43 protein-coding genes and 1 tRNA gene are annotated in these 44,593 nt (G+C 66.3%); 29 read left to right on the top strand and 15 right to left on the bottom strand.

The genetic code is table 11. The features are described from left to right. The 6 genes from B2Y21_RS08885 to B2Y21_RS08860 all read left to right on the top strand — a co-directional run. The coding region (locus B2Y21_RS08885; RefSeq protein ID WP_292059020.1) for an isochorismate synthase at nt 1–994 on the top strand (994 nt) is incomplete at its 5' end. Continuing rightward, nucleotides 991–2,619, top strand: a complete 1,629-nt coding sequence (locus B2Y21_RS08880; protein ID WP_292059018.1) for a (2,3-dihydroxybenzoyl)adenylate synthase — start codon at nt 991–993, stop codon at nt 2,617–2,619. The genes B2Y21_RS08885 and B2Y21_RS08880, both read left to right, overlap by 4 nt. Next, nucleotides 2,616–3,278, top strand: coding sequence for an isochorismatase family protein (locus B2Y21_RS08875; protein ID WP_292059016.1), 663 nt, complete (start codon nt 2,616–2,618; stop codon nt 3,276–3,278). Before B2Y21_RS08880 ends, B2Y21_RS08875 begins: the two co-directional genes overlap by 4 nt. After that, complete coding sequence (locus tag B2Y21_RS08870; protein ID WP_024353927.1) at nt 3,275–3,538, top strand: phosphopantetheine-binding protein; 264 nt, start codon at nt 3,275–3,277, stop codon at nt 3,536–3,538. Before B2Y21_RS08875 ends, B2Y21_RS08870 begins: the two co-directional genes overlap by 4 nt. 9 nt (nt 3,539–3,547) lie before the next feature. Beyond that, nucleotides 3,548–7,438, top strand: a complete 3,891-nt coding sequence (locus B2Y21_RS08865) for an amino acid adenylation domain-containing protein (RefSeq protein WP_292059015.1) — start codon at nt 3,548–3,550, stop codon at nt 7,436–7,438. Further along, entirely contained in the window at nt 7,435–8,205 is a 771-nt protein-coding gene (locus tag B2Y21_RS08860) for a 2,3-dihydro-2,3-dihydroxybenzoate dehydrogenase (RefSeq protein ID WP_292059013.1), read from the top strand. The genes B2Y21_RS08865 and B2Y21_RS08860 overlap by 4 nt, the downstream gene beginning before the upstream one ends. A 21-nt stretch (nt 8,206–8,226) precedes the next feature. Here B2Y21_RS08860 and B2Y21_RS08855 read toward each other — a convergent pair whose 3' ends face one another. Continuing rightward, nucleotides 8,227–9,378: a M20 metallopeptidase family protein gene (locus B2Y21_RS08855; RefSeq protein WP_292059011.1), complete on the bottom strand. Its 1,152-nt coding sequence runs from the start codon at nt 9,376–9,378 to the stop codon at nt 8,227–8,229. A 127-nt stretch (nt 9,379–9,505) separates the two neighbouring features. Here B2Y21_RS08855 and B2Y21_RS08850 point away from each other — a divergent pair, with 127 nt between their 5' ends. From B2Y21_RS08850 to B2Y21_RS08810, 9 genes are all read left to right on the top strand, one after another. Further along, entirely contained in the window at nt 9,506–10,246 is a 741-nt protein-coding gene (locus B2Y21_RS08850) for a FadR/GntR family transcriptional regulator (RefSeq protein WP_292059009.1), read from the top strand. 135 nt (nt 10,247–10,381) lie between these two features. Further along, nucleotides 10,382–12,547, top strand: coding sequence for a polysaccharide lyase 6 family protein (locus B2Y21_RS08845; protein WP_292059007.1), 2,166 nt, complete (start codon nt 10,382–10,384; stop codon nt 12,545–12,547). After that, the gene (locus B2Y21_RS08840) at nt 12,547–14,754 is read left to right on the top strand and encodes an alginate lyase family protein (protein WP_292059005.1); all 2,208 of its coding nucleotides are present in this window, start codon (nt 12,547–12,549) and stop codon (nt 14,752–14,754) included. Before B2Y21_RS08845 ends, B2Y21_RS08840 begins: the two co-directional genes overlap by 1 nt. A gap of 47 nt (nt 14,755–14,801) precedes the next feature. After that, on the top strand, nt 14,802–16,088 hold the full coding sequence (locus B2Y21_RS08835; RefSeq protein ID WP_292059003.1) for an MFS transporter: 1,287 nt from the start codon (nt 14,802–14,804) through the stop codon (nt 16,086–16,088). Between the two features lie 43 nt (nt 16,089–16,131). Next, nucleotides 16,132–16,884: an SDR family NAD(P)-dependent oxidoreductase gene (locus tag B2Y21_RS08830; RefSeq protein ID WP_292059001.1), complete on the top strand. Its 753-nt coding sequence runs from the start codon at nt 16,132–16,134 to the stop codon at nt 16,882–16,884. A 15-nt stretch (nt 16,885–16,899) separates the two neighbouring features. Beyond that, nucleotides 16,900–18,144: a GDSL-type esterase/lipase family protein gene (locus B2Y21_RS08825; RefSeq protein ID WP_292058999.1), complete on the top strand. Its 1,245-nt coding sequence runs from the start codon at nt 16,900–16,902 to the stop codon at nt 18,142–18,144. Between the two features lies 1 nt (nt 18,145). After that, entirely contained in the window at nt 18,146–19,360 is a 1,215-nt protein-coding gene (locus tag B2Y21_RS08820) for a GDSL-type esterase/lipase family protein (protein WP_292058997.1), read from the top strand. Beyond that, on the top strand, nt 19,357–20,466 hold the full coding sequence (locus B2Y21_RS08815; protein ID WP_292058995.1) for a sugar kinase: 1,110 nt from the start codon (nt 19,357–19,359) through the stop codon (nt 20,464–20,466). The genes B2Y21_RS08820 and B2Y21_RS08815 overlap by 4 nt, the downstream gene beginning before the upstream one ends. Before the next feature lie 197 nt (nt 20,467–20,663). After that, entirely contained in the window at nt 20,664–23,648 is a 2,985-nt protein-coding gene (locus B2Y21_RS08810) for a TonB-dependent receptor (RefSeq protein WP_292058994.1), read from the top strand. 127 nt (nt 23,649–23,775) lie between these two features. On the opposite strand, the gene B2Y21_RS08805 is transcribed toward B2Y21_RS08810, so the two are convergent. After that, entirely contained in the window at nt 23,776–24,138 is a 363-nt protein-coding gene (locus tag B2Y21_RS08805) for a hypothetical protein (RefSeq protein WP_292058993.1), read from the bottom strand. A gap of 4 nt (nt 24,139–24,142) precedes the next feature. Beyond that, complete coding sequence (locus tag B2Y21_RS08800) at nt 24,143–24,628, bottom strand: SRPBCC domain-containing protein (protein WP_292058991.1); 486 nt, start codon at nt 24,626–24,628, stop codon at nt 24,143–24,145. Nucleotides 24,629–24,680: 52 nt separating this feature from the next. Here B2Y21_RS08800 and B2Y21_RS08795 point away from each other — a divergent pair, with 52 nt between their 5' ends. From B2Y21_RS08795 to B2Y21_RS08775, 5 genes are all read left to right on the top strand, one after another. Further along, nucleotides 24,681–25,010, top strand: coding sequence for an ArsR/SmtB family transcription factor (locus B2Y21_RS08795; protein WP_292058989.1), 330 nt, complete (start codon nt 24,681–24,683; stop codon nt 25,008–25,010). A gap of 507 nt (nt 25,011–25,517) precedes the next feature. Next, entirely contained in the window at nt 25,518–26,165 is a 648-nt protein-coding gene (locus tag B2Y21_RS08790; protein WP_292058987.1) for a hypothetical protein, read from the top strand. After that, entirely contained in the window at nt 26,155–26,472 is a 318-nt protein-coding gene (locus B2Y21_RS08785; RefSeq protein ID WP_292058985.1) for a DUF2293 domain-containing protein, read from the top strand. Before B2Y21_RS08790 ends, B2Y21_RS08785 begins: the two co-directional genes overlap by 11 nt. A 100-nt stretch (nt 26,473–26,572) precedes the next feature. After that, complete coding sequence (locus B2Y21_RS08780) at nt 26,573–27,313, top strand: hypothetical protein (protein ID WP_292058983.1); 741 nt, start codon at nt 26,573–26,575, stop codon at nt 27,311–27,313. A gap of 191 nt (nt 27,314–27,504) precedes the next feature. Next, nucleotides 27,505–28,065, top strand: a complete 561-nt coding sequence (locus tag B2Y21_RS08775; protein ID WP_292058981.1) for a Pycsar system effector family protein — start codon at nt 27,505–27,507, stop codon at nt 28,063–28,065. Here the strand turns inward: B2Y21_RS08775 and B2Y21_RS08770 are convergent. After that, on the bottom strand, nt 27,979–29,238 hold the full coding sequence (locus B2Y21_RS08770; RefSeq protein WP_292058979.1) for a hypothetical protein: 1,260 nt from the start codon (nt 29,236–29,238) through the stop codon (nt 27,979–27,981). The genes B2Y21_RS08775 and B2Y21_RS08770 overlap by 87 nt on opposite strands. A 5-nt stretch (nt 29,239–29,243) precedes the next feature. Beyond that, nucleotides 29,244–29,783: an ImmA/IrrE family metallo-endopeptidase gene (locus B2Y21_RS08765; protein WP_292058977.1), complete on the bottom strand. Its 540-nt coding sequence runs from the start codon at nt 29,781–29,783 to the stop codon at nt 29,244–29,246. Between the two features lie 221 nt (nt 29,784–30,004). Between B2Y21_RS08765 and B2Y21_RS08760 the strand changes: the two genes are divergently transcribed. The 3 genes from B2Y21_RS08760 (at nt 30,005) to B2Y21_RS08750 (ending at nt 33,092) form a co-directional block, all read left to right on the top strand. Further along, the gene (locus B2Y21_RS08760) at nt 30,005–30,898 is read left to right on the top strand and encodes a hypothetical protein (protein ID WP_292058974.1); all 894 of its coding nucleotides are present in this window, start codon (nt 30,005–30,007) and stop codon (nt 30,896–30,898) included. Between the two features lie 965 nt (nt 30,899–31,863). Further along, nucleotides 31,864–32,019, top strand: coding sequence for a hypothetical protein (locus tag B2Y21_RS08755; protein ID WP_292058973.1), 156 nt, complete (start codon nt 31,864–31,866; stop codon nt 32,017–32,019). Next, nucleotides 31,998–33,092: a tyrosine-type recombinase/integrase gene (locus tag B2Y21_RS08750; protein WP_292058971.1), complete on the top strand. Its 1,095-nt coding sequence runs from the start codon at nt 31,998–32,000 to the stop codon at nt 33,090–33,092. Before B2Y21_RS08755 ends, B2Y21_RS08750 begins: the two co-directional genes overlap by 22 nt. A 28-nt stretch (nt 33,093–33,120) precedes the next feature. Here B2Y21_RS08750 and B2Y21_RS08745 read toward each other — a convergent pair. Continuing rightward, nucleotides 33,121–33,210: transfer RNA gene (locus tag B2Y21_RS08745), tRNA-Ser, on the bottom strand. 145 nt (nt 33,211–33,355) lie between these two features. Between B2Y21_RS08745 and msrA the strand changes: the two genes are divergently transcribed. Both msrA and B2Y21_RS08735 read left to right on the top strand, forming a co-directional pair. After that, nucleotides 33,356–34,006: a peptide-methionine (S)-S-oxide reductase MsrA gene (gene msrA, locus B2Y21_RS08740; RefSeq protein WP_292058969.1), complete on the top strand. Its 651-nt coding sequence runs from the start codon at nt 33,356–33,358 to the stop codon at nt 34,004–34,006. A gap of 1 nt (nt 34,007) precedes the next feature. After that, nucleotides 34,008–34,349: an MmcQ/YjbR family DNA-binding protein gene (locus B2Y21_RS08735; RefSeq protein WP_292058968.1), complete on the top strand. Its 342-nt coding sequence runs from the start codon at nt 34,008–34,010 to the stop codon at nt 34,347–34,349. On the opposite strand, the gene B2Y21_RS08730 is transcribed toward B2Y21_RS08735, so the two are convergent. The 9 genes from B2Y21_RS08730 to flgF all read right to left on the bottom strand — a co-directional run bounded on the left by B2Y21_RS08730 (nt 34,346) and on the right by flgF (nt 41,339). After that, nucleotides 34,346–34,714, bottom strand: a complete 369-nt coding sequence (locus tag B2Y21_RS08730; RefSeq protein WP_292058967.1) for a hypothetical protein — start codon at nt 34,712–34,714, stop codon at nt 34,346–34,348. The genes B2Y21_RS08735 and B2Y21_RS08730 overlap by 4 nt on opposite strands. Before the next feature lie 17 nt (nt 34,715–34,731). After that, nucleotides 34,732–36,525: a DUF885 domain-containing protein gene (locus tag B2Y21_RS08725; RefSeq protein WP_292058966.1), complete on the bottom strand. Its 1,794-nt coding sequence runs from the start codon at nt 36,523–36,525 to the stop codon at nt 34,732–34,734. A 63-nt stretch (nt 36,526–36,588) separates the two neighbouring features. Further along, complete coding sequence (locus B2Y21_RS08720; protein WP_292058965.1) at nt 36,589–37,101, bottom strand: hypothetical protein; 513 nt, start codon at nt 37,099–37,101, stop codon at nt 36,589–36,591. 8 nt (nt 37,102–37,109) lie between these two features. After that, nucleotides 37,110–37,613, bottom strand: a complete 504-nt coding sequence (locus B2Y21_RS08715) for a hypothetical protein (protein ID WP_292058964.1) — start codon at nt 37,611–37,613, stop codon at nt 37,110–37,112. Nucleotides 37,614–37,649: 36 nt separating this feature from the next. After that, complete coding sequence (locus B2Y21_RS08710; RefSeq protein WP_292058963.1) at nt 37,650–38,126, bottom strand: hypothetical protein; 477 nt, start codon at nt 38,124–38,126, stop codon at nt 37,650–37,652. A gap of 124 nt (nt 38,127–38,250) precedes the next feature. After that, entirely contained in the window at nt 38,251–38,976 is a 726-nt protein-coding gene (gene flgH, locus B2Y21_RS08705) for a flagellar basal body L-ring protein FlgH (RefSeq protein ID WP_289648548.1), read from the bottom strand. An 11-nt stretch (nt 38,977–38,987) separates the two neighbouring features. Continuing rightward, nucleotides 38,988–39,782: a flagellar basal body P-ring formation chaperone FlgA gene (gene flgA, locus B2Y21_RS08700; protein WP_292058962.1), complete on the bottom strand. Its 795-nt coding sequence runs from the start codon at nt 39,780–39,782 to the stop codon at nt 38,988–38,990. Nucleotides 39,783–39,798: 16 nt separating this feature from the next. Beyond that, a complete protein-coding gene (gene flgG / locus B2Y21_RS08695; RefSeq protein WP_046651706.1) occupies nt 39,799–40,587 on the bottom strand; it encodes a flagellar basal-body rod protein FlgG in 789 nt (262 codons plus the stop codon). A gap of 14 nt (nt 40,588–40,601) precedes the next feature. After that, nucleotides 40,602–41,339: a flagellar basal-body rod protein FlgF gene (gene flgF / locus B2Y21_RS08690; protein ID WP_292058961.1), complete on the bottom strand. Its 738-nt coding sequence runs from the start codon at nt 41,337–41,339 to the stop codon at nt 40,602–40,604. A 179-nt stretch (nt 41,340–41,518) separates the two neighbouring features. Between flgF and B2Y21_RS08685 the strand changes: the two genes are divergently transcribed. From B2Y21_RS08685 to B2Y21_RS08670, 4 genes are all read left to right on the top strand, one after another. Then, nucleotides 41,519–42,178, top strand: a complete 660-nt coding sequence (locus B2Y21_RS08685; protein ID WP_292058960.1) for a flagellar basal body-associated FliL family protein — start codon at nt 41,519–41,521, stop codon at nt 42,176–42,178. 2 nt (nt 42,179–42,180) lie between these two features. After that, a complete protein-coding gene (gene fliM, locus B2Y21_RS08680; protein WP_200216252.1) occupies nt 42,181–43,251 on the top strand; it encodes a flagellar motor switch protein FliM in 1,071 nt (356 codons plus the stop codon). A 1-nt stretch (nt 43,252) separates the two neighbouring features. Then, nucleotides 43,253–43,861 carry a DUF6468 domain-containing protein gene (locus B2Y21_RS08675; RefSeq protein WP_292058955.1) on the top strand — a complete coding sequence of 203 codons (609 nt, stop codon included), beginning with the start codon at nt 43,253–43,255 and terminating at the stop codon, nt 43,859–43,861. A gap of 97 nt (nt 43,862–43,958) precedes the next feature. Beyond that, nucleotides 43,959–44,593: MotE family protein (locus B2Y21_RS08670; protein WP_292058953.1), on the top strand; the 635-nt coding region annotated here is incomplete at its 3' end.

The raw sequence follows: 44,593 nt of genomic DNA, 5'->3' as shown, positions 1-44,593 counted from the left end.
CCCGCCGCTCCCCCTCGTCGGCGCCGTCCCGGTCGACCGCAGCGCCGACGACTGCCTGGTCCTGCCCGAGCGCGCGGCCAACCGCATCTGTGACATGCGTTCGGGCGCGCACCGGCCCGCGGTCCGCGCCCTGGCGCCCGAGCCTTCGCGCGCGGCCTATGAGGCGGCGGTGACGCGGGCGCTTGTGGCCATGCGCGCCTCGCAAGGCGGCGCCGAGCCGGTCGACAAGGTGGTGTTGTCGCGCAGCCTGAAGGTTCAGGGCGACGGCGCGATCGACCCCTTCGCCCTGTGGCGCGACCTGAAGGCCGATCCGACCGCCGCGCGCTTCCTGACGCCGCTCGGTGAAGGACAGGGCGGCGCCATGCGCCGTCTGGTCGGCGCCACGCCGGAACTGCTGGCGTCCAAGCGCGGCCCGGCCGTCTTCTCTCATCCTCTGGCCGGATCGGCCCGCCGCAGCACCGACGTGGTGCAGGACGAGGCGGCGGCGCAAAGCCTGCTTGCCTCCGACAAGGACCGCCGCGAGCACGCCCTGGTGGTCGAGGCCATCATGGACCTGTTGGCTCCCTATTGCAGCGATCTGCGCGCGCCGACGGGACCGGCGCTGGTCTCGACGCGGACCATGTGGCACCTGGGCACCCGCATCGAGGGGCGGCTGCATCGTCCTGACGAGACTTCCGCCGCTGAACTGGCCGCCCTGCTGCATCCGACGCCCGCCGTCTGCGGTTCGCCGCGCGATCAGGCGGCCGAGATGATCCACGCGCTTGAAGGCTATGACCGGGGCTTCTATGCCGGGGCCGTGGGCTGGACCAACGCCTTTGGCGACGGCGCGTGGTACGTCTCGCTGCGCTGCGCCGAGACGTGCGGCGATCAGGCGCGTCTCTATGCCGGGGCGGGCATTGTCGAGGGCTCCGACCCCGCCGCCGAGGCGGACGAGACGTCGGGTAAGTTCCAGGCCGTTCTGCGCGCCCTGGGCGTGGATGAGGCGAGCGTATGATTCCCCTGCAACAGATCTGGCCGGACGACATGGCGGCGCGTTATCGGGCCAAGGGTTATTGGCGTGGCGAGACCTTCTCCCAGCTGCTGCGCAGTCGCGCCGAGGCGCAACCTGACGCCGTCGCCGTGGTCGGCATGGACCAGCGCTGGACCTATGGCGAGCTGCTGCAAAAGGCCGAGACGGCCGCCGCCGGTTTCCTGGCGCTGGGTCTGAAGCCGGGCGACCGGGTGGTGGTGCAACTGCCGAACCTGCCCGAGTTCCTCAGCGTGATCTTCGGCCTGTTCCGGGCGAAGCTGATTCCCGTCTATGCGCTGCCCGCGCATCGCTCGACCGAGATCGTCCACTTCGTGACGCGCGCCGAGGCGTCGGCCTATGTCGTGGCCGACAGGCACGAAGGCTTCGACTATCGCGCCCTGGCCCGCGCCGTTCAGGCCGAGGTTCCGGACCTGCGCCATGTGGTCGTGGTGGGCGAAGCCGAGGAGTTCGCATCCTTCGACGCCTTCCGCGCCGATCCGGCCTCCCTGCCGACGCAGGACGCCGATCCGTCCGACGTGGCCTTCCTGCAGATTTCGGGCGGCTCGACCGGCTTGTCCAAGCTGATCCCGCGCACACATGACGACTATCTCTACAGCGTGCGCGAAAGCGCCGACATCTCGGGGCTGGAACCGGAGAGCGTCTATCTGACGGCCCTGCCGGCCGCGCATAACTTCCCGATGAGTTCGCCGGGCTATCTGGGCGCCCTCTATGTCGGGGCGACGGTGGTGATGGCGCCGTCGCCGTCGCCGGACGTCTGCTTTCCCCTGATCGCGCGCGAGGGCGTGACGATCACCGGACTGGTGCCGCCTCTGGCCCTTTTGTGGATGCAGGCGGCGGCCAAGAAGACCCACGACCTGTCCAGCCTTCAGGTGCTGCTGGTCGGCGGGGCCAAGTTCCTGCCCGAGGCCGCGCGGCGCGTGCGCGCCGAACTGGGCTGCACCCTGCAACAGGTGTTCGGCATGGCCGAGGGTCTGGTCAACTACACCCGGCTGGACGATCCCGAGAGCCTGATCGTCGAGACGCAAGGACGCCCCATCAGCCCCGACGATGAAATCCTGATCGTCGACGACGCGGGCGCGCCCGTGGCCGAGGGCGAGCCGGGCAATCTGCTGACGCGCGGCCCCTACACGATCCGCGCCTATCACAATGAACCGGCGGCCAATGAGCGGTCCTTTACCGACGACGGCTTCTATCGCACCGGCGACGTGGTGCGCCGCACGCCCGAGGGCTACCTCGTGGTCATGGGGCGAGCCACCGACCACATCAATCGCGCGGGCGAGAAGATTTCGGCCGAGGAGGTCGAGGATCATCTGCTGGCCCACCCGGCCGTGTTCGACGCCGCCGTGGTGTCGGTGCCGGACGACTATCTGGGCGAGCGGATCTGCGCCTTCATCATCCCCAACGGCGCGCCGCCGCGCGGCGTCGAGTTGAAGGCCTGGATGCGCAAGCGCGACATCGCCGACTTCAAGGTGCCGGACCAGATCGTCTTCGTCGACGACTTCGCCGTGACCGCCGTCGGCAAGGTCAGCCGCCGCGAACTGCGCGCCGCCCTGCGTCAGCGCATTCTGGAAGAAGAGGGCAAGGCGTGAGCGCATCCTCTGAAGAATCTGGCAAAGGCCTGCCGACCGTCCCGGCCTACGCCCTGCCGACCGAGGCGGAGATCCCCGCCTCGCGCGCCCAGTGGACGCTGGAGCGTGATCGCGCCGCCCTGCTGGTCCATGACATGCAGCGCTATTTCATGCGCCCCTATGCGCCGGGCGTCGAGCCTCTGCCCGGCCTGATCGCCAACATCGCCCGCCTGATCGCAGCGGCGCGTGCGGCGGGCGTGCCCGTCTTCTACACCGCCCAGCATGGCGATCAGGATCGCCGCGACCGGGGCCTGCAGGCCGACCTGTGGGGACCAGGCATGAGCCGCACGCCCGAGCATGAAGACATCCTGCCCGAACTGGCCCCGGCGCCGGGCGACTTCCCTCTGGTCAAGCACCGCTACAGCGCCTTCCAGCGCAGCAACCTCGAGACGCTGATGCGCGTGCGGGGGCGGGACCAGCTGATCGTCTGCGGCGTCTACGCCCACATCGGCTGCCAGCTGACAGCGGCCGAGGCGTTTCAGCGCGATATCGAACCCTTCTTCGTCGCCGATGCGCTTGGCGACTTCTCGCGCGACAAGCATATGGGCGCGGTGGCCTGGGCCGCCGACACCTGCGCCGTGGCCCTTTCGACGGCGCGCGTTCTGGAACGACTGACATGACCAAGCTGACCCCGCAGGATCTGACGCTGGAGCGGATGCGCGCCGATGTCGCCGCCGTGCTGCACGAAACGCCGGACTCCATTCTGGACGACGACAATCTGATGGACCTGGGCGTCGATTCCTTGCGCGCTCTCAACCTGTCGCTGGCGTGGAGCGAGGCTGTGCCGCTGGAGTTCAGCGAACTGGCCGAGCACACCACTCTGGCGGGCTGGTGGAGCGTGGTTCAGGCGCGCCTGCGCGCCGCCGGTCACGACGCCTGACCTGACATCATGGACGACGGACGCATGGCGGCGGTGCTGGAATATCCGCTGACGGAAGCCCAATCCGGCCTGTGGTTCGCCCAGAGGCTAGACCCGGCCAATCCGATCTTCAACACGGCCCACTATCTCGACATCCGGGGCGATCTGGACGTCGAGGCCTTCCGCACAGCCGTCGATCAGACCGCCGCCGAGGCCGAGGCCCTGTCGCTGCGTTTCCTTGAGCGAGGCGGCGAGGTCGTCCAGACCCTCGACCCGACCCATCGGCCCCTGCTTCAGGTCGTGGACGTGTCCGCCGCCGCCGATCCGGTCGCCGAGGCCATGGCCGCCATGCGCCGCGATCATGAGACGCCGCTGGACCCGACGCGCGATCCGCTGGCCGCCAACATCCTGTTCTGTATGGGGCCGCAACGCTTCCTGTGGAGCCTGCGCGTCCACCATCTGGCCACCGACGGCTTCGGCATGGCCCTGCTGACCAACCGCACAGCCGAGCTTTACAACGCCGCGCGCGGCGGCCCGGCGCCCGGCCCGGTCTTCAACGCCATCGCCAAGGTGTGGGAGGAAGACGCCGCCTATCGCGCCTCGGACAAGCGCGCGGCCGACGCGGCTTACTGGCGCGAGATCATGGGCGACGCGCCCGAGGTCGCCTCCCTGGCGCCCGGCAAGGCGACGACCGCCCACCGCTTCCACCGCATCGAACGCGCCCTGCCGCCGCAGGTCACGACCCGCCTGCGCGCCCGCGCCGACGCCGGACGTCTGTCCTGGCCCGACGTGCTGACCGCCATCGGCGCCGCCTATGTCCGCCGCTTCTCGGGCGCGGAGGAGGCCGTGATCGGCGTGCCGTGGATGGGCCGGATGGGCAGCGCCTCGGCGCGCGCGCCGGCTATGATCATGAACGTCCCGCCGCTGCGCCTGACGCTGGACGAGGACGCGCCGCTGGACGAGCAGCTGATCCTCGCCTCCAGGGCCCTGATCAAGACCCGCCGCCACGGCCGTTACCGCAGCGAGCAGCTGCGGCGCGATCTGGGTCTGATCGGCGGGGCGCGGCGTCTGTATGGGCCGCTGGTCAACGTCCTGCCGTTCGATCTGCCGCCGCGCTTTGCCGGGCTGGACACGACGCTGAAGGTGCTGGGCACCGGCCCGGTGGACGACATCAGCTTCACCTTCCGCGGCGACGCCGCTCCGGCCCTGACGCTGGAAGTCGACGCCAACCCTGACCTCTACACGCTAGATGAGGCCGCCGCCCACGCAGAGCGTCTGGCCGCCTTCCTGACCAACGCCCTCGACGCCGAGACCCTGGGCGAGGTTCCCATCGCCACGCCGAGCGAAGCCGCGCGCGAACTGGAAGCCTTCAACGCCACCGCCCATCCGGTTCCCGACACGACGCTGACCGCCCTGCTGGAGGCGGCCATGCAGGCGACGCCCGACGCCCCGGCGCTGACCTTCGGCGATCAGACCCTGAGCTACGCCGAATTGGACCGCCGCACGGCCGCGCTGGCCTCGGCGCTGGCGGCGCTCGGCGTGGGGCGCGAGAGCCTCGTCGCCGTGGCCCTGCCGCGTTCGCTGGAACTGGTCATCGCGCTGGTCGCGACGTTGCGCGCAGGCGGCGCCTATCTGCCGCTGGATCTGGAGCATCCGGCCGAGCGTATCGCCGCCATCGTCCGCGCTGCCGGGCCGAGCGTCGTCCTGGCCCATGAAGACATCGGCGGCGCGTTCGGCGAGGCCCTGCTGGCGCCCGCCGACTGGCCGCTGGACGGGGCGGCGCCTGTCGTCGCGCAGGGGGGCGAGGACGCCGCCTATGTCATCTACACCTCGGGGTCGACCGGCGATCCCAAGGGGGTGCTGGTCGAGCATCGGGCCATCGTCAACCGCCTGCTGTGGATGCAGGCCGAGTATGGGATCGGCGCCCAGACCCGCATCCTGCAGAAGACGCCCGCCACCTTCGACGTGTCGGTGTGGGAGTTCTTCCTGGCGCTGATTTCGGGCGGCGAACTGGTCGTGGCCCCGCCCGGCGCGCACCGCGATCCGGCGGCCATCGCCGGACTGATCCGCCGCCATGCGATCACCGACCTGCACTTCGTCCCCTCCATGCTGTCGGCCTTTCTGGCCGATCCGGCGGCCAAGGGCATCGCGGTCGCCCACGTCTTCTGCAGCGGCGAGGAACTGCCCGCCGAGTTGCGCGACCGTTTCCATCAGACGGTGAGCGCCGAACTGCACAATCTCTACGGCCCGACCGAGGCGGCGGTGGACGTCAGCTATTGGGCCGCCGGACCGGACGATACGTCCCGGCCCATGCCGATCGGCTGGCCGGTGTGGAACACGCGGCTGGTCATTCTGGACGAGCGCCTGCGCCCCGTGGCGCCCGGCATGGGCGGCCATCTGCATCTGGGCGGCGTGCAACTGGCGCGCGGTTATCTGAACCGGCCCGACCTGACCGAGGACCGCTTCATCCCCGACCCGCACCATCCGGGCCAGCGGCTGTATCGCACCGGCGACTTGGCGCGCAGGCGAGCCGACGGAGCGGTGGTCTATCTGGGCCGCAGCGACCATCAGGTGAAGATCCGCGGCCTGCGCATCGAATTGGGCGAGATCGAAGCCGCCGTCATCGCCAGCGGTCTGGCGCGCGAGACGGTGGTGCTGGCGCGCGAGGACCGCCCCGGCGAGCGTCGGCTGGTCGCCTATCTGGTCCCGGCCGAGGGCTACGACCCCGCCGCCCTGAAGGCCAAGCTGGCCGCGCGCCTGCCCGACTACATGGTCCCGGCCGCCATCGTGGCGCTGGACGCCCTGCCGACGACCTCCAACGGCAAGCTGGACCGCAAGGCGCTGCCCGCCCCGGTGTTCGAGGCTGCTGCGGGCCGGGCGGCCGGGACGCCGACCGAAAAAATCATCGCTGAACTGTTCGCCGAGACGCTGGGTCGGGCCGAACCGGCGGGCGCCGACGACGACTTCTTCACCCTGGGCGGCGACTCCCTGCTGGCGGTGCATCTGATGATGCTGATCCGCGAGCGGCTGGGGCGCGATCCCGGGCTGGGCGCCCTGTTCGACCGGCCGCGCGTGGCGGAACTGGCCGCCCTGATCGACGCCGAGGCGCTGGACTTCGACAACGGGCTGGGCGTGCTGATCCGTCTGGCCGAGGGCGATCCGGCCCTGCCGCCGCTGTTCCTGATCCACCCGGCGGGGGGGCTGTCGTGGGGCTATCGGACGCTGGCGCGCGCCCTGTCGCCGCGTCGCACGGTGTGGGGAGTGCAGTCGCCTGCGTTGGACCCTAATAACGCCCTGCCGGACGGGATCGACGCGCTGGCGTCGGTCTATGTCGATCACATTCTGGCGCTGGGATCGCCGGGGCCGGTGCATATCGCGGGCTGGTCCGTCGGCGGCATCATCGCCCAGGCGGCGGCGGTCGAGCTGGAACGGCGCGGGGTCAAGGTCGGGCTGATGGCCATGCTGGATTCCTATCCGGCCGAGTGCTGGCGCGCCGAGCCGGACCCGGATCCGGTCGACGCCATGCGCGCCCTTCTGGCTATCGCCGGATACGACCCGACCCTGTATCCCGAACTGCGCAGCCGTGCGGCCATTGTCGCCTTCCTGAAGGCGGGCGACAGCGCGTTGGGCGGCCTGCCCGAGGCGGCGCTGGACGGGGTGATCCGCGTGGTGCTGGACACCAACCGTCTGGTGCGTGAACACCATCACAAGCCTTTCGGCGGCCGCACCACCCACGTCCGCGCGGCGCTGGATCACAAGGAGCGCGACCTGACGCCCGACCTGTGGCGGCCATACGCCGCCGATCTGGACGTGGTCGAGGTTCCCTTCCTTCACCCGCAACTGACCGGCCCGGCGGCGACGGCCCTGATCGCTCCGGCGCTGGACGCCCGCATGACCGCTTTCGAGGAGACCGCACGATGAGAGACAGCGGACTGTCCGGCCGTCTGGCCCTGGTCACGGGCGCGGGCGGCGGCATCGGCGCCGCTGTGGTGCGCCTGCTGGTCGAGGAGGGCGCGCGCGTGGTCGCAACCGACCTGCCGTCGACCGCCCTGTCGGGTCTGGCCTTCCTGAATGGCGTACGGGTCGAGCCGCTGGACGTGTCCGACGGCGCGGCGGTCGAGGCCCTGTTCGATCGCATCGAGGCTGAGGACGGCCCGATCGACTGCGTGGCCAGCGTCGCGGGCGTCCTGTCCAATGTGACGGTGGACCAGACCTCCGACGCCGAATGGCGCCGCGTGTTCGCCGTCAATGCGGACGGGGTCTTCCATCTGGGCCGCGCGGCGTCGCGGCGGATGGGCGAGCGAGGCAAAGGGGCCTTCGTCACCGTCAGCTCCAACGCGGCGGGCGTGCCGCGTCATGCGATGGCGGCCTATGCCGCGTCCAAGGCGGCGGCGACCATGTTCACCCGCTGTCTGGGGCTGGAGCTGGGGCCCAAGGGCGTCCGCTGCAACATCGTCGCCCCCGGCTCGACCCTGACGTCGATGCAGACCGGCATGTGGGCTGACGAAGACGGCGCCGCCCGCGTCATCGCCGGCTCGCCCGAGACGTTCAAGGCGGGCATTCCGTTACAGAAGTTGGCGACGCCGGAAGATATCGCCGAGGCGGTGGTCTTCCTGCTGTCCGACCGCGCCGCCCACATCACCATGACCGACCTTTACGTCGACGGCGGGGCCACGCTGCGCGCCTGATCCCGCCGCTCAGACCTGTCTTCAGGACAGCTTCGCCTCGACGATCCGGGCGAAGACCGAGGCCACATTCGGCAACAGGTCGTCGTTGAAGTCATAGGCGGTCTGGTGGACCATCGTCCCGCCCTGTCCGACGAAGAAGTAAGCGCCCGGCGCGATCTGCAGCATGTAGGCGAAGTCGTCGGTGAACGGATACGGCTTCAGGTCGCGATGCACCTTGCCTGCGCCGAACACGCCGTCCGCCGCAGCCGCCGCCACATCGGCCTGAGCGGCGGCGTTGAAGACGGGCGGCACGCCCGCCGTCTCGCGCAACGTGACGGTGCAGCCGGTCATGACGCCGACGCCTGTGCAGATGTCCTGAAGCTTCTGCCACATGGTCTCGATCACGTCGGCCGAGGTGGCGCGCAGCGTGCCCGCCAGACTGGCTTCGTGCGGCACGACGTTGTGCGACGATCCGGCCTGAAGCTTGGTCACGGTGATCAGGGCGGGCTCCATCGGGTCGACATGGCGGCCGATGATGGAAGAGATTTCAGAGGCCACGCGCACGGCGGCCTGAACGGGGTCTTTCGTCTTGTGCGGGGCGGCGCCGTGGCCGCCGACGCCCTGAATGTCGATCTCCCACACCTTATAGCCGTTCATGGTCGGGCCGGTGTGGACCGCCGCCTCGCCCAGCGGCAGCAGCGGCATGTTGTGATAGCCGTAGACCTCGTCGCACGGATAGCGGTCGAACAGGCCGTCCTCGATCATGGCGACGGCGCCCAGACCCGTCTCTTCCGCCGGTTGGAAGATCAGCACCACGCGGCCGCGCGCGGGCGGGTTGGCGGCCAGATGGCGCGCCACGCCCAGCAGGGTCGCCGTATGGCCGTCGTGGCCGCAGGCGTGCGAGACGCCGGGCTTGGTCGAGGCGTGGGGAACCTGGCTGTCGTCGTTCATGGGCAAGGCGTCCATGTCGGCGCGCAGGCCGATGGACGGGCCGGGCTCGCGCCCCTCGATGACGGCGACCACGCCTTCGCCGCCGATGCCGCCCTCGGGCTTCAGGCCCAGCCCTTCCAGCACGTCGAACACCAGTTTCGAGGTGCGCGACTCCTGACCGGACAGTTCCGGGTGGGCGTGGATGTCCCGTCGCCAGGCGGTCATTTCAGAGGCCAGGGCGGCGAGGGCAGGCAAGGGCGTCATGGGGCGCGCATCCGTCGAAAAGGGGAGCCGGCGAGGTTAGCATCGCCGCCCCTGAAACGACATAGCCGGCGTTTCTGGACACGCCGGACCGATTGGCCTGACGCTCCGGTTCGTTTAAGCTGCGAGCATGAGCCAGAAACGTCTTTTCCACACGGTCGCCGACCAGATTCTCCAGCTCATCGCTGATGAGGGGTATGGGCCGGGCGCCAAACTGCCCGGCGAGCGCGAGCTGGCCGAACGCTTCGGCGTCAGTCGTGTCACCGTACGCGAGGCGGAGGTTGCGCTGCAGGCCCAGGGCAAGCTGGCGATCAAGACCGGGTCGGGCGTCTTTGTCTGCTCGGCGCCGCAGCCGGCCGGCGCCTTGCCTGCGGTCAGCCCGTTCGAGGTTACCGAGGCGCGCTCTCTCTTCGAATCTGAAGCGGCCGCCCTGGCAGCCTCGGTCATCACTGATGAAGCCCTGGCCCGGTTGGACTATCTGGTCGAGGCTATGGGCGGGGCGAACCCCGAACTGGACCCCGACGCCGCCGATCGCGAGTTTCATCGCGTGATCGCCGCTTCGGCCAACAACGCCGCTGTTCTGCACACCATTGAGACCTTGTGGCGGATGCGGACTGAGGTTCCGTCAGTCAGCGCCGCCCATCAGGCGGTCTGCGAGATCGACGATTCGTCGCGTGTGGATGAGCATGCCGCCATCCTCAACGCCTTGAAGGCGCGTGATCCGGCGGGCGCGCGGCGCGCCATGCGGACCCACTTCAACCGTTTGCTGGCGGCCATGCTGGACGCCAGCGCCGCCTCAGCGCTTGAGGCCTTGGAGCGTCAGATGGCGGCCAGCCGAGAGCGTTTCCTGATTAGCACCCATTCAGTTTAGACCAATTGGTCTAGTTTTTAGTTCTTTTTCTTATGACCAAGAGGTTGCCTTTGGTGGCCTGACTGATAGCTTTCTCCTGCGGATACGAAACCGCGAACAAGTCCGCGCCAAAGCGGACCGGAGGGGGAGGCGATCATGTTGTCGAGATTGGCGCTTGCGGCCGCCCTGCTGTGGGCTGGGGCGGCGACCGCCCAGACCACGACCCTGGTGGCGACGCCGGCGGAGTATCAGCGAGTTCTGCGCGACGTTAAGCCGGGCGACGTCATTGTCCTGAAGGACGGGGTGTGGCGCGACTTTCAGATCCTGTTCGAGGCTGAGGGTCGGGCTGACCAACCGATCACCCTGACGGCTCAGACGCCGGGCGGGGTGGTGCTGTCGGGCCAGTCCAACCTCAGGCTGGCGGGGCGTCAGCTGGTGGTGTCGAACCTGATCTTCCGCGACGGCTGGTCGCCGACGGGGGAGGTGGTGTCCTTCCGCCGCTCCAAGGAACACCGGGCCGTGGACAGCCGCGTCACGGGTCTGGTGATCGACGGCTACAACAAGCCGGACCGGGCCACGTCGGACAACTGGGTGGCGTTGTATGGGCAAGGCAACCGGTTCGATCACAACCATCTGACCGGCAAGAACAACGTCGGGACCACGCTGGTCGTCGTGCGCGACGAACAGCAGGGGCTCGATAACCGCCACCGCATCGACCACAACTATTTCGGTCCGCGCCCCAACCTGGGGTCCAACGGCGGCGAGACCTTGCGCGTGGGGACCAGCGCCGACTCCCTGTCGGCCTCCAACACCTTGGTCGAGAACAACTGGTTCGAGGGCGCCGACGGCGAGGTCGAGATCGTCTCGAACAAGTCGGGCGGCAACACCTATCGCGGCAACGTCTTCTTCCATTCGCGCGGGTCCATGGTCCTGCGCCACGGCGACGGAAACCTGGTCGAGAACAATGTGTTCATCGGCGGAGGAAAGCCGCACACCGGGGGCGTCCGTATCATCAACCGCAGTCAGACGGTGCGGAACAACTACATGGAGGGGATCACCGGCGATGGCTTCACCGCCGCGTTGAGCGTGATGCACGGCGTCCCCGATTCCCCCATCAACCGCTACCACCAGGTGGTCGGCGCGGTGATCGAGAACAACACCATCATCGACGCACGCAGCCTCTTCCTGGGCGCGGGCATGGACGCCGAGCGTTCGGCGCCGCCGATCGACAGTCGGTTCGCGCGCAACCTGATCGTCAATATGGACGGCCACGATCCGATGCGGAGGCTGGGCGACCTGTCGGGCGTCACCTTTGCCGACAATGTGCAGGCGGCGCAGCGGGATATCGCCCTGGTGCGCGGCGCGAACGGTTTGCTGGCTCCTGAAACGCCGCAAGGCGCAGGCGCCTCGCCCGACCTGGCCATGATCCCGCGCGAGGCGACGGGGGTGGACTGGTATCCTAAGGACGTGCGGACTGTCCGCCTGGACCAGGGCGCCGAGATCGCTGTTGCCCCGGCCGAAGGCGCGCTAGAGGCCGCTGTCGCCGCGGCCCGTCCGGGCGACGTCCTGGTGCTGGCGCCGGGCCGCTATGCAGTCGACCGGACCCTGACGGTCGGCGCGCCGTTGACGCTGCGCGGTTCGGGGCAGGGGCGGGTCGAGATCGCCTTCTCGCGGCCCTCGCTGTTCGAAGTGGCCAAGGGCGGCTCGCTGAAGCTGGCCAGCCTGTCGGTGACCGGCGCTGACGCTCCCGATGAAACGGGAAACGCGGTCATCCGCGTGGCGCCGGGTTCCAGCGCCGCCAACTTCGATCTGGTGTTGGAGGACGTCGAGGTCCGCGAACTGACCGTCAATCGCGGCTTCAACCTGATCGCCCTGGGCAAGGGGGTCATGGCTGATCGCGTGCTGCTGCGCGACGTGCGGGTGGACAACATCACCGGCTCGGTGATCTCGGCCGCCGCCGAGACGGATGACCGGGGCACCTACAACGCCGAACTGGTGCAGATCGAAGGCGGCGCCTTCAGCCGCATCGGCGGCCCGGTCGTCGACCTCTATCGCGGCGGCACGGACGAGAGCACTTTCGGGCCGCGCCTGGTGATCAGGGGGGCGAGCTTCGAGCGGGTCGGCTCATCTGAGCGGCCGTCAATCCTGATGCGCGGCGTCCAGCACGCCGAACTGGTCGACAACACCCTGACGGACAGCGGCGCGATCAGCTTCTCCCACCGCGTCGGCGAGCCTGTGCTGGCCGTGGCCGGGAACCGCCTGGTCCGCACGCCCGAGATGCAAACCGACATCGCGCCCATCGCGGCGACGGAGGAATTCTGATGCTGCGCGCCCTGCCTCTGACGGCTCTTCTTCTCGCCAGCAGCGCCCTGAGCGCCCAGGCGGCGACCGCGCCTGCCGCGCAAGTCTCGGCGTCGACCGAGGCCGCGCCGGTGCTGACCTCGTCTCAGGAGTGGCGGCGAATGGCCGAGCAGGGCTCCGCCTATCCCCTGTTCGCCATCGAGCGTGAGCGGGTCGAAGCTCTGGTCCGCGCGGCCATGGCTCAGGGGGTGAACGTGCCCACGCCGCGCGATCCCGGCGGCGGCTTCACCCATGAGCAGCACAAGCGGAACTATCAGGCCATCTACAACGCCGGGGCCTTGTATCGCCTGACCGGCGACAAGGCTTACGCCGACTATGCGCGCGATCTGCTGCTGGAATACGCCAAACTCTATCCGACGTTGGGCGCCCATCCGGCGGGGCGAGGGCAGATTCCGGGCCGCCTGTTCTGGCAGACGCTGAACGACTCGGTCTGGCTCGTCTATTCGATCCAGGGCTATGACGCGATCCGCGAGTCCCTGACCGCCGAGGAGCGTCGCCGCATCGACGACGACGTCTTCCGTCGCATGGCCAGCTTCCTGTCGGCGGAGACGCCCGAGAATTTCGAGCGCATCCACAACCACGCCACCTGGGCCGTCGCCGGCGTCGGCATGACCGGCTATGTGCTGCGCGATCGCGACCTGTCCGACAAGGCGCTGACGGGGCTGAAGAAGGACGGCTCGGCCGGCTTCCTGACCCAGATCGATCAGCTCTTCTCGCCCGACGGCTATTACGAAGAGGGGCCGTATTATCAGCGCTACGCCCTGGCGCCCTTCATCATCTTCGCGGGGGCCATCGATCGGAACGAACCCGCACGCGGCATCTTCCAGCGCCGCGACGGGGTGCTGCTCAAGGCTGTGGATACGCTGATCCAGTCCAGCTACGGCGGCTATTTCATCCCGATCAACGACGCCATCCTCGACAAGGGGCTGGACACCGAGGAGCTGGTCACCGGCGTCGCCTCCGTCTACGCGCGCACACAGGACGCGGGCCTGCTGTCCATCGCGCAGCGCCAGGGGCGGACCCTCCTGTCACCGGAGGGCCTGAAGGTGGCCGAGGCGGCGGCCTCGGGCGCGGCGCGGCCCTATGCCTTCCGTTCGGTGTTGCTGAGCGACGGCCCTGACGGGACGCGGGGCGCGCTGGCCATCATCCGCGCGGGGGGCGAAGACGGTCAGGCCCTGGTCCAGAAGGCGACCGCCATGGGCATGGGCCACGGCCATTTCGACAAGCTGAACTGGCTCTTCTACGACAACGGCCAGACGGTGGTGACCGACTACGGCGCCGCGCGCTTCCTCAATATCGAGGCCAAGGCGGGCGGCATCTACCTGCCCGAGAACAACAGCTGGGCCAAGGCTACGGTGGCCCACAACACCCTGGTGGTGAACGAGCGCAACCAGTTCGGCGGCCAATGGCAGACGGGCGAAGATCACCCGCCTCAGGTGCTCTTCTTTGACACGGCCGAGGGGACGCAGATCGTCTCGGCGCGCCAGACAGAGGCCTATGACGGGGTGACGTTCACGCGCACACAGGCCCTGGTCGAACATCCCGATCTTGAGCGGCCGGTCGTGATCGACCTGATGCGGGTCTCCGGTGAGCGCTCGGCGCGCTACGATCTGCCGCTGCACTACAACGGCCACATCATGAAGCTGGGCTTCGAGGCCGAGCGCATGGTGACGGACCGCCCGGTCCTCGGCGCAGCCGACGGCTATCAGCACCTGTGGGTCGACGCCGTCTCCCAGCCGTCGCAGGACAGCCGCAGCCTGACCTGGCTGCTGGATGGCCGCTTTTACACCTGGCGTTTCGCCTCGAGCGTTCCCGCCCAGGCCATCCTGGCCGAGAGCGGCGCCAATGATCCGGAATTCAACCTGCGTCGTGAGCCGGCCCTGATCCTGCGGGCCGACGGCCAGAAGGACGCGACCTTCGTCGGCGTGCTGGAGCCGCACGGCCGCTACGACGGCCGGGCCGAGACCGTGGTCGGCGCTGACAGCGCCATCCGCGACCTGAGCAGCGTGCGGGGCGCCGACGCCGAGGTGGTCGTCGTGACGCTCGCTTCCGGCAAGACGGTGGTTCTGGGCGTCGCCGACGATCCGGCGTCGCGCGCCGCCCACGTCGTCACGGCGAACGGCCGGACCTGGCGTTGGACCGGGCCCTGGGCGCGACTGGATCAATAGAGAGGCCGGCGCCGCGCGCGACCGGCCCGACAAGGGGAGGACCAGACATGCAAAAGAGATCCGCCGTCCGGTGGGCCATCATCGCCATGATCGCCGTGGCCACGGTGATCAACTACATCGATCGCAACGCCCTGGCGGTGATGTGGCCCGAGATCGCCGGCGAGATCGGCGCGACCAAGGAGGATTACGCCCTTCTGGTCACCATCTTCATGCTCTTCTACGCGGCGGGCCAGTTCGCCTTCGGACGGCTGTTCGACCGCATCGGCACGCGCCTGGGTTTCGCCTGGTCGATCGGCCTGTGGTCGATCTCGATCGCCCTGCACGCCACGGCCAGCAGCATCGCCTCCTTCGGCATCTTCCGCGCCATGCTGGGCGTCAGCGAGGCCGGCGCCTGGCCCGGCGCGGTTAAGGCCAACGCCGAGTGGTTCCCGCCCAAGGAGCGCGCCTTCGCCCAGGGCATCTTCAACGCCGGGGCCTCGATCGGGGCCATCGTCTCGGCGCCCCTGATCGCCTTACTCTTCCTGTCGCTGGGCTGGAAGGGGACTTTCCTGCTGATCGGCGCGCTGGGCTTCATCTGGGTGCTGCCCTGGCTGGTGATCTATCGCGCGGGGCCGGACAAGCATCCGTGGGTCAACGCCGCCGAGCGCGCCCTGATCCTGGATGCTCCGGCCGAAACGGTTGCGACGCCTGAGACCGAACCGGCCAAGGCGCCCAGCCTGAAGCAGATGATGTCGCACCGGCAGAGCTGGGGCATCGTTCTGGCCCGCTTCTTCCTCGATCCGATCTGGTGGCTGTTCGTCTCTTGGCTGCCGATCTATCTGGCCGAAACCTTCTCCTTCGACATCAAGCAGATCGGCATCTTCGCCTGGGTGCCCTTCGTCGGCGCCATGCTGGGCAGCCTGTTCGGCGGCTGGCTGTCGGGGCGCTTGATCGCCTCGGGCCGCTCGATCGACCGCGCCCGCAAATGGGTCATCACCCTGGGCTGCGTGATCATGGCGCCGGCCCTGCTGGGCGCGGTGCTCGCTGATGATCCCACGATCGCCGTGCTGACCATCGCCGCCGTCCTGTTCGGCTTCCAGGTCGCCATCGGCAACATCCAGACGCTGCCCGGCGACGTCTTCCACGGCAAGTCGGTCGGCTCCCTGGCGGGCGTCGGCGGCATGGCGGCCGTAGCCGGAACCCTGATCACCACCTGGCTGGTGCCGGTCATGACCAAGGTCTCCTACGCCCCGATCTTCATCCTCGTGGCCGCGCTCGTGCCGCTCTGCCTGGTCGCGATCTGGGTCGTGACCGGTCGCATCGAGAAGGTCGACGTCCCGTCGGCGCGCGGTTGATCCCTTTCCAATCCTCACTTTGCTTTCAAGGACTAAGAGCGAGATGAAACTCAACAACAAGGTGGCCATCGTTACGGGCGGCGGACGCGACATCGGACGCCAGGTGTCGCTGAAGCTGGCCGCCGAAGGCGCCAAGGTCGTGGTCAACTACGCCAACGACGCCGCCAGCGCCGAAGAGACGCTGCGCCTGATCGAGGCGGCGGGCGGGACCGCCGTGCTGCACCGCGCCGACGTCACCACGCCCGAAGGCGTCGACGGTCTGGTGTCGGCGGCCCAGGCGGCGTTCGGCCCCGGCGTGGACATTCTGGTCAACACGGCCGGGGGCATGGTGGCCCGCAAGCCGCTGCTGGAGATCGACGACGCCTTCTACGACAGCGTCATGGACGTGAACTTCCGCTCGACCTTCCTGACGACGCGAGCGGTCGTGCCGCACATGTCTTCCGGCGCGGCCATCGTGAACTTCGCCTCACAGGCGGGGCGTGACGGCGGCGGTCCCGGCGCCTCCCTCTATGCGGCGTCCAAGGCGGCGGTGATGACCTTCACCCGCGCCATGGCCAAGGAGCTGGGGCCCAAGGGAATCCGCGTCAACGCCCTGTGCTGCGGTATGATCTCGACCCGCTTCCACGACGACTTCACCAAGCCCGAGGTGCGCCAGGCCGTGGCCAACGGCACGCCGCTGCGCCGGGAAGGTCATCCTGAAGAGGCCGCTGATGTCGCCGTCTTCCTGGCGTCGGACGCCGCCGGCTTCATGACCGGCGCCAACGTCGATGTGAACGGCGGAACCTACTTCTCCTAAGGCATGAGGCGAGCGATGGCGGGCAATCCCTTCTCACGACGCAGAGCGGCGCGGCGGTCCCTGGCGGCCCTGGCCGCCGGTCTGTGCGTGACGCTGGCGGCGCCCGCCATCGCAAGCGCTCAGGTCTGGGTTCCGGCGTGGCTCGCCTCGCCCATGCCTTGGCGGAACGAGACCGCCGCCAACGGCGCGCCGCCGCGGCTGCAAAACGTCACCCTGCGGCAGGATCTGTTGATGGCGACGGCGGCGGCGGCGGTGCGCGTTCGTTTCAGCAATGAACTGGGCGAAGGGCCGCTGGTCATCGGCCGCGCCGAGGCGGGGTTGAAGGGCGAGGCCGCTCACCCTCTGCGCTTCGACGGCGCCGCCTATGCTGTCATTCCTCCGGGCGGCTTTGCGCTCAGCGATCCGCTGGTCGTGGCCGTTCCCGCCTATGCCGAGCTGACGGTCAGCGCCTACCTGCCCGACGAGACCCGGCCCGCCGTCCGGCTCGGCCCGGTGCGGATCGCTTCGGGTGACGCCGCGCCCGGCGACGCGGCGGCGCTTCTGCGCGGCCAGGGCGTCGTCTCGGCCGTGCTGGCCCAGCGTCCGACGGCGCCCGCCGCCGTCATTGTCGCCCTCGGCGATTCCATCACCGAAGGCGGATCGACGACCCTCGGCGCCCATCGCGCCTGGCCGCACCAGCTGGGTCGCCGTCTGGAGGACGTCTGCCCCGACGCCTTCGTGGTGGTGAACGCCGGGATCGGCGGCAATATGGTGGCTTCGGACGGACGCTCGCCTTCCCTCGTCTCGCGGCTGGAGCGCGACGTTCTGGCCATGCCCGGCGTCACCCATGTGGTGCTGATGGCCGGTCTCAACGACGTGCGCCAGAAAGGCCCTGCGCGCGACCGTCCGGGCGCCGGAGTGGACGATGTCGCCACTGGATACCGGCAGGCCGTTGGGGCGCTTCAGGCCCAGCGCATCAAGGTCATCGGCGGGGTGCTGACCCCTATCCTGGCCTCGCCTGTGGCTGAGCCTGCCATTCCCGGCCCGACGACCGACGACAAACGTCGTAAGCTCAACACCCTGATCCGCCAGGGCGCGATCTTCGACGGGATCATCGATTTCGAGGCCGCCCTCGACGACGTCGCCCGGCCGGGCCGCATTCGCCCCGGCGCCCACCGTGAAGACGGCTATCACCCCAATGACGAAGGCCATCGCCTGATGGCCGAGGCGATTGACCCCGACGTCTTCGCTCCCAGTCCCTGTTCACCGCCGAGGCCCTGACATGATCCGTCCGTTTTCTGTCTCGCCGTTCAAAGCCGGCCGCCGTCGCGCGGCCCTTCTGGCCCTGACGCTGGCCGGCGTCGCCTGGGGCGCGGCGGGCGCCGCCTCGGCTCAGGTGTGGAGCCCGGTCTGGACCGCCTCGCCCGCGCCAGACCGCAAGGACGGCACGCCCGAGGCGCCCGTGCAGTTCGCGGGGCAGACGGTCCGCCAGGACATGCGTCTGGGCGCGTCGGTGCGTGCGCTTCGGTTGCGCGTCAGCAATGAGCTGGGCGATGCGCCGTTGCGCGTGGCCGACATGCGGCTGGGCCTGACGGGCGAGGACGGCACGACGCCGGTGCTCTTCGACGGGCGCAGCGAGGTGACGATCCCCGTCGGCTCCGTCCTGATCAGCGATCCGGTGGCTCTGGATGCGCCGGCCTTCTCACAGGTCTCGGTCAGCCTGCGCTTTCCCGATCCGACCCGCCCCGCCGTGCGCCGCACCGTCGTGCGGATAGGGCAGGGAGTGGCGACGCCCGGCGATGACGTCGCCCTGGACTACCGCCAGAACGTGATCTCCGCCGTCTATGGCGAGCGTGAGACAGCGCCGATCGTGGTGGCGGCCTTCGGCGATTCCATCACGGAGGGCGCGACGGCCACCTTGGGGGCCGAGCGCGACTGGCCCAGCATGCTGGCGCGCCGCTTCGAGACGACCTGTCCCGGCCGCTTCGTGGTGCTGAATCAGGGCATCAGCGGCAACAAGCTGCTGGACCACGGTCGGTCCCATTCCGGGCTGGCGCGGCTGGACCGGGACATCCTGGCCCTGCCGCAGATCGACTACGTCATCCTGCTGGAAGGCATCAACGACATCCGCCACGGGGGCGATCCCGCCAAGCCAGGCCGCAATGCAGCGGACATGGTTCAAGGTTATCGCCAACTGGTCGCCCGCCTGCATGATCATGGAATCAAGGCTGTCGCGGGCACCCTGACGCCGTTCAAGGGATCGGAGCGTTATGACGCCCCGTCGTCGGAGGCGCGTCGGACCCTCAACGCCTTCATCCGCGACGAGGGCGCGTTTGACGGGGTCGTGGACTTCGACGCGGCCGTTCGGGATCAGGCGGATCCAGAGAGCTTCCGAGCGGGCGCCGCTCGTCCCGACATGCTCCACCCCAATGATGAGGGATACCGGTTGATGGCTGAGGCGGTCGATCTGTCGCTGTTCGGATGCGACGCGCGATGAGCGAGGCGAAGCATTCATGGGCGCTGCCCGTCGGCGGCGCCAAGCGGTGGGATCTTGTCGCTCTCGGCGAGGTGATGCTGCGTCTGGATCCGGGCGAGGGGCGGATTCGCAGCGCCCGCGCTTTCAACGTCTGGGAGGGCGGCGGCGAATACAATGTCGCGCGGGGGCTCAGCCGAACCTTCCGGCGGCCGACGGCGGTGTTGACGGCCCTGCCGCGCAATCCTCTGGGCGTGCTGACCGAAAGCCTGATCGCCCAGGCGCGTGTGGATGTCGGCGCCATCGTCTGGCGCGACTACGACGGCGTCGGACGCGAGGCGCGAATGGGCCTCAACTTCACCGAGCGCGGCTTCGGCGTCCGGCCGCCGCAGGGCGTGTCCGACCGGGCGTACTCGGCGGCGTCGGCGCTCGACCCGCAGGCGTTCGACTGGGACGATGTTCTGGGCGCGAGCGGCGCGCATTGGCTGCATACCGGCGGAGTCTTCGCGGCATTGTCGGCCGAGACGGCGCGGACCGCCCTGGCGGCTGTGCGCGCGGCGCGACGCCTCGGCGTTGTCGTGTCCTATGATCTTAACTATCGCGAGAGCCTGTGGCGCAGCCATCCGGACCCTGAGGCCCTGCGCGCGATCAACCGGGCCATCGTGGCCGAGTGCGATCTGATATTTGCGGATGATCGGGGACTGGCCGCCTGCCTGGGGCTGGTCAGCGAAGAGGTCGGGCGGCGCGCCTGGCCGACCGATCCGGGGCCGCCGTCCAAGGCGGCGCAGATGGCCTTCGACGCCTTTCCGCAACTGAGGGGCGTCGCCTACACCCTGCGTGACCCGAAGAGCGCGACGGTCAACGGCTGGCAGGGCGTGTTCCATGAACGGGACGAGCGACATGTCTCCATGGCTCGACCGGACCTGGAGATTCTGGATCGCGTCGGCGGCGGCGACGCCTTCGCCTCGGGCCTCATCCACGGGCTCATGGCGGGTGAGGGCGCTCAGCAGGCGGTGGAGCTGGCGGCCGCCCACGGAGCTCTGGCGATGACGACGCCCGGCGATAACGCCGAGACGGATCTGGCTGAAATCGAGGCGCTTATTCGGGGCGAGCGCGGCGGCAGCCGCTGAGACGGTGGATACGTCCACTCCAAAAATAGACCAATTGGTCTATTGAATTAATCTATTGTGGTCCGAAAAGAGGTTGACAGATAGGTAAGGCCAATCCAGCGTTCGGATAATAAAAAAAGCGCACTGGGAGGCACGCGATGAGGCAAATGGGGGATGCTGGCGTTCGAGCGAATTCCGGCAAACGACTGACGGCGATATTGCTGACGACGACGGCGCTGATGGCGGCCGCTCCGGCGTTCGCCCAAAGCGTTGAGCCGGATCAGGATGGGGCGGGGAGCGCCGACGTCACTCAGGTCGATGAGATCGTCGTCACCGGTATTCGCGCCTCGCTGCAGAACGCCCTGTCGCAGAAGCGCAACGCCGCCAACCTGGTCGAGGTCATCGAGGCCGAGGACATCGGCAAGCTGCCGGACCAGAATCTCGCCGAGGTGCTCGAGAACGTCACCGGCATCCAGATCACCCGCGAGGCGGGCGTCGGGCGCGGCGTGCAGATTCGCGGCACAGACGCCAATCGGGTAGAAATCAACGGCGTCTCGACGGTGGGTTCGGGCTCGGGCCGGTCGGGCATCAGCTTCGACGACCTGGCGGCCTCGATGATCAGCTCGGTGCAGGTCATCAAGGTGCCGGAGGCCAAGACGATCGAAGGCTCGGTGGGCGGCACCATCAATCTGCGGACCATTCGCCCGCTGGATTTGAAGGATCCCCTGTTCGCCTTCCGCGCCCAGACCGAATACAGCGACCTGTCGGACACCCTGACGCCGCGCTATTCGGGCACGATCGGCAAGCGCTGGGATACGGACTTCGGTCAGTTCGGCCTGGTCGGCAGCTTCAGCTACGCCGAGCAGGACGTCGCCGCCTTCCGCCCGCGCGTCGACCGCGACGCGGTCGTCACCCCGGACTCGGGCCGTCTGAGCGCCGAGGCCTTCCCCTTCATGCGCATCCAGTTCTTCAATCAGGATCTGGATAATTTCGAGTATGAGACCAAGAATTTCTCGGGTTCGGCGGAGTGGAAGCCGAAGGACAATCTGAAATTCTATTTCGACATGACGCTGAACGATCAGCAGCGCGCCGAACAGAGCTCGACCGTGCAGATCTCGACCATTTCGGACAACGGCGTGGTCGACAACACGACGAACACGGCGTTCGAAACCGTCAACCTGGGCAAGGTCCAGGGCCCGAACGGGACGACGGACCTGGGCTCCGTCCAGGCGGCGCTGAAGGGGCTCATCCTGCCTCGAACGGACGGCAATCTTGCGCCCTATCTGCGCACGACCAGCGATACGGGCTCGCGCGTGACCGAAAGCCGCGTGTTCGCACTGGGCGGCGAGTGGGATCTGGATCGCTTGTCGCTCAGCGCGCAGGCGTCATTGTCGACCTCGGACTCGGTCCTGCCCAGCTTCAACACCACGCTGGAATTCGTCAATCCCAACAGTCCTCAGCCGGTTCGGGGCGTGTCGCTGGCCAACGGCGTGCCGATCGAGTTCGACCTAAGCGGCGGGATGCTGCAGTTCGGCATCGCTCAGGGGCAGCTCTCGACGCCCAGCGCGGCCCAGTTGCTGGACCCCGCCAACTATCGTCTGCATCAGGTGTCGCAGGGTCGTAGCGTTCGCGAGAATGAAGAGAAGGCGTTCCGCCTCGACGCTTCCTACGCCATGGACGGCGTTCTGCCTTTCATCACCTCGATCGATGCGGGCCTGCGCTGGAATGAGACCAGCGCGCTCAATGACAACGTCACGGGCAGCACCAACTTCACCAACGTCAACTCGTCCTTCTTCCGTCCCAGCGGCGACCGTTTCTCCAACCTGCTGATCGCCGGCCCGAACAATTTCAACGCGGCCGATGATCGCCATCTGTATTTCTCGGACTTCCTGATCCTGGACGGCGCCAAGGCCTTCGGCGATCCGGCTGGAACCCTGGCCGAGCTCAACACCGCCATCGCCGCCAGCAACGCCGCCAACGGCTCCAATATTCCGCTGATCGGTCAGCCGACGTCGCAAGCGAGCGCCTTCTTCGAGATCACCGAGAAGACCAGCACCGCCTATCTGCAGGCCAATTTCGACACCGAAGCGTTCGGCATGCCCATGCGCGGCAACGCCGGCGTCCGTTATGTCAGCACTGATCTCAACTCTGTCGGCAATACGGTCGCCAGCGGCACGAACGCGAGCCGGGCGGTGCACAACACCTCCTACGAATTCTGGCTGCCGCGCTTCAACCTGGTGGCCGAGCCGCGTGAGGACGTCATCATTCGAGCGGGTGTGGCCCGCGACATTCGCCGGCCTGACTTCAACCGGCTGTCGTCCTCTGTGACCTTCGCCACCAGCGAGAACACGGCGGTGAACCGCGGCAATCCGAACCTGGAGCCGGAAACCGTCCTGTCGTTCGACCTGTCGGCCGAATACTATTTCGCTCCGTCCAGCCTGGTCAGCCTCGGCGTCTTCCACAAGGTGCGCGACAATCTGTTCGCCAGCGTCACCGAAAGCCCGCCGGACAACGCCGTGAACGGCGTGGTGAACCGAAGCCGTGACCCGTCCTGCCCTGGCGGCGGCATCTACAACCCGATCGCCGTCATCAACGTCAACCACCCGGACAAGGGGCAGACCGGCATCTGCGTTCCGCTGACGTCGACGTTCAACGTGGATGGCGAGACGACCCAGACGGGCGTCGAAGCGGCCTTCCAGTACGATCTGTCGCAATGGGAGGATCGCCTCGGCTGGATGTCCGGCTTCGGCTTCATCGGCAACTTCACCTATCAGAAGACCGGCGGGAACGTTGACAGCTACCGGACCATCGGCCTGACGCGGAACACGACCCGCGACCTGGGATTCAATCCGCTGCCTCAGGATCGCGTCGAGCTGGAGAACCTCTCGAAATATTCCTACAATGCGACGCTCTTCTACGAGCGGGGCGGGCTGAGCGCCCGGATGCGCTACACGTGGCGCTCCGACTTCATCAACACGGAAGCCTTTACCTCGGCGTTTGACGTTCCGCGCGTCAGCGACGACCGCGGCCAACTGAACGCCAGCGTCAACTATGAGATCAACAGCTGGGCCACCGTGGGTCTGGAGGCGATCAACCTGACGCGTGAAGACGCCAATGAGTACTGCATCAATGACGATGCGCTTCTTTGCTACAATGGTCTGACGGACCGCCGCATCGTCGCGGGTTTGAGCCTGCGCTTCTAAGGCCATCGATCCCTGCAAAAAGACAGGCCGGTCCGTCACGTGGGCCGGCCTGTTGTCTATGGAGAGGGGGCGGTCATCGCGCGGACGTCGGCGCGCCGATGGGGGCGGCGCTGGTCGTGGCCGCGGATCACCAGGCGTCGGGTTCGCGGACCATGTGCACGATGTTGGCGGGGTTCATGATCCAGCCGCCGCGAAATCCTTCGCCCAGCGGTTCGATCGGGTCGCAGCGCACGGCGCCGCCGTCCTCCAGCCGTCGCAAGGCGGCTCCGTGGTTCGGGGTGAACAGTTCGAGCCAGACCTCGGCCTGGGTCAGGGTCTCAGACTCGTCGATCCAGAGCTGGTTCGGGCCGAGCTTGAAGCCGACCGCCGGCGCCTTTTCGGCGATGCTCTCAAGCCCGACGACGTCGCGATAGAAGGCGACGACGGCCTGATGTTGGTGGCTCGGCACCTTCATGGCGATGTTGACGCCGCCTTCGATGTTGATGGCCATGGGTTCACTTCCGGTTGTTGCTGGTGGGCAGGACGCCGCGCATCTCTGAGGGGTAGAAGCCCTCGCGCAGGTTGATCCCGTGTTCTAGCCAGGCCTTCATCGCCGACAGCATGGCTGTCCAGCCTTCGCAGTTGGCGAAAGAGGCCTTCTTCCCCGCCGCGTCGTCGGCCCACCCAGACTCGGCGATTGTGACGAAGGTCGAGCCGTCGTCCAGCGGCTCGAAGTCCATGACGATTCGGGTCTTGAAGGCGGGCTGTCCATCGGCCGTTTCCGCATCCCAGCGCAGCACGATGCGCTGATCGGGCGTGATCTCCTCGACGTCCACGGCAACGGAGCCCCACCAGATGACGACGGCTCCTGGCGTCAACGGCGCGCTGGCGCCGCCCAGGGTGGTGAAATAGCCGCTCAGCTTGGTCGGGTTGACCACTGCGTCGAACACCTCGTGAGGCGGCTTGGCGATGCGCCCCGAAACCGTGAAACCCAAGGACATGTCCGAACCCTTCGTGCTTGCAGGAGGTCAGATTATGTTATAAAAAAATAACATGTCAAACGAGATAGAAGATGATCGTGTTTTCAAGGCGTTGGCTCACTCTCGTCGTCGGCAGCTACTGGACTGCCTGAAAGATGGTCCTGTCACGACCGGCGGATTGTGCGAGCGTTTCGACGATATGGACCGCTGCACGGTCATGCAGCATCTGAAGGTGCTGGAAGGCGCCGGTCTGGTGGTGGTGCGAAGGGAAGGGCGCGAGCGGTGGAACCATCTCGACGCCCTGCCGATCAAACGTATCCATGACCGCTGGATCAGCGAGTACGCCGGACACGCCCTGTCCCTGATTGACCGACTGAAAGGCGATCTGGAGGGGCGGGCCTGAGCCGATCGGCCTGAACCTGTAATCCCGCTCGCGCGCCGCTCATCGCGCAGGCCCATCTACGGGCGTTGGAGCCTGGTCGTCTCGGCTCTGAGTTTCGCTGTCGTAGCTGTATTTTTGTGAGCCAACGAACGCTGTTAGCGAAATCTGCTCTATGACTGCCGAAGTGCAGTCATGTGAAACCGATGAATAGCAAGAACCCAAGCGTAAACGCCTAGGCAAGCTAGATGGTGGGTGGCAACGGCGGTTTGAGGGTGAATCGCTTAAAGCAAAGCGTGTGGCGGACAGAGAGGAAGGCCAAAAGGCATTCCTTTTCAATCGCTTGTTTGGGCTAGCCGGCCCGACGACGCTTGTTGAAAACAAACGACATTTCAACCGAATGGCTACCCTTCGAAGGGCGGCTTCAGGTACGAAAAACCCCGGCGGGCTGGCGGGCCTCACCGGGGTACATCACGGTTCAAGAAAGCAATCTGAACAGGCGATATTCTATCGGAAGAACGAGGCGCTGTCATGAGTGCCTATTCTCACCGCTGGGGCGCGCCGCCTCCACGCGTGCGTCGTGGCAGCCAATTATCCATCAACACGCGCTGGACGCGGTTCAGCCGCAAGGAAGGTCAGCGTCTGATCTTCGTCCTTAAGGTCTATTCGGAACGGCTCCGGAAGAAAGGCCAGAGGACCGGCGCCGCTGGCACGATCAGTTTTGGCGCGATCCGTTTGGCCGAGATCCTGGTGTCGCTAAGCGTCAAAGGCAACGGACGGCTCGAACCCTCGGTTTTCTGGCTGGCCAAGGCGCTCAATGTAGCGCGCAAATCCATCCATGCGTGGAAGGCTCAACTGGAAGCTCACGGCTTCCTGAGTTGGACCCGTCGTTATGATCGGGTCGAAACCCCAGGTCAGAAGGGGCCGCAACTCAAGCAGGCCTCGAACGCCTATGTTCTGCGCGTTCCAGTCAAAGCCATAGAGGCAGCAGACCGCCTGAACGTTGGGCAATCGAAGCTCCCTCCCGTCGTCGCTCCTCGCCTGAGCGCGGCCCTAGACCTGCTGGCCGCTGCCGTCGCGGACCAGGCGCATTCTACGCTTGAGCGTGAATTACCTCAGGTATCAGAACCAAGGCTCCCATTATTTACTCCAAGGGTGCGGAGGGCGAATGGCGCGTAAGAAACGGCGAAGCCGGTTCGACCGGGAGGCGGTGCTGCGTCACGCCACCATTCACCACCCGAATTGCCCTGCTGAATTGGTCGCTCTCTTTGTGGACGACATCAGCGCGCGTGAATGGGAACCGCCTCTGACATTGGGCCAAGCGTTTGGCATCAAGGCCACCAATCACGTGCGCCACAAGATGACCGACTACGACCGGCTGATACGCTTTCCCGGCCTCACGAGGGATGAGGCGCGGCTGATTGTGTCGTTCGAGGTGCGGTCGATCCTCGCGTCGTGGGCGCGGACGGTTCTCGTCATAAAGTAGGTTCCTAACCTCTCCTGGAAAAACCAGCCATAAGGCCCTTCCGTTGACAGAACGACGTGGGTCTTTCTCTTGGGCGGTCAGGATCAAGTCGGAGGGAAGTATGGGCGGGCTGCAGGTCACGATTGGGGCAACGCAAGCAAACCCCTGGATAGCCACGCTGGGTGCCGGCGTTGTCAGCTCCTTGATCGGTCTCGGCGGGATCACCCTCGGTGCCTATCTCAATGCCAGGGCGACGACTTCACAGCGAGCCGAGGACGAACGCCGTCGGCAGGCTGAAAGGAAAGAAGCGGCGGACGCTCAGCGGCAGGTCGCCAAACACCATCGGGCGCTGGCCGCCCTCGCCTTGGCTGAGCATCTGGAAAGCTTCGTCGTTCAATGCACCAACGTAATCGACTCGTTTTGGCACGTGGATTGGGACGGCCTACGATGGTTTAGCCCGTCCGGAGACGGCCCATTGTATCTGCAAGTTCTGCCCGCCTGGCCGGAACTGGTCGATTGGAAGCTGTTGGACCTGCAACTGGCCGTGGATGCATCGAACTTCAAACGCCGCACGGAGCTGACCCGCGCGGGACTGGATGCCAGCGGCGAGAATGGTGAGGATGACCATTGTCTCCATGCCGACCGGGCGGCCGTTCTCGCTGTGACGGCGTGGGAAATGGCCAAGCGGACGCGCAGGGAGAACGACCTGGATCCGCTCGACGTGACACACACATGGGAAATCGTTGAGCCCGCTCAGGCACATATTGAGAAGCGGGCGAAGATCGAAGCCCTGCGGCGCGGAGAGATTCAATCCCTGGCTGATCCGCTCCCTGTCGATAGCGATGCCCCCAATGAGCCTTAAGGGCTCTAATGACGGCTTGTACCAACATCGCTAGATCGCGAACCTCGGGCTGGAGGTTGTCCCTCTAATGACTGTAACGTCGGTCTGTGTCGACTGCGTAGGTATGAGCTTGAACGAGTTGTGGCTGTAAGAAGCGAGCCTCGCTATGAGCGTTTGCTCCACAGGGCGAGCATCAAATTTTGGAGGGGTGAGTGACGACGGACGAAGAAGTTCAGATCGAGAGCTGCTTGCGCGACACGCTCACGCGAACGTCCGATTGGGTCAAGTTTGGTGAAGCTAAGAACGCGGCACTTCTGACTTTCGCTTCGGCATGGCTGCTCGCGCTAGGTAATCTAGCTTTGGGAGCGAACGCGATTCCGGACGCGTCGCGAGTAGCGATATCTTGGGCCGCGCCTTTTATTCTCATTGCGGCGGTCATTGCGATCATCGCCATCCTTCCGCAGCTGAAGCTGAGGAAAGCGGAGAGGTATGGTAAAAGCCCGCTCTTCTACGATCAGGTTCACGCCAAAACTGGTGCCGCACTCCTAGCCGAGATGCAGACACGATACGCGATCACTGCGGGCGAGAAATTTTCGCCAGCCTATCTCGAAGACCTAGCTGAGCAACTGGCAGCCAACAGCCGTATCGCCAGTCGTAAGTTTAGACTGTTCGCCTGGGGCGCATCGTCAGTCCTTGTCTCGGTTCTCGTCTTTTTCGTCCTTGCCTTCGGGCGTGGTATTCTCTCCGCAGTCGCTCACTTTTTTTGTGGCTGATGGGGAGGCTCGCTCTTTCGTTACCTTGCGAATTTCGTTGAAGAGCTCTGCGAAATTAATCGCGGAAATTGCGAGCGGCGTTTCTTCTGTAGCAGCAGAAGCTTTTAGGGCCGGTGTTTGAGCGACGGCATGGGTGCCCTGCGGCGGCGTCTCCGCTTCGGCCGCTTTTTCAGAGGCTTTGTCTCCGATTATCTCAAGTCCGTAGTTTTTCTTTATGTTTTCGATGTCTTTCTCATAGTTATCTGGCTTTTCTTTTAAGTCATTCTCAGTTTGAGATATAATGAATGGCTTGAATGTGTGGGGGCTGGCGTCATCAAAGAACTTATCGCAATACTTATGAACGTCATCGCTGGTGCACTCGATCGGCTTGGTTAGCTTGTCCTCTAGTAGGGCGAGGTCGCCGGGCTTTGCGAGGTCTATCCAGAAGATCGGGTAGTGGATGCCCCCAAAAACGCCCTTTAGCACTGACGCGCCGTCGTAGCGGAATCGCGTGACGCGAACGTCTGACGCCTTCCGATTGCTCTGCGACAAGATGTAAGCGACGCCGACGCTAAGGATGAATTTTCTCGCACTGGCGAACTGGCAGAGCCGAAATCCTATGTCGATGGAAGGGCCAATATAGTCCACCGCGATCTTCGCGTCGTTGGCCTTCTTCGCATACCGTTCATTGAGGAGGCGGCCGCCCTCTTTAAAATAATCGGTGACAGGAGCGTCTGCGATGTTGAAGTTTCGTGGGAGGGCGACTTCCTTATTCATTAGTGGGAAGCCAGCAGTCCAGGCCGTGCACTTGATATCTAAGCGGCGATCGACCTTGCGGATGGATTCTCGCGCAGCGTCGATGGCATTGATCCAGCAGGCTAGAACGTTCATCAACTGGTGGCTGTCGGTGAGTTCCTTGGTGAACAGTATTTCATCTCCAATCACCTTCCAAAACTCGGGATCTGGCCCCCAGTGGAGTTGCCTCTCCTTGGTGTCCTCAGGTAACGATCGAATCCATCCGCCCAAGAAAGCTCTTTGGGTCTCCAAATAGAAGCCTTGTAAAACGGGGAACCACTCAACCGTAGACGCGCTTAGCGCATCGCGCGGCGTCTGCTTGAGCGCCGTTGATCCGATAATGTCGGCGCTCAGGAAGAGCCGCAGCCGTGGCTTTAGAAACTGCGGCGTTTTCGCCATGAGATTTAGCTCAACCCAAGATCTTGGATCCGCACTTCTATCGCCTTGGTCGAGACGAGGAAATGGTCAGCGAGATCCCATACGCTACCGTTAGTTTCGCGGAAGGCAGTTCTAAACGCAGTTTTCGGCATTAAAAATGCTGCGGCGAACCAGTTGGCCTCCCACTCGATGCGATTTGATCCCTTTCGCAACGCATAGACCTTCTCGGGAATGTCTCTCCCTACCTGTTTCGGCCACACGTAGTGCAGGTAGTAATGCCCAAGTTCGTGAGCGAGTGTAAAGCGGTCGCGAACTAGGCTGGTGTGTGACGGCACGATTATATCAAAGTCATCGATGCCATCTACATAAAGACTTCCAGACTGTTCTGGATCATCGAGCAGGGTGCCTTGTAGTGTGACTTCACCGCCAGCCTGCTCTACAATTCTATTTAAGTCGTCGCCGGGCCGATATCCGAGCTGCTTGGCAATGCCTTCACCAACGGCATGCACCTGGGGCTTGCTCAGCCAAGATGGTTCGGCCGGCGCATATCCTGGACGAATCGCCATCATTGATCCCCTTAACGCGGCTTCAATATGTGATCGCGCGGGTTAATGCAACGTTCCAGTTCTTGATTTGTTCCGTTTTTGTGGTTAATTTCCGCACGTAGATCGCGATCATACGGGCCGTTCAGAGGTGTCCCAACAAAGATGGGGCCTGACCCTGACAAATTGGGGCCTGGTATCGGGTCATTTCGCTGCATGGCGCGCACCAAAGTTGGCGCACCTGAATGGTCAAGCTAACTTGGTTCATGGACAGTACGATTCGCCTATCTACCGGTCATGACGAAGTTCTCAAGCGGCTGGGGCTGGACTGGCGTGCGCTAGGGTGGGGCAACATCCTTGTTGCCCTTCCGTTTGTCCATGTCGCAATCTCAACACTCTTTCTGGTTGGTTACTGTGCGGGGTTCGGTGCTCACCTAGGTCGGTATGTACGACCAGAAGACATCTTCGCCATCTCGATTTCGGAGGTGGTGATGATCTACCTCATCATTATCGTTCAGGTGGCTCTCTTTTCCCGCATCGCGGGTCCGACGCCGAGAAAGGCTAAGTCGGGCAGGGAGACATATGGGCCGCCAAGCCCTCATATTTTCAGGCCGTGGGTTGGCAGCTTGGCGTCTCTGCTTGTCGTCGTGACCCTTATTGTTGCGTTGACCGGTTACGCGATTGGCCAGTCGGTTAGGCCCTCTGTAATCGCCATCGTTTTGGTTTTTGAGATTATCGTTCGCGCAAAAAGGAATGCCGCCGATAGGCGTGCGTTTTTCTACAGAATGTTGGCTGTTACGCTTATCGTCCCTGTCGTGATGGGCGCGGAGTACGGTCAAGATGATCGCCACAAGGCGCGTCGGGCCAATGACGGTCTGATGAAGTGCGGTGAGAGCCATATCCACCGTCCGATCGGTGGGAAACTCCTAGGATACAATGAAAAGTCTCACGCGCTCTTTGATGAGCAGTGCAAGCCGGTCCTCATCGTTCCCGAGATCGACCCCGTGATGCCGAGGGAGACGACCGAGGCCATTAAGGTCGGCGTTCGGCAGCAAGCCGCCAGATTTTTCGGCCGGACGCTCAAGCCATCATCGGATTTGAGTGGAGTGTTATTGGGGGCCGATGAACCGGAGATTTGATCAGTTTAGGTTCGCGATCTACCGAACCGGGGGCGGGAGCAGCGTGGCTAGGTGCGTGATCTACCGAACTGAAAGTTGACGAGCGCGGCCAGGTTCAGACTGGCTAGTGGTGAGGGTGACCAATTTCGGCAGATCGCGAACCTAATTCCCTGTAAGCGATTGATTTGTAACGATCGGTACGCTTGTCCACTCCCGATTCATTTGTGAGGCCACGGATCCGCCTTCCTGCCGCACCAGCCATGCTTCGGTAGATCGCGAACCTAGCCACGCTGCTCCCGCCCCCGGTTCGGTAGATCGCGAACCTCGGGCTATCATGCAGTTAGCCTATCGGCGTCACAGATTTGATATCGAAGTAGGCGTCGAGTTGTGCCGTAAAATTGCGCCTAATTGCAGGAAATTGCATTTCGATCTCCATAATATTCTTTATTTTCAATACTTTGAATTGTATGAATCCGCGACCTGAGGGGGCGGCGTCGTGGCATTAGCGCAGACCAGCGGCTACCCTCTTGCCCGGCGTGATTGCCTAATTGGCTGGTGGGCGGCGATCCAGCTGGCACTCTGGCCAAAAGCTAGGTGAGCGGGCACGTAGCACGGCTTTTCCTTCATCCGTGACGCTCGTTTTTGCGCTGGCGCTTAAGTTCGTCGGCAGAAAATATTTCTCTGCGATCGTACCGGGGGCGGCATTAGCCAAGATTTCCGTGTGCCGTATTTGCAACTCGTCAGGCGCATTCGGCGAGCTTCATAGTTGCATGAAGTTGCATCTATTTTCGTGGCGTTCCGAGGCAAGATAGGTATTGTTGGCCAACAATACGTTTTTACTCGCATGCTCGACGGAACGGCCAATAGATGGCCTCTTGTCTGTCGCTGCCGCGCCTGTCTAACGCCTTACCTCACGGTGTTGCTGTATGAGGAGGCGTCAGGTGGCGAAGGGACCAGGGATTGTCAGAAAGCACGAGCTTCGGCGCGTGATCGACATCCTCAAGGAGAAGGGCGTGCCGCTCGGCTCCTTGGAATTACTGCCGGGCGGCGAGGTTCGATTGAACCTGGCGCTGCTGGCACCGCAGCCTATCAGTTCGGATCTAGCTGCTGAGGTGAGCGCGTGGGACGAGGCCTTGAAGTAATCCGCTTTCCCAATGTCAGCGCGTTTCGCGACCGGCATGGGGTGACGCGCTATCGTTACCGCAAGGCAGGCTGCAAGCCGGTCTATCTGCATGGCGCGCCCAACTCGCCTCAGTTCGCCGCTGAGTATGAGGCGGCGGTGAATGGGATCACGACGAAGCCGGAGATTGGGGCGCATCGAACTGTGCCCGGCTCCATCAACGCTCTGGCTGTCGCCATCTATGGATCCGCGGAGTGGGCTCAGTTGTCACGCACGACCCAGGCCACCTATCGCGGCATCATGGAGCGGCTGCGCACGGAGCATGGCGACCGGGCAGTGCGGGCCATTCGTACCGAACACATCCTGCTTATGAGAGATCGCAAAGGGGCGCTCCCATCTGCGGCAAACAATCTGGTCAAGGTGCTGCGATGGATGCTGGCGTTCGCGGTGGCGCGGAAGATGCGGCCCGATAATCCGGCTGTCGGCATCAAGCCCCTGAAAATCGCGTCTGAGGGCTTTCCTGTATGGGGCGAGGCGGACATCGCGAAGTTCGAGGCCCACTGGCCTGTGGGGACGCGAGAACGGCTTGCGCTCGACCTGTTGCTCTACACAGCCCAGCGATCCGGCGACGTGCGCCGGATGGGGCGTCAGCACGTTCAGGACGGCGCCATCTTGGTCCGCCAGGAGAAGACCAAGGCCTTCCTCGAATTGCCGGTTCATCCGCGCTTGAAGGCGTCGCTGGATACGGTCGCGTCAGACCAAATGCTGTTTTTGGTCACGCAATCGGGTGTTGGCTTTACGGCAGGCGGATTCGGGAACTGGTTCCGTGGGGCTTGCCGGGCGGCCGGCATTCCTGATCGTTCGGCGCATGGACTTAGAAAGTCTGCTGCTACGCGGCTGGCTGATGCGGGCTGCACCGAGGCGCAGATCAAGGCCGTGACTGGCCACCAGACCTCCAAGGAGGTCGAACGCTATACGAAGGCGCGGGATCAGCGGCTGTTGGCGCAGGACGCCTTCGCCATGATCGGCGGCACGCAACGCGAACAAACTTTGGCTAACCCGGCAGGGAAGTTAGCCAAATCGATCGGTAACTGACTGAAAATGAAGGAAATTGTGATGGTGGTGGCGGACAGAGAGGGATTCGAACCCTCGATAGAGTTGCCCCTATACACGCGTTCCAGGCGTGCGCCTTCAACCACTCGGCCACCTGTCCATTCCACCTGAGCCCGGATGCGTCCGGGGCGGAGCCGTCGGGAGCGGACCGACGGGAGGGGCTGATTAGAGCATGACGCCCCCATGGGCAAGCGCCCTTGAAGCCTCCATATAGGCGAAGACGCTGTTTTCGCGGAGTTCGCGCCATGTTGTTGAAGAAGAATGCTGAACTGCCCACGCTTGAGACGGCTCTGCCGGGCCGGGCCGAGGCGTTGCCGACCGATGAGGCCCACTTCGTCCTGGGTCATGCGCTGAAGGGGCCGCATCCGGCGGGAATGCAGACGGCCGTGTTCGGCATGGGCTGTTTCTGGGGAGTGGAGCGCGTGTTCTGGCAGTTGCCGGGCGTGTGGGTCACGTCGGCGGGCTATGCGGGCGGGATCACGCCCAATCCGACCTATGAGGAGGTCTGCTCGGGCCGCACCGGCCACACGGAGGTGGTGCAGGTGGTGTTCGATCCGGCCCGGATCTCATACGGCGACCTGCTGAAGGCCTTCTGGGAGAACCATGACCCGACGCAGGGCATGCGTCAGGGCAACGACCAGGGCACGCAGTATCGCTCGGCCATCTATACGTTGAACGGGGCGCAGCAGGCCGAGGCGCTGGCCTCGCGCGAGGCCTATCAGGCGGCGCTGAGCGCGGCGGGGCGCGGGGCGATCACGACCGAGATCGAACCGGCCGGGCCCTACTATTTCGCCGAGGGCTATCACCAGGGCTATCTGGCCAAGAATCCGGCGGGCTATTGCGGCATCGGCGGGACGGGCGTGGTCTGCCCGATCGGCCTGGGCGTCGGGGCCTAGGATGGACCGCGCGGGCGTAGGCAAGGCCTGCCTGGCCTTGCCGGGGGCGACGATGGATCACCCGTTCGGGCCGGGCCATGACGCCTATAAGGTCGGGGGCAAGATGTTCGCCATCATCGGGGCCGAGGGCGGGTTGTCGTTCAAGGTCTCGGACATCGCCTACGAGGTGCTGACCGAAGAGGGGCGGGCGGCGCCAGCCCCCTATCTGGCGCGGGCGAAGTGGGTGCATCTGGCCGATCCGGGCGATTGGCCGGATGATGAACTGGCCGATCATCTGAAGTCGGCCCACGCCCTGATCGCCGCCAAGCTGACGAAGAAGGCGCGGGCCGAGCTGGGGCTTTAGGCGGCGGCGTTCCGCGACCGGAACCACAGGTAGAGAATCCCCACGGGCGCGATGAAGATCGAGAAGCCCCACAGGAAGAAGTTCACCAGCACCTTCAGGAACATCAGGATGATGGCGTTCATGAAGAAGACGGTCTCGCCCATCATCACCCGCTTGATCTCGTCCCAGACCAGTTTGGAGAAGGGAAACAGCAGGGCGCCGACGCCGAACACGGCCAGGGTCACGGCCCGGTCATGCATCGGCTTGGCGCCGTCCAGCGACAGCACCATCCAGATCATGAAGGCCATGAAGGCGGCGCTGAGCACATAGGCGCGGATCAGATAGCCCGGCTGAACCGAGCCGAAGATGCGTTTGATGAAGTTCATGTCGGAGGGAGGCTTTCTTACCGGGTCTTGGTCTTCTGTTCGGCGATCCAGCGGTCCATGCGCGCGTCCAGCAGGGCCAGCGGTAGGGCGCCGTCGACCAGCAGGGCGTCATGGAAGGTCCGCACGTCGAAACGGTCGCCCAGTTCGCGCTCGGCCTTCTGGCGGATTTCGCGCAGGCGGATCTCGCCGATCTTATAGGCCGTGGCCTGGCCGGGATCGCCGATGTAGCGCTGCAGTTCGGTCTCGATGTTGTGCGCGGACAGGGCCGAGTTGTCGCGGAAGCAGGCGCGGGCCTGTTCCTCGCTCCAGCCCAGCCAGTGCAGGCCGGTGTCGGCCACCAGACGACAGGCGCGCCACATCTCATAGCTGAGGCGGCCGAACCGCTCATAGGGCGTGCGGTAGATGCCCATCTCCTCGCCCAGAAACTCGGAATAGAGGCCCCAGCCTTCGCTGAAGGCCGTGACCGAGGCGTCGCGGCGGTAATAGGGCTGGTCGGCGGCTTCCTGTTGCAGGGCGATCTGCAGGTGGTGGCCCGGCACGGCCTCGTGCACCGTCAGGGCGGGCAGTTCATACAGGGGGCGCTGGTCCAGTTTTCCGGTGTTGACGATGTAGCCGCCGGCCACGCCCGTCGCCATCGATCCCGCGTTGTAGCGGCCGGTGGTGTAGGTCTCCTCCATTTCGATCGGCACCGGGCGCACGCCATAGGGCAGGCGCGGCAGGGTGGCGAACAGCGACGGCAGGCGGTCGTCCGAGCGTTTGGCGATTTCGGACGCCTTCTCCAGCAGTTCCTCGCGCGTCTTGGCGTAGAATTGCGGGTCGGTGCGCAGGAAGGTCAGGAAGCCGGAGAAGTCGCCGGTCCAGCCCGCGGCGCGCATTTCCGTTTCCATGCGAGCGCGGATGCGGGCGACTTCCTGCTGGCCGATTTCATGCACCTGATCGGGCGTCAGGTCGGTGGTGGTGTGGCTGCGGACCAGGAAGGCGTAGAGGTCGCGGCCGCCGGGGCGGTGAACCAGGCCCGGCTCCTGCGGGGCCTTTGGCGCGTACTCGTCGCGCAGCAGGTCGCGCCAGGCGGTGCGGCGAGCGGTGATCGGTCCCTCGACCAGGGCGCGGGCGCGGGCGCGGAACTGCTCCTGCTGGGCGGCGGGGATGGAGGCGGGCAGGGCGTTGAACGGACGCAGCAGGACGTCGCCCGCCTCGCCCGGTTTCAGGTCGCGCTCAGCCTGGGCCAGGGCGCTGTCGACGACCGAACGGGCCTGGATCAGGCCGGTCTCCAGCCCGCGCCGGGTGTTGGCGATCCCGGCGTCGTAATAGGCGGGCGCGGCCTCCAGGCGCTTCAGCCAGGCCTCGGCGTCGGCGGCCGTGGCGATGCGCGTGGCGGGCGCCAGATAGGCCAGAAGCTGGCCGGGACCGCCTTCGGAATCAAAGGCCAGACGCGACGGGTCCAGCGCGATCCGCTCCAACTCTCGCCCGATCAGATAGCCGACGAAGGCGTGGTTCAGGCGGTGGGCGTCGTCCAGCGCGGCCGGATTGATGGCGTCCAGCCGCGCCTTCAGGGCGTTCAGCGGGGCGCGGCGGGCCAGTTCCCCCGCACGGCTGGCGTCGGGCAGGCGCGACAGGGCGGCGCGGTCGCCGTCCATGCCCGAGCCGATGGGGTCGACCTGGCGCAGATAGGCTTCGTAATCGACCAGCAGGGCGTCCAGCGCGGCGGCGGCCGGCGACTGGCCTTGAACGACGGCGGCCTGGGCCGGCAGGGCGGCGGCGCCCGCAAGGCCCGACAGGCCGATACCGGCGGCGAGAAGAAGATGACGCATGAACTAAAGCCCTCCCAAGAACTGGCGGGGAGGGGAGCGGACCACGCCGCTGCGGTCAAGCCTTCAGCGGCACAACGCCAGGAAACGCGCCGCGCGGCCCTCTGATCCAGGCTGGGCGGCCATCATCGCGCGCTGGTCCCCGTCCCACACCGCCAGCCAGCCGAGGCGGCGAAAACGCAGGAAGACGGGGTGGGAGGCGGGCGCCGTAGCGACCAGGTGGACGCCGTCGTGCATGTCGGCCGCCTCGACGCGGGCGGGAAAGGTTTCGGTGTCGCCGCCCGACTCCAGGGTGATGGCGCGACGGTTCGGCGCCTGATCGGCGGCCAGGGACAGGCCGATCTTGCCTGAGCCGGGCGCGCACATGAGGCTGAGCGGCACGTCGTCGGACTGGGCCAGGCCATAGGACAGGCGCGGCTCGTCCGGGTCTTCGTTCAGGAACCAGTCGTAGCCGGCGACGGGCAAGGGCGCGCCGGTCGTGTTTAGCGGGGCGACGCTGGGGGCGCAGGCGCCCAGGGCGGCGGTCAGGGCTAGGGGGGTGATGAAGGCGGCGGCAGTCAGCCAGCGGGCAGGGCGCATCCTCGTCCTTATCCGGTGCACAGTTCGGCGAAGCGGCGCAGCTTGGACAGATTCGCTCGATCGATCTCGATGGCGGTCGCCTGATCGCCGAGGGCGAGGGTCAGGCGGCCTGAGGCCAGGAAGGCGGCGAAGACGGGATGGTCGGCGCGCAGCGTCGCCTCCAGCCGTCCGCGTCGCGCGCGGGCCTCGACCTCGGCCGAGGCGTTGCCGGAGCGGATGACGGCGAAGCCGTCGGCGCCGGGCGCGTCATGGAAGGCCAGGCGAACGATGCTGGAGCCGGGCGCGCATTCCAGCGTGGTGCGCAGGCGCGGCGTGTCGGGAATCTCATTGGCCAGGACCAGCGGTCCGTCGCCGCTGTAGAGGGTCCAGGTCCAGCCCTCGGACGCGCGGGCTGATCGGGCGGGCGATGCGGCCTGGGGCCGCTCTGCGGGCGGATGCGCCCCGGTCTGAGGGGCCGTCTGCACGGCCAAGGAGAGCAACGTGGCCTGAACCAGGCCGAGCATTGAGGTCATGTTTCAGCCCCCGCTGAGGAAGACGGGGGACTGTGGTCAGGCATGTCCCGAAGCGCAATAGCTAAGAAAGCCCTGGACCATTCGCCGCTCGGCGCGGGTGGCGGTCAGCTGGCGGTCCCCGGCCTCGGTCTGGACCGTCATGCGGCCGCCGCGCGCCAGGCCGGTCAGGGCCGGGTCGCCGAGCGGCAGACGCGTCTCGAAGGCCTCGCCGTTCGACAGCGGGTCGATGGGCTGCGGCTCGTGCGAGGCCAGGATCAGGCCCGCGCTGCGCGGCTGGACGTCGCCGTAGACCACGGCGGCGCCGTCGCCCGGCGCGCAGGTCAGCATTAGGGCCAACTGGTCCGAATCCGGCAGGCCATAGGCCAGTTTGGCCATCGGCCCCTCGTGCAACATATGCCAGCCGGCGACGGCCTCGGCGCCGCTGCGGGATGAAGACGGACCATGGGTCGCCGCATGGGCCGCGACCGCGGCCAGGCCCACGGCGGCCAGGATGGGAAAGACGGTTTTACGCATGACAAGTTCACTCGCGTTCGACAGATCAAACGCGGGTCGCTTGTTAACGGTTCACGGCTCCGCTGGATCGCGCGCGATTCAGTGATGCGGTGCGGCCGGAATCACACGTTTCGGTGAACGCGGGTCAGAAGGGGCTGAAGCGCTCGACCAGGGACTGGGCGGCGGGCGTCGCCTGCATCCGGCTGATGTCGCCGCGCCCGCCGTAGCTGATGCGCGCCTCGGCGATCTGGCTGTGGCGGATGGTGTTGGCGCTGGAGATGTCTTCGGGGCGGACGATGCCGGCCACGGTCAGCTCGCGCACCTCGCGGTTGGTGCGCACTTCTTGCCGACCCTGGATGACCAGGTTGCCGTTGGGCATGACGGCGGTGACGACGGCGGCCACCGTCAGGTTCACCCGCTCCGAGCGGTTGACGCTGCCCGAACCGTTGGCGTTCACCGCCCCTTCCGTGCCGATCATATTGGCCGGGTCGAAGCCGCCGGGGAAGGCGCGGCCGAGGCTGTTCTCCAGCCCGAAGAAGTTGGTGACGCCGCCCGAGGCGCTGTTGGTGCGGTTGCGCTGGGTGGTGTTCTGGGTCTGGGCGCGGTCGTTGATGTCGATGGAGACGGTCAGGATGTCGCCGACGCGCCGCGCACGCTGGTCGCCGAAGAAGCTGCGCGCGCCGGTACGCCACAGGCTGTTGGCGCTAGCCGAGGTCGGCTCGGGCAGATAGGCCTGCTCGACCGGGACCAGGGCGGCCGGATAGCCGATGGGGGCCAGTTCCGGTCCCTTCACCGCCTCGATGGCGGTGGAGCAGGCGGCCAGGCTCAGGGCGGACAAGGACAGGGCGGCGACGGTGATGGGGCGCATGATGGAACTCTCGCTCAACGGGCGGCGAACTGTTGCGGGTTGCGGCGGGCGATCTGGGCGGCGGGACCGGCGACGGCCCGGCCGGGGGCCACGGCCACGGCGTCGATGGTGCGGTTGGACTGGACGTTCAGGATCGGCACGGCCTCGCCCGCAGAGGCGTTGCGGGTCGCCTTGCCGGTGACGGTCAGCTCGACCCCGTCGTTGATATAGGCGACCTCGACCATGTCGTTGCGGGCGATGACCTGGGGCGAGGCCAGGTCGCGCGGACCGACGGGCGAGCCGGCGCGCAAGGCGCGTTTGGCCTGAAGGCCGATCACCGCTTCGGCGTCCTGGGGGCCGCCTGCGGGGGCCAAGTGCGACTGGACCGAGGCCCAGACCACGTCCTCGGGCTGGATCACGTCGCCGGCGGCCAGGCTGCGGGCGTAGGTCAGAACCTCGACGCTGGAGCCTGCCCGGGCGGGCGCGCCGACGCTGGCGGCCGCGGGACGGGCCGAGGCTTCGGCAGCCAGAACCCCGCTGGAAAGCGCGCCGCCTTCGCGCACCACAATGCGGCGCAGGCCGGTCGGATTGCTCCACTCCAGCCCGGCGCGGCGCGCGGCGATCTGGACCTGCGAGGCCTCCAGAACGGCGGTGGCGCCGGCGCGACGGCCGACTACGACGTTCGAGGCGGCGCCCGCGTCGTCGAACAGCTCGCCCAGGGTGATGCGGCCGTCGTCGTCGACCGGATCGGGCAGCAGATTGACCGGCCCGGCCCATGCGGGGGCGGCGAATGCGGCGACGGCGGCGGCGAGGATCAGGGCGCGCTTCATGGCTCAGACCTTCCCTTCAGCTCTTCACCTGGGCCGAGACGGACAGCATCTCATCGGCGGTGGTGATGACCTTGGAGTTCATCTCATAGGCGCGCTGGGCGACGATCAGGGCGGTGATCTCGCTGACCGCGTCGACGTTCGACGCCTCGGTGTAGTGTTGCAGCAGATTGCCGTAGCCGACGTCGCCGGGCGCTCCCACCGTGGCCGGGCCCGAGGCCGCCGTCTCCAGCAGCAGGTTGTCGCCGATGGCTTCCAGACCCGCCTCGTTGAAGAAGGTGGCCAGTTCCAGCTGACCCACGACCTGCGGCTCGGTCTGGCCGGCGGTGGTGACCTGGACCTGGCCCGACTTGGAGATGGAGACGTCCAGGGCGTCCTGCGGAATGGCGATGGCTGGTTCGACCGCATAGCCGTCGTCCGTCACCAGTTGCCCTTCGCCGTTGACGGTGAAGTTGCCCGCGCGGGTATAGGCCAGCTCGCCCGAGGGCAGGGTGATCTGGAAGTAGCCCTTGCCCTGGATGGCGATGTCGTAGGTGTTGCCGGTGCGGTTGGGGCTGCCCTGTTCGGTGATGCGATAGACGCTGCCCGCCTTGACGCCCGAGCCGATCTGGATGCCGGTCGGAACCACGGTGCCCTGCGACGAGGACTGGGCCCCCATGCGCTCGACGTTCTGGTACAGCAGATCCTGGAACTCGGCCCGCTGACGCTTGAAGCCGACCGTGTTCATGTTGGCGATGTTGTTGGAGATGACCTCCACGTTCAGCTGCTGGGCGGCCATGCCGGTGGCGGCGGTGCGAAGCGCGCGCATGTCTCAGCTCTCCCTTACGAAACCCGGCCCAGCCGCTCGACGGAGCGGCGTGACAGGTCGTTGGCGTTTTCGATCATCTTGGTGACGCGCTCATAGGCGCGGCTGATCTCGATGAGGTTGGTGATTTCCACGAGGGTGTTGACGTTCGACCCTTCCAGCATCCCCTGGCGGACCTGGGCGTCGGTCGCGTCCATCGGCTGGGCGTTGGAGGCGTTGCGGTACAGGCCGTCGCCGGACTTCTGCAGCACCGACAGGGCGTCGAAGCGCACCACGGTCAGGCGGCCGACGGGCTGGCCTTCCTGGCTGATCGTGCCGTCGTGGGCGACGCTGGCGGGGCCGCGCTGCGGGTCCAGAACGATCTCGGCGCCGTCGGCCAGCACCGGCAGGCCCTGCTTGGTCGTCAGACGGCCTTCAGGATCGGTGACGAAGGCGCCGTCGCGGGTATAGGCGAGGCCGCCCGCCGTCTGCACGGTGAAGAAGGCGCCTTCGCCTTCGATGGCGAAATCCAGGTCGCGGCCGGTCTGCTTCAGCGAGCCCTGTCCGAAATCGCGGCCCACGCCCTTGTCCAGCACGAAGCTGGCCGAGGGACGGATGGCGTCGTTGCGGGCGCGCTGGCCGACCTCGGTCCCGACCATCAGCTGCTCGACCTTGAAGCCGGTGGTGTCGGCGTTGGCGACGTTGTTGGCCACGATGTCCAGCTCGCGGCGAAGCGTCATCTGACGAGACAGTCCGATATAGGCGGCGTTTTCCACGAGCGGGCTCCTTTCGCCGTTTCCCGTCGCAACGACCGTGCCAACAGGGTTAATGCCCGTGGAATGGGGGTTTGAGCGGTTTCAGCCGCTGCGGCGCCCGGCAGGATTTGCCGATTGTAAACGCCTCGTTAACCAAAACAGGGCCACACCCGGCATGTGAGGATCGGGGCGGCTTACGCATGCTGAAACTGAAGCTGGGCAAGAAGAAGAGCGAAGCGCCGACCGGCGACGACGCGAACCTGCCCGCCGTGAGCGACGGCGCGCCCGGCGCCGAGGGCGAGGACGGCGAAGCCGCGCCCGCCAAGAAGAAGATCCCCCTGCTGTTCATCATCATCCCGGCGGCTCTGGTGGTGCTGGGCGGGGGCGGGGCGACGGCCTTCCTGCTGATGAAGCCCAAGCCCGCCGAGGCGGCGGGCGATCATGTTGCCCCGACCAAGGAAGAGAAGAAGGGCAAGAAGGAGGGCGGCGGCCACGGCGGCGGAGAAGGCGAGGCGGCGCCCGAGGGCGCGGGCAAGATCGCGGCCGGTCCCGACGGCGTGACCTTCTACACCCTGCCCGACATGATCGTGAACATTCAGTCGGCCGACGGACGCCCGACCTATCTGAAGCTGCGCCTGACGCTGGAGACGAAGGACGCCGCCGTCGCCTCGCACCTTCAGGCCGAGGCCCCGCGCATGCAGGACATGTTCCAGGGCTTCCTGCGCGAACTGCGGCCCGAGGATCTGGCAGGTTCGGCTGGATCGTATCAGCTGCGCGCCGAGATCTTGCGCCGGGTCAATCTGATCGCCGCGCCGGGCAAGGTCGACGCCGTGCTGATCGAAGAAATGCTGGTGCAGTAGGGATGACCGACGCCCTGGCCCCCGAGACGGAACTGGACCCCTTCGGCGGCGACGCCGACCTGGGCGCCGACCTGGGCGCGGGCCTGTCCGAACGGGTGCTGAACCAGGACGAGATCGACAGCCTGCTGGGCTTCGACATGGGCGGCGGGGACGACTCCGAACGCAGCGGCATCCGCGCCATCATCAACTCGGCCCTGGTCTCCTACGAGCGCCTGCCGATGCTCGAGATCGTCTTCGACCGCCTGGTGCGGTTGATGACGACCAGCCTGCGCAACTTCACCTCCGATAACGTCGAGGTCAGCCTCGACACCATCAGCTCCATCCGCTTCGGCGACTATCTGAACTCCATTCCGCTTCCGGCCATTCTGGCGGTGTTCCGGGCCGAGGAACTGGACAACTACGGCCTGCTGACGGTCGATTCCAACCTGATCTATTCGATCGTCGACGTGCTGCTGGGCGGGCGTCGCGGCACGGCGGCCCTGCGGATCGAGGGGCGGCCCTACACCACCATCGAGCGGGTGCTGGTGCAGCGCATGGTCGAGGTCATCCTGAACGACGCCCGCCAGGCGTTCGAGCCCCTGACCCCCGTCCACTTCAACCTGGACCGGCTGGAGACCAATCCCCGCTTCGCCGCCATCGCGCGCCCGGCCAACGCCGCCATCCTGGTCAAGCTGCGCATCGACATGGAAGATCGCGGCGGCCGGGTCGAGCTGCTGCTGCCCTATTCGACGCTCGAACCGATCCGCAAGATGCTGCTGCAGCAGTTCATGGGCGAGAAGTTCGGTCGCGACAACATCTGGGAAGGCCACCTGGCCACCGAGCTTTGGACCACCGAGACCGAGGTGCGCTGCGTGCTGGACGAGCAGCAGATGCCCCTGTCCAAGGTGCTGGACCTGAAGGTCGGCGACACCCTGATGCTGAACGTCACGCCTGAGTCCGAAGTGTCGGTGCGGGCGGGCTCCATCCCGCTGACCACCGGCCGCATGGGCCGCAAGGGCCAGCACATCGCCGTCCGCGTCGAAGGCCCCATCAGCACCGACGCCGCCGCCCGCCTCGCCAGGGAGAACAGCTGACATGACCGGCATCATCCTCGACTCCATTCTCATGCTGCTGCTGGTCGCGGCCATCGGCTACGGCATCAAGCTGGAGCGCAAGCTCAAGACCCTGCGCGAGGGGCAACTGGCCTTCGCCGCCGCCGTGACCGAGCTGAACAGCGCCGCCGGACGCGCCGAACAGGCGCTGGCCACCCTGCGCGCCTCTGGCCAGGAGACGGACCTGCTGCACGACCGCATCATCAAGGCCCGCGCGGTGAAGCAGGAGCTGGAGGTGCTGATCGCCCGCGCCCCCGCCCGCCCGAGCGACAGCCGCATCGAGACGCGCGAAGACGAACGCCGCGCCGCCGCTCGTGCGCCGGTCAGTGCGGAGCCGATGGTCGAGCCCGAACCCGCCCGCACCTCTTCGGTCGCGCCCTTGCTGGACGACGAGGCCCGCGCGCGCCGCATGGCCTCGCTGATGGAGCGCATCGAGGGCGCTCGCGCCGTCATGAAGGCGCCGTCGCCGAAGCCCGCGCCTGTCGCCGAGCGCGCCTCGTCGGTGATGCAGGCCCTGGCCGCTAACCATGCTGCGCAACAGAGCCTAAACCGCGCCCGCCGTAGTCTGGACGACGACCTGTTCGCTGCCTGATGTCAGCCCCTACGTCCGAGGCGCGAAGCATCTTTTTTGCCCTATGTCCGACGCGCGGCGCCGGACGACTTGAGGGCGCCTTTCCTGAGTTTGACCGATGAGCAAGCTGCCCCGCCTTCTGCCCCTGATCGCCGTCGCCATCGGCGGCGTCGTGGCCGTGCGCGCCGCGGGCGTGGCGCCGGAGCTGTTCCAGGGCGCCACCGCCTGGGCTCAGGAAGCGGTCGCGGGGGAGGGCGAGGCGGCCAAGCCAGAGGCCAAGCCCGCCGCCGTCTGCGCCCTGACGCCGGAGCAACTGGCTCAGCAGGCGGGCATTTCCCCGGCTGAACTACGCATAATCCAGTCCCTGTCCAAGCGCCGCGACGCGCTGGACGCGCGCGACGCTGACTTCGCCACCACCCTGCCGCTGATGGTGGCCGCCGAGCAGAAGCTGGACGCCAAGCTGCAGGCGCTGGAGGCCCTCAAGGGTGAGATCAGCGCCCTGGTCGGTCAGGTGGACGAGAAGGAAAAGGCCGAGGCCGACCGTCTGGTCGCCGTCTATTCCGCCATGCGGCCCAAGGAGGCGGCGGCCGTCTTCGCCACCCTGGACGACAGCGTGCGTCTGCCGGTCGCCTCGGCCATGCGCCCGCGCACCCTGGCCGCCATCATGGCCCAGATGCAGCCCGCCGCCGCGCGCGAACTGACCGAGAAGCTGGCCAGGCGCTTCCAGGCCCAGCAGTACGCCGCCCGCGCCGC

The organism is Brevundimonas sp. UBA5936 (assembly GCA_002430835.1).
GTDB lineage: Bacteria > Pseudomonadota > Alphaproteobacteria > Caulobacterales > Caulobacteraceae > Brevundimonas.
The sequence above is the reverse complement of the archived record's forward strand: the minus strand, read 5'-3'. Positions and strand labels throughout refer to the sequence as shown.

Bases quoted from the DNA above. Each gene is read 5' to 3' on its own strand.
- B2Y21_RS08880 (WP_292059018.1), top strand. From the start codon at position 991: ATGATTCCCCTGCAACAGATCTGGCCGGACGACATGGCGGCGCGTTAT.
- B2Y21_RS08870 (WP_024353927.1), top strand. From the start codon at position 3,275: ATGACCAAGCTGACCCCGCAGGATCTGACGCTGGAGCGGATGCGCGCC.
- B2Y21_RS08865 (WP_292059015.1), top strand. From the start codon at position 3,548: ATGGACGACGGACGCATGGCGGCGGTGCTGGAATATCCGCTGACGGAA.
- B2Y21_RS08860 (WP_292059013.1), top strand. From the start codon at position 7,435: ATGAGAGACAGCGGACTGTCCGGCCGTCTGGCCCTGGTCACGGGCGCG.
- B2Y21_RS08855 (WP_292059011.1), bottom strand. From the start codon at position 9,378: ATGACGCCCTTGCCTGCCCTCGCCGCCCTGGCCTCTGAAATGACCGCC.
- B2Y21_RS08850 (WP_292059009.1), top strand. From the start codon at position 9,506: ATGAGCCAGAAACGTCTTTTCCACACGGTCGCCGACCAGATTCTCCAG.
- B2Y21_RS08845 (WP_292059007.1), top strand. From the start codon at position 10,382: ATGTTGTCGAGATTGGCGCTTGCGGCCGCCCTGCTGTGGGCTGGGGCG.
- B2Y21_RS08840 (WP_292059005.1), top strand. From the start codon at position 12,547: ATGCTGCGCGCCCTGCCTCTGACGGCTCTTCTTCTCGCCAGCAGCGCC.
- B2Y21_RS08835 (WP_292059003.1), top strand. From the start codon at position 14,802: ATGCAAAAGAGATCCGCCGTCCGGTGGGCCATCATCGCCATGATCGCC.
- B2Y21_RS08830 (WP_292059001.1), top strand. From the start codon at position 16,132: ATGAAACTCAACAACAAGGTGGCCATCGTTACGGGCGGCGGACGCGAC.
- B2Y21_RS08825 (WP_292058999.1), top strand. From the start codon at position 16,900: ATGGCGGGCAATCCCTTCTCACGACGCAGAGCGGCGCGGCGGTCCCTG.
- B2Y21_RS08820 (WP_292058997.1), top strand. From the start codon at position 18,146: ATGATCCGTCCGTTTTCTGTCTCGCCGTTCAAAGCCGGCCGCCGTCGC.
- B2Y21_RS08815 (WP_292058995.1), top strand. From the start codon at position 19,357: ATGAGCGAGGCGAAGCATTCATGGGCGCTGCCCGTCGGCGGCGCCAAG.
- B2Y21_RS08805 (WP_292058993.1), bottom strand. From the start codon at position 24,138: ATGGCCATCAACATCGAAGGCGGCGTCAACATCGCCATGAAGGTGCCG.
- B2Y21_RS08800 (WP_292058991.1), bottom strand. From the start codon at position 24,628: ATGTCCTTGGGTTTCACGGTTTCGGGGCGCATCGCCAAGCCGCCTCAC.
- B2Y21_RS08795 (WP_292058989.1), top strand. From the start codon at position 24,681: ATGTCAAACGAGATAGAAGATGATCGTGTTTTCAAGGCGTTGGCTCAC.
- B2Y21_RS08790 (WP_292058987.1), top strand. From the start codon at position 25,518: ATGAGTGCCTATTCTCACCGCTGGGGCGCGCCGCCTCCACGCGTGCGT.
- B2Y21_RS08785 (WP_292058985.1), top strand. From the start codon at position 26,155: ATGGCGCGTAAGAAACGGCGAAGCCGGTTCGACCGGGAGGCGGTGCTG.
- B2Y21_RS08780 (WP_292058983.1), top strand. From the start codon at position 26,573: ATGGGCGGGCTGCAGGTCACGATTGGGGCAACGCAAGCAAACCCCTGG.
- B2Y21_RS08770 (WP_292058979.1), bottom strand. From the start codon at position 29,238: ATGGCGAAAACGCCGCAGTTTCTAAAGCCACGGCTGCGGCTCTTCCTG.
- B2Y21_RS08765 (WP_292058977.1), bottom strand. From the start codon at position 29,783: ATGGCGATTCGTCCAGGATATGCGCCGGCCGAACCATCTTGGCTGAGC.
- B2Y21_RS08760 (WP_292058974.1), top strand. From the start codon at position 30,005: ATGGTCAAGCTAACTTGGTTCATGGACAGTACGATTCGCCTATCTACC.
- msrA (WP_292058969.1), top strand. From the start codon at position 33,356: ATGTTGTTGAAGAAGAATGCTGAACTGCCCACGCTTGAGACGGCTCTG.
- B2Y21_RS08735 (WP_292058968.1), top strand. From the start codon at position 34,008: ATGGACCGCGCGGGCGTAGGCAAGGCCTGCCTGGCCTTGCCGGGGGCG.
- B2Y21_RS08730 (WP_292058967.1), bottom strand. From the start codon at position 34,714: ATGAACTTCATCAAACGCATCTTCGGCTCGGTTCAGCCGGGCTATCTG.
- B2Y21_RS08725 (WP_292058966.1), bottom strand. From the start codon at position 36,525: ATGCGTCATCTTCTTCTCGCCGCCGGTATCGGCCTGTCGGGCCTTGCG.
- B2Y21_RS08720 (WP_292058965.1), bottom strand. From the start codon at position 37,101: ATGCGCCCTGCCCGCTGGCTGACTGCCGCCGCCTTCATCACCCCCCTA.
- B2Y21_RS08715 (WP_292058964.1), bottom strand. From the start codon at position 37,613: ATGACCTCAATGCTCGGCCTGGTTCAGGCCACGTTGCTCTCCTTGGCC.
- B2Y21_RS08710 (WP_292058963.1), bottom strand. From the start codon at position 38,126: ATGCGTAAAACCGTCTTTCCCATCCTGGCCGCCGTGGGCCTGGCCGCG.
- flgA (WP_292058962.1), bottom strand. From the start codon at position 39,782: ATGAAGCGCGCCCTGATCCTCGCCGCCGCCGTCGCCGCATTCGCCGCC.
- flgG (WP_046651706.1), bottom strand. From the start codon at position 40,587: ATGCGCGCGCTTCGCACCGCCGCCACCGGCATGGCCGCCCAGCAGCTG.
- B2Y21_RS08685 (WP_292058960.1), top strand. From the start codon at position 41,519: ATGCTGAAACTGAAGCTGGGCAAGAAGAAGAGCGAAGCGCCGACCGGC.
- fliM (WP_200216252.1), top strand. From the start codon at position 42,181: ATGACCGACGCCCTGGCCCCCGAGACGGAACTGGACCCCTTCGGCGGC.
- B2Y21_RS08675 (WP_292058955.1), top strand. From the start codon at position 43,253: ATGACCGGCATCATCCTCGACTCCATTCTCATGCTGCTGCTGGTCGCG.